Origin of the sequence: Prevotella sp. MA2016 (assembly GCF_000619825.1) — a bacterium.
Classification (GTDB): domain Bacteria; phylum Bacteroidota; class Bacteroidia; order Bacteroidales; family Bacteroidaceae; genus Prevotella.
In genome coordinates this window covers 1-57,671 of sequence record NZ_JHUW01000013.1, presented here as the reverse complement: position 1 = coordinate 57,671, position 57,671 = coordinate 1, and the positions used below count along the sequence as shown (strand labels likewise).

Below are 57,671 nucleotides of genomic sequence, written 5' to 3'. Positions count from 1 at the left end.
GGTATTTTTTTTGCAATGCGGCTATTTTTAACATTGTTTTATCCATAAATTGGCGATATTCGTCAGAATCGGGGTTGAAGGGCTTGTGATTGAGGGCTGCCTTCAGGGGTTGCCACTCTTTGATGAATGCCTTGGCTTCGTCACTGAGATACACCTCGGAGAAGCGCTGCCAGATGTACTCTACGGCCTGGGCAGAGGGGTGCAGCATATCCTCGGCATAAAAACGATAGTCGCGCAGCTCGTCGTTCACAATCTCGTAAGCGGGAAAGTAGGATACATTAAACATTAAACATGAAACATGAAACATTTTGATGACCTTATCAACGGCTAGGAGAAGCGTAGCTTTAGATAACTTGGAGCCGTGGTAGCCGTATTTGCGATAGCGGATGGGACTAACGGTGAGTACGATGCGCATATCGGGATTGGCCGCATGCAGGATATCGATGGCCTGCTGCAGGTAATCGGCACACTCATCTACCGTGAGTTCCTTCTCGGTAAAGAGCGACTGGGGGCGCTTCTGGCAGTTATCTACTATCTCGCCTGTTTCATTGAGAATATAAACGTGATTGGTGCCGAGGGTCAAGAATGCAGTCTTCACGGATTTCAAATCGGGCTGAGCGGAGAGGCGCTGAATGGTGTGCAATACTGATGCGGGGTTGTACATCACGCCGAAGGGATTGACAATGGTACGAAACTTCTCTTCGGTGAAGCGCGCACCTATCTTATCGGCAAAGCACGACCCTACGAAAAGCATCTCCTCGCATGCCCCTATCCTAAACCCAGGGTCTTCAATATCTACAATAGTCCTAAACTCCATCTCTATCATCTATCACCTAACTTCGACTGATCTGCAGTCCACTCGTAGAAAGGCTCATTTCAACAAAGCGGGCATTCTTGCGCTGAGCGTTGTCTGTTAATATCTGCTTGATGCGCGCTGCGGCCTCGGGGTCCTTGGCTATCATATAGAGATAGCCACCACCACCTGCACCAGGCAACTTATAGCCCAGGCAGAGGTCGTCAATCAGACTGGTGAGCTTAGCCACATCGGCAGGATTGGTGCCTGCATCCAGCAGCTGATTCTGAGTCCACGTCTTGCGAACCAGCTGACCCATACGCACGAAGTCGTTCTGCTGGATGGCCTCATACATGTCGAGGGTGTGCTGCTTCATCTGGCGCAACAGGCGCAGCTCGTCGCCACGATTCAGGAACATGCCGCGCACTATCTCGGCCAGGATACTCTTAGCCGTGCGGGTGATGCCTGTATAATATAATAGGTGGCAGGGACGATATTCGGGCTGGGTCCAGAGGTCGGTGGGCAACCAGCGCACCTGTGGGTTCTGAACAAATCCCCTACCGGTCTGCAGCAGTTTCACGCCACCCAGCACGCCACCAAACTGATCCTGCCAACCACCACCGGTGGTGAGCATCTGCTCGAGCATGAGCGTGCGCCTACCTATCTCATTCTTATCCCAACCCAATCCACAGAAGTCGTTGAGCGCGCCCAGCACGGTGGCTGCCAGAATGCTACTGGTGCCCAGTCCGCTGCCTGCGGGGATGGCACTGAGCAGAGTGAGCTCGATACCGGAGCCAAAGGCAGCTAACTCATCCTTGAGCGAACGCTGACCGAAGCCAGCCAATACCAAGGCGGCCTTGGGAATTGAGAAGGGCGAGCCTACATGCATAAAATCACGCAACTGCTCGCTGGTCTCTACCACCTCCATGGCGCCCAGGTCGATGCTACGCAGCACGATGCGGGGCTCCTTGGCAGGACGAATATATACTTGCAAGGGGGGCTGACCATTGAGTTCGATGGCCAGATTGATCACATTTCCTCCTTCCATCAGACAGTAAGGCGGGGTGTCGGTCCAACCTCCTGCGATGTCAATACGCACTGGCGAACGGCCCCATACTATCTGGTCGTCGGAAACGTTGAGCTGGGGTATCTGCTGATAATCGTTGGTATCGAGTAAGCCCTCACGTAAAAGGGCAAAGGCCTTTTCGCTTTCGCCACGGAACATGGCATCGTGGATGCGCGTCATCAGGGGTGCCTCGTCGTTGAGTGCTGGGGGCATGGCGATGCCCTGCTCCTCAAACTCGCGCTTGGCATCGGCCAGATCTAACTGGTAGAACACACTGTGGTTCCAGTTTTCAGCCAAGGCACTCCAGTTGAGTTTGCGGAAAGCCTTGCGCTGGGCAAACAGGCGATGCAGATTAGCCTCGGTTGAGATTTCCTCGGCTGAGATCAGTCGAGTGGCTTGAGAATCAAGCCCAGCTAGCTCGGATAGGCCGGCTAAGCTGGCTAGAACAGGAAATTGCTGTTTCTGCTGCTCGGCGCCGGCAAACTTATCATCGATATGGTAGCGGCGCACGGCATATTCGCTATCGCCGATGGGCACCACATCGATACACTCGCCTGGGGCCAGGTGCAACTGCCAGTCGTTCTCGGGCACACCTGTTATGATATTATCGTGCGTCAGGGTCCAACCCTCGCCCACGTAACTATTCTCTATCCAAATATTGGTATTCTCCTCGGTAAACTTATACTTGCAAACTGCATTCTGCACAAAGATGCTGGGATGGGGTTTGCGATCGTGATGCATAATCTCACGCTGATCGTTCACCAGATTCTGAATGCGCAGGGTGGATGATATCATCTCGCGCGACGTGCCGTAATGGTAGAACTCGCCGCCCTGCAGGGGCACAATGGCCACCTTCAGATCCTTCAGCTCATCGTCGGGCTGCGAAGGCTCCGTGCCCAAAGCGCAACCGAACTCGGAGTAAAGATCGTACTCGATAATATCATCGCCTTTCTTCGACTTCTTGGCGAGGAGCTCTACAGCCTTGTCGCTCAGCATCCAGATGCCGATATCGGTGAGATAATAATGATCTTTCTGAAGCTCGTTGAGGGTCTCGATGCTGGGTTTCTGAAGCATCTGCTTGAGCACCTGGGGCGACTTGCGCGAGCTGACAAACACACCGTGGTTTTTGGCCACCGAGGCATCGAGCCACAAGCCATAGCACACCACATCGGCATCGGGGATGGGCTGCAGGGGCTGAGAGGTGCGCACCAGCACGTCGCCACTCACCACCATGGTGTGGATGCCGGCAGGGGCCATCTGCATCATCTGCTCATAAAGGGGCAGCTGCAGACTGAGCAAATCCTGCGACAGCTTCTGACCACGCTCCCAACGGAACACGGGGATAGGGGTGAGAATCTTGCCTGATGGGGCATACGATGGCAGGCGGCGACTCTGACCTCCGGCATGGAGCAGAATGCGCTTTTCGCGGGGCAGCCACTCGGCAAGCGAGGTGCCATCCTCGGTAGTCATACAGGCCTGTAACAGCCAGGTGGTGCCACCACCACTGCCCAATTTATGACCAACTGGATCGTTGGTACAGAAATACTCCTCACGACTCAGTCCCGTGACATCATGGAAACTGTCCACCAGATTAGGTGGCAACGATAGTAGTTTTTTCATTTGAACTTAATTCTTTAGGCTTTCTTTTTGCGCCAATACATCACGGCTGTGCCGATGAGCACCAGCAACAAGATGGCATAGGCTGTATAAGCAATCGACTCAGTAACATCTACCGACTTGGGGAAGAAGCTGAGCACTACCTCGTGGCGACCGGGCTTCACCTGGAGGGCACGCAGAATGTAATCTACCCTACCCAACTCTGCTGGCTCGCCATCAACAGTGGCTGTCCAACCGGGATAATAAATCTCTGAGAACACCAACACACCGCCCTTGCCCGAGTTGACCTCGTAGGTGAGCTGGTTGGGCTCGTAGCTCTTGATGGCCACCGTGCTGGTGGTGTCCTGAGTCACAGCCTCGCCCAGCTGGGCCTGGAACTTCTCGTCGGCCACAGCCTCATGGCGCAGGTTAATCTTTCCAACCTGCTGTATCTCTTCGTTAGCATTCTTCACATAACTGATCTTATCCACAAACCAGGCATTGCCCAATGCATAGGGGTTCTGGATGGGCACGGTTTGTCCGCCCTGAAGCGGAAGGATGAGATAGCGGGTGTTGAGCATGTTGATGACGGGACAGATGCTGTCGCCCTTCACCTGGGTCATATCACCACCAGCCTCGGCCACAGCGCCCATCAGCTTCTGCATCTCGGGCGAGATATACTGCTCTATCATCTCCTGATAGCGGCGCAGCTTGGCAGCATGATAGCCACCGATGCTCTTATGATAGTAAGAGGTCTCGTTCTCATTAAAGGTATTGGATGCGAGATTCAGCACACGGTAGTCGAGTGTCTTATCACGCAGAATCAACTCATCGGTCTGAGACATCTGCTGGGGAGCCTCGCGCTCGCTCTCGGGCACAAACATCGCATCATTCAGATAGCGCTTGTTCACCTGCCAGAGGTCGATCAGGCACAGCACCAGGATGATGCCGATGGCATACTCCTTCTTCAGCTTGCCATAGATAAACGAGAGCAGCAGGGCTGTACCGGCCAGGATGATGAGGAACGAGCGCCAGCAGTCGGCTGTAAACACGGCTATGCGCATATCCACCAGATTGCTGAGAAGTGGCTGGATGTGCTCCTGAGGCAGGGTGCTCAGGGCGCGAATCTCGCTCGACGATACGAAACTATCGAAACACATCGTGGGTGCCACAGCAAACAGCAGGCAGAAACCGGCTGTGAGGGCAAACGACAGGGCGAGATACTTATTGAGCTTCTGCTTCTCCACCTCTCCATCTACAAGTGTCTTCAGGGCCATCATGGCCAGCAGGGGAATCGTGAACTCGGCTATCACCAGTATCGAGGCCACCGTACGGAACTTGGCGTACATGGGCACATAGTCGAGGAAGAAATCGGTGAACGGCATGAAGTTACGACCCCACGACAGGAGTATCGAGAGGATGGTGACACCAAGCAGTGCCCACTTCATGGGGCCCTTGACGATAAACAGGCCCAGCACGAAGAGCATCATCACAAAGGCACCTACATACACAGGACCACTGGTGCCAGGCTGTTCGCCCCAATACTGACCTATCTGCTGATAAATCGACTCGTAGGTAGGATCGGCTTTCGCCATGGCTATCTTGCTCTCACTCATGGGCACCGAGGCACCACCCTTGGTGTTAGGGATGAGCAGCGTCCAGGTTTCGTCGATGCCATAGCTCCACTGTGTGATATAGTCGCGCTCCAGTCCGCTGTTAGTCTGGTTGGCCGAGTTCTGCTTCACCAGCTCACTCTTGCCACGCATTGACTCCTGACCATACTGCCAGGTGTGGTAGAGGTTAGAGAGGTTGATGCACACACCGATGGCAGCACCGGCGATGCACACGGCAGTGGCCTTGGCAAAACGGGCCATCTCATGCTTGCGGATGGCATCCACCAGCCAGGCTATCACCATCGCCAGGATGATAAACAGATAGTAGTAGGTCATCTGCACGTGGTTGGCATTGATCTCAAAAGCCGTAAAAATGGCTGTGAGCACAAATCCCCACAAATATCTGCCACGATAGGCCAGCACCAGTCCGGCTATCAGTGGTGGCAGATAGGCCAGCGCCCACACCTTCCAGATATGTCCGGCTGCAATGATGATGAGGAAATAGGTGCTGAAGGCCCACACAATGGAGCCCAAGGCTGCCAGGTGCTGACGGAAATCGAACGCACGCAGCAGGATATAGAATCCCAACAGATAGGCAAAGACATACCACACATTCTCAGGCAAGAACAGATGGTAGATCTTAGTCATCATACTCAGTTTGTCGGTTGATTTGTAGGATGGCGCCATCTGATAGGTGGGCATACCACCAAAGAGGGCGTTGGTCCAACGACTACGCTCGCCCGTTTTCTGCATATACTCTATACCCTCCTGACCGGCACCACGACCAGCCGACGCATCATGACGATAAAGGATACGTCCCTCGATATCAGCAGGGAAGAAATAGGCAAATGCCAAAACGGCGAATAACAACACTGCCAAGAGGTCTGGCAGCCATTTTTTCAGTAATGTCATAACTTGCAAATTATTTAATTTGCCTGCAAAGATACAATTTTTTAGGCACGGATTACACGGATTACGCGGATTTTTTATAATTTTGCAGCAAAATATGGAAGAAACAATCATTACAAGCGTACAAAACGCCAGGATTAAGCACGTGGTAGCCCTGCAGCAGAAGTCATCGCTACGACGTGAAGAAGGGCTCTTTGTGGTAGAGGGCCAGCGCGAGATAGAGCACTGCAAGGCTTGCGGCTACGAGGTGGTGGAGGAGTATATCCTCAACAAGAACGTCACCCCACAGGTCTATGAGAAGATGGCCTATCGTGGCAGCACCGAAGGCCACATCGCCGTGGTGCGATGCAAAGAGCATAATCTCTCAACACTCCGCTCGCTTGCTACCGGAGGGACGCAAGAACACTCACCACTAATAGTGGTGCTTGAGAGCGTTGAGAAGCCTGGCAATCTGGGGGCCATCTTGCGCTCGGCCGAGGCTGCTGGCATCGACGCACTGATTGTGTGCGACCCGCTCACGGATTTGTATAATCCCAACGTGATTCGTGCCAGCATCGGGGGCGTGTTCTGCGTGCCCACAGCTGTGTGCACCTCGCAGGAGTGTATCGCCTTTCTCAAAGAGCGTGGTATCAAGATTCTCACTGCCCAACTGCAGGATTCTTACGAATACTACGATTACGACATGACACAGGGCACAGCCATCGTGATGGGTACCGAGAGCACCGGACTCACCAACCAGTGGCGCGAGGCTGCCGATGCACATATCCGCATCCCCATGCTGGGCCGACTCGACTCGCTGAACGTGAGCGTATCAGCTGCCATCCTGATGTACGAAGCAGTGCGCCAGAGGCAATGTAAAAATGTAAAAATGTAAAAATGTAAAATAGTCCAATATGAAGATAGGAATGATCGTAGCGATGGAAAAGGAACTGAAGCAGCTCCGTCCATTATTTCCAGAAGATAAAGTGATTCTGCAGAAGAGTGGTATCGCCACAGTAAATGCTGCCATACAGACTGTTGAGATGATCAGACAGTACAAACCCGACTGTATCATCTCTAGCGGATGTGCCGGTGGCAATGGTGACGACATCAACCTACAGGATGTGGTGGTAAGTTCTGAACTCACTTACCACGATGTGTATTGTGGCTTTGCCATCGACGAGAATACCGTCTATGGTCAGGTGCAGGGTCTGCCAGCACGTTATCAGGCCGACCCATATCTGCTGGAGAAAGCCAAGCAGACTGGTGCTAAACCCGGACTGATTGTTACAGGCGACTGGTTTGTGGATTCGAAGGATAAGATGCGCGAGATAGTAAGTCACTTCCCCGAGGCTAAGGCTGTCGACATGGAGAGCTGTGCCATCGCGCAGGTATGTCATATCTACAACGTGCCATTCATCTCGTTCCGACTGATTAGTGATATCCCCCTGCGCGACACCGATGCCTCGCAGTATCACAATTTCTGGGACACCGTGGCCGAAAAATCGTTCCAAACCACCAAAACATTCATCGAAAGCCTGTAGGAAAATTAAAAAATTTAAAAATGTAAAAATGTAAAAATTGAATGGAAGTTATACAGAGTTTTACAATTGATCATACCCAGCTGAAGCCCGGCATCTATGTGTCGCGCGAGGACAAGGGTTTCACCACATTTGACTTACGTATCACCGAACCCAATAAGGAACCAGCTGTGGCCCCATCGGCCATGCACAGTCTGGAACACCTGATGGCAACATGGTTCCGCAATAGCGAAGCAAAAGAAGATGTGGTTTATGTTGGTCCGATGGGATGTCTCACGGGCATGTATATCATCATGACAGGCCATTACACCGTAGAGGATATGCGCCGACTCACTATCGAATGCCTGAAGTGGATTCTGACGCAGGACGCCGTGCCCGCTACGGAGCCACAGGCCTGTGGCAACTATCTGCTGCACGACCTGCCCATGTGCAAATGGGAAAGCGCACGCTATCTGGATCGCCTGCAGAACGATTTCCACTCGGAATACACCAAACTGCAGATCACACTCGAAGACGGAAAGATCTTCGCAGATGCATAAAAAAACATCCCCGCCTCAATCGAGACGGGGATTATTTTTTGCTTGAGTGTAAGCAATGGATTACTTACGCAGACCAAGAGCCTTGATGATTGCACGATAACGATTGATATCGGTATTGTACAGATACTTCAGAAGCTTACGACGCTTACCTACCATCATGGTGAGTGAACGTGCAGTGTTGTGGTCCTTGTGATTCTTCTTCAGGTGCTCTGTCAGGTGAGAGATACGATAGCTGAAGAGTGCGATCTGAGCCTCTGCAGAACCAGTGTCTGTTGTGCTCTTACCATACTGACCAAAGATCTCCTCCTTCTTTGCCTTGTCTAAATACATAATTTTTAATGTGATTAAATAATTGTTTGCATAAACATCTTTCAGACGCGATTCTTGCCTAATCACAGACGAGTTTACGTCGTCAGATGCATCGGATTTTCCGAAATGCGGCTGCAAAATTACAACAAATTCTGCATTCCACCAAATTATTTTGGCACGAATTGCGCGAATTACGCGAAAAAATGACCCGTTTTTGCAAAATATTCGTGAAATTCGTGTAATCCGTGCCTATTTTTTTGTAACTTTGCACCCGCAAAACAATTTAAATAGTATGCAGGATATCAGAAACATTGCAATTATTGCTCATGTTGACCATGGTAAGACAACACTTGTGGACAAGATGATGCTGGCTGGACACTTGTTCCGTGATGGACAGAATCTCAGCAATCAGGTACTTGATGCCAACGACTTGGAGCGCGAGCGTGGTATCACTATTCTTTCAAAAAACGTCAGTATCAATTGGAAAGGCGTTAAAATCAATATCATTGACACTCCGGGACACTCTGACTTCGGTGGTGAGGTAGAGCGCGTGCTCAACATGGCCGATGGCTGCCTGCTGTTGGTGGATGCCTTCGAAGGACCAATGCCCCAGACGCGTTTCGTGCTTCAGAAAGCACTCGAAATCGGATTGAAGCCCATCGTGGTTGTAAACAAGGTAGATAAGCCTAACTGCCGCCCTGAGGAGGTGTATGAGATGGTGTTCGATCTGATGTTCTCACTCAATGCTACAGAAGATCAGCTTGACTTCCCTGTAGTCTATGGCTCGGCCAAGAATGGTTGGATGAGCGAGGACTACAAGAAGCCTACCGAAGATATCACTTATCTGCTGGATAAGATTGTGGAGGTGATACCCGCACCAAAGCAGGTGGAGGGAACACCACAGATGCTTATCACTTCGCTCGACTATTCAAGCTATCAGGGACGTATCGCCGTGGGTCGCGTGCATCGCGGCACCCTGAAAGACGGTATGCAGGTTACCATCGCACATCGTGATGGCTCTATGGAGAAAACCAAGATTAAGGAGCTGCACGTGTTTGAGGGTATGAGCCATGTGCGCACCGATCAGGTGGAGTGTGGCGACATGTGTGCCGTGATCGGTCTGGAGAAGTTTGAGATTGGCGACACCATCTGCGACCTGGAGAATCCAGAGCCCCTGGCTCCTATCGCTATCGATGAGCCTACCATGTCGATGCTCTTCATGATCAACGACTCACCTTTCTTTGGTAAGGAGGGTAAGTTTGTGACATCACGCCATATCAACGACCGACTGGAGAAGGAGCTGGAGAAGAACCTGGCGCTGCGCGTGCGTCCTTTCGAGGATAGCACCGATAAGTGGATCGTGTCGGGTCGCGGTGTGCTCCACCTCTCAGTGCTGGTTGAGACCATGCGCCGCGAGGGCTACGAGCTGCAGGTGGGTCAGCCTCAGGTTATCTACAAGGAGATCGACGGCGTGAAGCACGAGCCTGTAGAGGAGCTGACTATCAACGTGCCCGAGGAGTTCGCATCAAAGATGATTGATATGGTGACCCGCCGTAAGGGTGAGATGACCTCTATGGAGAGTCAGGGTGAGCGTGTCAACATCGAGTTCGACATCCCATCACGTGGTATCATCGGATTGCGTACCAATGTGCTCACTGCCAGTCAGGGCGAGGCTATCATGGCCCACCGCTTCAAGGAGTATCAGCCTTACAAGGGCGAGATTGAGCGCCGCGTAAACGGTTCGATGATCTCAATGGATACTGGCAACGCCTTTGCTTATGCCATCGACAAGCTGCAGGACCGTGGTAAGTTCTTCATCGATCCAGGTGAGGATGTTTACATGGGTCAGGTAGTGGGCGAGCACGTGCACGACAACGACCTGGTGGTTAACGTGTGCAAGGCTAAGCAGCTCACCAACGTGCGTGCATCAGGTACCGACGATAAGGCCCGCATCATTCCAAAGACGGTGATGAGCCTGGAGGAGTGCCTGGAGTATATCAAGCAGGACGAGTTGGTTGAGGTGACACCAAAGTCAATGCGCATGCGCAAGACTATCCTTGATCACGACCAGCGTAAAAAGGCTAATAAAGTATAAGGTTTATATAGCAAAAAGAAGCCTCGCCAATTGGCGAGGTTTTTTTATGCTTTATAGGAATGTTGCGACAAATAGACACACACCGATGCCATTTTGTCAGTATTTATTCACTCGGCATGGTTTTAGATAATAAGAACATAGGAACATAAAAGCTGCGCCCACAATGGAGCAACAAAAAAATATGTTCTTATGTTCTTATTATCAAAAAAACAAAGAAAGGAGTTAAATATGACATTCGACAAATTTACAATCAAAGCACAAGAGGCCATTCAGCAGGCTGTGAACAGTGCCCAGATGAACGGGCAGCAGGTGATTGAGCCTGTACACCTGCTGAAGGGTGTGATAGAGAAGGCGAAGGATGTAACCACCTTCATCTTCCAGAAGTTGGGTGTGAATGCCCAGCAGATAGAGTTGCTGGTAGATCAGGAGATACAGCATCTGCCCAAAGTGCAGGGGGCTGGACAGCCTTATCTCTCCAGTGATAGTAATAATGTACTCGTGCGCGCGCAAGAGGTGGCTCAGAAAGGTGGCGACGAGTTTGTATCGGTAGAGCCTATCCTACTCGCCCTGCTTAAAGTTAATTCTACTGCCTCGCGCATCATGAAGGATGCCGGCTGCACCGAGAAGGAGATGCAAGCTGCTATCCAGGCACTGCGCCAGGGACAGAAGGTACAGTCGCAGAGTGCCGATGACAACTACCAGAGCTTGGAGAAATACGCCAAAAACCTGGTTGACATGGCGCGCCAAGGTAAGCTCGACCCTGTGATTGGGCGTGATGATGAGATTCGTCGCGTGCTGCAGATTCTATCGCGCCGCACCAAAAACAATCCTATCTTAATAGGTGAACCGGGTACGGGTAAAACGGCCATCGTGGAGGGTCTGGCTGGACGTATCGTGCGTGGCGATGTGCCCGAAAACCTGAAGGACAAGCAGCTCTACTCGCTTGATATGGGTGCGCTGGTAGCAGGTGCCAAGTACAAAGGTGAGTTTGAGGAGCGCCTGAAGAGTGTGATCAACGAGGTGACAAAGGCCGATGGACGCATCATCTTGTTTATCGACGAGATTCATACACTGGTAGGTGCTGGTGGTGGCGAGGGGGCCATGGATGCAGCCAACATCCTGAAGCCTGCCCTGGCACGCGGCGAACTGCGCGCTATCGGTGCCACCACACTGAACGAATATCAGAAATATTTTGAGAAGGATAAGGCACTGGAGCGCCGATTCCAGACGGTGATGGTGGATGAGCCCGATGAACTGAGTGCTATCAGCATTCTGCGAGGCTTGAAGGAACGTTACGAGAATCACCACAAGGTACGTATACAGGACGATGCCTGTATCGCTGCCGTGCAACTCTCGGAGCGCTATATCTCAGAGCGATTCCTGCCTGATAAGGCTATAGACCTGATGGACGAGGCCGCAGCCAAACTGCGCATGGAGCGCGACTCGGTACCTGAGGAGTTGGATGAGATTACCCGCCGACTGGCTCAGCTCGAAATCGAGCGTGAGGCTATCAAAAGAGAGGGCGACACCCAGAAGATAGCACAGTTGGATAAGGACATCGCCGAACTGAAGGAACAGGAAACCCAGTTCCGTGCCAAGTGGGAAGGCGAGCGCCAACTCATCAACAAAATCCAGCAGGACAAGCAGGATATTGAGAACCTGAAGCTGGAGGCAGAACGTGCCGAGCGCGAGGGCGACTACGGCAAGGTAGCCGAGATACGCTACTCGAAACTGAAAGCACTTGAGGACGACATTGCACATATCCAGAGTCAGCTGGCCAATGCCCAAGGCGATAACTCTCTGGTTCGCGAAGAGGTTACCGCCGATGACATCGCCGAGGTAGTAAGCCGCTGGACAGGTATCCCCGTAACCAAGATGATGCAGAGCGAACGCGAAAAACTGCTCCATCTGGAAGACGAACTGCACAAACGCGTGATAGGCCAAGACGAAGCCATCGTGGCTGTATCTGATGCCGTGCGCCGCAGTCGTGCGGGCTTGCAGGATCCTAAGCGCCCTATCGCCTCGTTTATCTTCCTGGGCACCACGGGTGTAGGTAAGACCGAACTGGCCAAGACACTGGCCGACTACCTGTTTAACGACGAGACGATGATGACGCGTATCGATATGAGTGAGTATCAGGAGAAATACAGCGTGAGCCGACTGATCGGTGCGCCTCCAGGATACGTGGGCTACGACGAGGGCGGACAGCTCACTGAGGCTGTGCGGCGCAAGCCTTACTCGGTAGTGCTGTTTGATGAGATTGAGAAAGCGCATCCGGATGTGTTCAACATCCTGCTGCAGGTGCTGGATGATGGACGACTGACGGACAACAAGGGGCGTACAGCCAACTTCAAGAACACCATCATCATCATGACATCGAATGCCACACGCGAGCAGCTCAGAGCTACCATGCGCCCAGAGTTCCTGAACCGTATCGACGAGATTATCACCTTCACACCGCTCACCAAGGAACAGATAGCTGATGTGGTGAAGCTGCAGCTCAAGAGGGTGACTGACATGCTGGCTCCTCAGGGCATCACCCTGGAGTGCACACAACAGGCCATCAACTATCTGGCCGAACAGGGCTATGATCCGGAGTTTGGTGCACGCCCCGTGAAGCGCGCCATCCAGCAGTATGTGCTCAACGACCTGTCGAAGAAGATCTTGGCCGACGAGGTGGATCGCAGCAAACCAATCATCATCGATGAGTTTGGCGATGGACTACTGTTTAGGAATTAAACGGATTATTGAAGGATTTTTCTACCATTATTGATGAATAGGCCTCTTTTTGTAGGCCTCCCGATGAGACGGCGACCTTGGAGATCATACCAATGGTCGTCGTTTTTTGGTGCATCCACAATAGTATGAATAGCCGACGAAACAACGTCGAAGGAGATAGTGCCATCATCTGATAGCTGAATATGGGTGATGGGCAGGGGCAGCGCATCGCAGCTGTTCACTGTCTTGTCATCGCTCATCAAGGGATAGGCAGCCGTGCTGAGATGGCGATTCCACTGGCGGGTCTCTGTATCCAGATAATCGGTCAGCGCATGGGCTTTCAGATAGTCATCCCAGGCCTGATAGTCCATGCCATCTGCAGGCACCAGCTGGTAGCGATAGTAGGTACTCTTGTTCACAGTGTTCTGGCGCCACAACCAATCATCGTATTTCACATGCACAATGACCAAGCCCTTGCCTGGCAGGAAACGGTCCCAACCTTCCTGCTGGCGATTTTCAAGCAGATAGAACTCCTCGCCTGCAGCAGCATCACTACGCTCGCCTCGTGGTTTCACGATCTTATAGGCCTTGCCACCATCAGCCACAGGTTTCATGCCTGAAACACTGACGGGGCCTGTTATCTCTTCGAACGAGAGCCAACCCAACAGATACTTCTCGAAGGCCGAATAATTGGGTGGGCACCATCCCCAGACGCTATAATTGCCACCATCCATCAAGTCCCACTCATCAACAGTGGAATAGACTTTTCCATCACTGGGATAAAGGTCCGGCAAACCCAGACAGTGGGAGAACTCATGACAGATAGTGCCAATGCCGCAGAGCTCGTCACTGAACCATTTCTCAGCCGAAATCGTGAAGTAATTCACATACAGCGGACCGGTGATATGCGTGTTCATTTCTTCGGTGTTGGGCCACACGTAGTGCGCTGTCTTCGGGTCGCCACCATTAGCACCATAGCCTGCCATCACAAAGACTATCTGCTCTACAGTATGGTTGCCATCCCAGTCGTAAACAGAGAAATCAATATGCAGGGAATCCACTGCCTTCTGGATGGCCTCACTACATGCAGCGTGACCAAGATTCACAGCACTTGAAGTGTCAACAACCGACTGGCTCACCTTGATGGGCCCGACAACATCAAACTGCAGATTGAAGACGCCATTCGACTGGTGGCGGAAATAATCAGCCACGCACCCTACTCCACCACGGGTGTTGCTACTGGTGACATTAAACAAGTTGTGATAATAGGTTTGTGGATCATTCATAGTGAAGGACTGATCGGCATATTGCACCAGCAACACTAGTTGGCGATAGGTGCGCGATGCATCCCAGTCTTGTTTCGGGGTTAACGTTCTGGTTGTGCCGTGCGGATGTGTGCCAGGCATACAAGGCACACGGTAAGAAAGTACTTGTGCATTGGTGGCAAGCGCCACCAATGCCACAAATACCGATAGGATTATTTTGCGCAAGGTGTCCAAGGCTTCAGGGTTTTGAAGAAGTCATTACCCTTATCGTCCACCAGGATGAATGCTGGGAAGTCCTCAACATCAATCTTCCATACAGCCTCCATACCCAGCTCAGGATACTCTACACACTCGATGCTCTTGATTGAGCTCTTAGAAAGAACAGCAGCCACACCACCGATAGTACCGAGGTAGAAACCACCGTGCTTCTTACAAGCCTCGGTCACCACGTCAGAACGGTTGCCCTTGGCAATCATCACGAGCGATGCACCATTAGCCTGGAACTCATCTACGTATGGGTCCATACGGTTGGCTGTTGTTGGGCCCATCGAACCACAAGGATAGCCCTCTGGGGTCTTAGCAGGTCCGGCATAGAGCACAGGATACTTCTTGAAGTACTCAGGCATACCCTCACCAGCATCCAGACGAGCCTTGAGCTTGGCGTGAGCGATGTCGCGAGCCACGATGATAGTACCCTTCAGGTTCACACGGGTAGAAACAGGATATTTTGAGAGCTCCTTACGAACAGCATCGATACCCTCGTTCAGGTCGATCTCGATACCCTTGCCACCCTCGCCTGGCTTGCGCAGCTCCTCAGGGATGAGCTCTGTGGGGTTGGCATCCATCTTCTCCAACCAGATACCATCGGCATTGATCTTAGCCTTGATATTTCTGTCGGCTGAGCAAGAAACACCCATACCGATAGGACAAGAAGCACCGTGACGAGGCAGACGGATCACGCGGATGTCGTGAGCCAGGTACTTACCACCGAACTGGGCACCCAGACCAATCTTCTGAGCCTCCTTGATGAGCTTCTGCTCCAGGTCGATATCACGGAAGGCACGACCAGTCTCGTCACCGGTTGTGGGCAGTCCGTCGTAGTACTTGATAGAAGCAAGCTTCACGGTGAGCAGGTTCTTCTCAGCTGATGTACCACCAATCACAAATGCGATATGGTATGGAGGACAAGCTGCTGTGCCCAGACTCTTCATCTTCTCAACCAGGAATGGGATGAGTGTACCCTCATTCTGGATGGTTGCCTTGGTCATAGGATAGAAGTAGGTCTTGTTGGCAGAGCCACCACCCTTAGCCACCATCACAAACTTATACTCAGCACCCTCAGTAGCCTCGATATCAATCTGTGCAGGCAGATTGCAACGGGTGTTCACCTCGTCGTACATGTTCAGAGGGGCATTCTGCGAGTAGCGCAGGTTGTCCTGTGTGAAGGTGTTGAACACACCCAGGCTCAGAGCCTCTTCATCCTCGAAACCAGTCCAGATCTGCTGTCCCTTCTCACCATGGATGATGGCAGTACCAGTGTCCTGGCAGAAAGGCAGGATACCCTTGCAAGCCACCTCGGCATTACGCAGGAACTGCAGGGCTACATACTTATCATTCTCTGAGGCTTCAGGATCGGTCAGAATCTTGGCCACCTGCTCATTGTGCTCGCGGCGCAACATGAACTCCACATCGTGGAAGGCCTGCTGGGCCAGGAGGGTGAGCGCCTCTTTGGATACCTTTACTATCTGCTTTCCTTCAAACTCGGCGGTGCTTACGCCTTCTTTTGTCAACAAGCGGTACTCCGTCTTGTCCTCGCCCACCTGAAACATGGGGGCATACTTAAATTCAACTGTCTTAGCCATAATCATATAAAAAGTTAATAACCAAATACTTCTTCTGTTGTCAATCTCTTGATAGGACCAATCTTCTCAAGTGCTTTCATGTCGAGCTGCTTCTCATCACCCAGGATGATATAGCGATAAGGTTTGTTGGCAATGTTTGCCTTCTCAAAGTTCACGATATCCTGCAGGGTCACCTTATCCAGATTCTTGTAGATCAACTCATTGTAGCTCTTGTCAAGACCCAGACGCTCGGAGGTCAGGAACTCATAAAAGATATCAATCTTGGTGGTACGTGCACTCACCAGGCGCTTGGTCACAGCCTCCTTGGCAATATTGAAGGCAGCCTGGCTAACTGGCATCTCGTTCAGAATCTCATTGAAATGAGCGATGCAGTCGTTCATCTTATCGTTCTGGGTGATGATGTGGGTGAGGAAAAATTCCTTACGGTCTTTCCATGAAGGTGTGCGATAAGCAGCATAGGCATTGTAGGCCAGACCGCGCGCCTCGCGCATCTCCTGGAATACGATACCGTTCATGCCACTACAAAAGTACTCATCAAACACCTCTATCACAGCCTCATCTTCAGGATTCCAGTTGCGACCCTCATTGTGGTACATTCGCATATAGATATTCTTGGCATCGTAAGGAGCTATCAGCACCTCGTTGGTGGTAGCCAACTGCTCAAGATAAGGCTTGTTCTGAGGCACATCAGCCAACTTCTTGGCTGAAACATGGGTCTTATCCAGCAGGCCTGCCACCTCTTTCTCGGCCATAGGACCATAGTAAACCACTCTGTGCTTGAGGTTAGCCAAGCCCTTCAGCAGGTCGGTAAACACCTGAGGATCGGTATCCTTCAGCTGCTGCTCACTCATCACGTCGGTCATGCGATTGCGCTTACCCACGGTAGCATAGGTGTACAGATAGTTGAAATAAACACCCTGACTCTTCTTGGCATCGCTGCGATTCTTCAGTGTCAGACCAACTACCTTGTCATAGGCTTCCTTGTCGGCCTTGGCATGCTGCAACAGGTCCTCCAGCAGAGCCAGTGCCTGAGGCATGTTCTCGCTGAGTCCGTACAGGGCCACTGTGGTGTTCTCTGCACTGACATTCATGCTCCAGTCGCAACCCAGCTCATAGAACTTCTGGCGCAGGTCGGATGCACTCATCTTGTCGGTGCCAATATATCTCAGATAGTCGGCAGCCATCTCGTAACGATTGTCGGCACTCTTTCCGAAGTTATAGAAGAATACGAGTTCGAACAGTCCATTATCATTGTTCTTCACATAATAAAGAGGCAGCTTCTTCTTGGTTGACAGGGTGGTCATATCATTCTTGAAATCCACAAACTTAGGCTGGATGGGCTCCACCTGAGCATTCTGGATATCCTTCACAAACTGGCTCACCATATCGCGATTGGCAGGAATTGGGGTGATGGCAGGCTTGTCGATCTTCTTCTGCAAGCTGTCAACGCCCTGCTTCTTGAACACAGTGACATAACCATTGGTAAAGAAATTATTGGCAAAGGCCACCAGCTCTTGCTTGGTAATCTTTGAGATACGATTGATGCTCTCTACCTCCTGTTTCCAGTCAACCTCGTTGATAAAGGCATTCACAAACATGTCGGCACGACCTTCGTTGCTCTCCAGCAACTGGTAGTGACTGCGCTTCTTATTGTTGATGATGCTGGGCAGCAGGTTCTCGGGGAAGTCGCCCTTCTTCAGCTTCTCAATCTCGGCCAGCATCAGACTGCGCACTTCCTCCAGACTCTGACCCTGCTTAGGTGTACCCATCAGGAAGAAAGCACCATGATCGCGCAAGAGTTCGGTACCACCATTGGCGCGCTGCACCTTCATGGTCTGGTTCAAATCCAGGTCGAACAGTCCGGCACGTCCATTGCTCAGCACATCCTCCAACAGCTGCAGGGTATCAGCCTGCAACGCATTGGCCTGCTTGGCGCGCCAAGCCATCCATACGCGCTCGGCCTCAGGACCAACGATGGTGGTGTCCTTAGGCTGCGTAAGTGCTGGCAGCGGAGCGAAGGTGGGCTGCTTCACATCTGCACCGGGTTTCCAGGTGCTGAAGTACTTATCGATGGTGGCGATGGTCTTGTCGGGATCGAAGTCACCAGCCATACAGATAGCCACATTATTGGGGCGATACCACTTGTTGAAGTAGTTCTTGATATTGGTGATAGAGGGGTTCTTCAGGTGCTCCTGTGTACCGATGGTGGTCTGCGTGCCATAAGGATGGTTAGGCCACAGCATCTTTGAGATGGTAGCAAAGAGCTTACGAGAGTCGGATGTGAGTCCGATGTTATACTCCTCATACACAGCCTCCAGCTCGGTATGGAAACCACGAATCACCATATTCTGGAAGCGATCGGCCTGTATCTTGGCCCAATTGTCAATCTCGTTGGATGGGATATCCTCGGTGTAGCAGGTCACATCGTTAGAGGTGTAGGCGTTGGTACCCTCGGCGCCGATGGTAGCCATCAGCTTGTCGTACTCGTTAGGAATGAAGTACTGGGCAGCCACCTGACTCACTGAGTCGATCTCGTGATAGGCCTTTTTGCGAGCCTCTGGGTCGGTGAGCTTGCGATAAGCCTCGTAGCGCTGCTCAATCTCGGCCAGCAAAGAAGCCTCAGCCTCGGGGTTGTTGGTACCAAACTGCTTGGTGCCCTTAAACATCAGGTGCTCCAAGTAGTGGGCCAGTCCTGTTGTCTCGGCAGGGTCGTTCTTCGAACCTGTGCGCACAGCAATGTAAGTCTGAATGCGTGGTTTCTCCTTGTTTACTGAAAGATACACACGCAGTCCGTTGTCGAGTGTATAGATACGTGTCTGCATCATATCGCCAGGCACAGTCACATACTTGTACTCCTTGGCATGGGCACTCATACCGAGCCCCATGGCTGCAATAGCTAATAATAGTTTAAGTCTCATCGTATTTAATATTTATTTGATAATCATTCCGCCATTGGGCTGAATAGTTACTTTCACTTGTCCCTTCTTATTGGGCTTCAGGGTGGTGAGCGTAGGCTCGCCCTTCTTGTTGTCGATATACAGACTGTTCAGCTGGCCGAAAGCTGTGATATCGATTGTCAGTGTGAGAGGCTCTTTCTGGGCATTGAGTCCTGCGATATACCACTGTCCGTTGGTAGCCTGGCGTGCCATCACGACATACTTACCGGGGTAGCCGTCGATGAAACGTGTCTCCTGCCATGTGGTGGGCAGTTCGCGCAAAAAGTCCATTTCAAACTGTGGCAGCTCCTGCAGGTTGTTGGGCTGCATGGCCACACACTGCACAGAGGTCTGCATGGTAATGCCTGATGCCATCTCAAAGATGTCGGTGGTTTTACGGGTGTGACGACTCTTATTGTCGGGCGCCATCCACTTGTTCATGATGACACCACCCCAGTCCATCGAAGCCGTGGCATTACGACAGAAGGGATGCAGGGTGAGATCGAAACCTTCGGTGATGGTAGCACCCTCGCCGAAGAAGAGATTCTCTGATGCCAGCACAGCCTCTGAGGCCACGAAGTTAGGATACATCTTCTCCCAACCACGAGGCACGGTGCAACCATGGAACACCACCTGCAAGCCATGCCTGTTGGCATCGCTCAGGATATCCTCATAGAGCTGCATGGTCTGCTGTTTGTCGCCACCGAAGAAGTCTACCTTGATACCCTTCACACCGATGCTCTCCAACCAGCTCATCTCCTTTTCGCGGGCGATGGCGGTGTTCATGCAGTTGCGTGGGGTTTGTGGAGCGTCGTTCCAGAAACCATTGCTATTATACCACACCAGCAGATGTACACCCTTTGACTGGGCATATTTCGAAAGCTCGCCCATACGCTCACGACCGATGTTCTGATCCCACCAGTTATCCACCAGGCAGTATTCAAAACCCATGGTCGAAGCCAGGTCGATAAAGCGCACCTGATCGTCATAGTTGACCGAGTTGTCCTGACCTATCAGCCAGCTCCAGGTATAGCGTCCTGGCTTATAATCGGTTGAAGCCTTGTAGCGTGGCTCTACCACATCATAGCTGATAGTGGTTTCGAGGATAGGTTTCAGCGTGCTACCCAATGTAATGGTGCGCCAAGGGGTCTCACCCGGCAGGGGGATGGCAGCAAACTCGTTACCAAAGCCATTGTTCTCGCCTGGATCAGGATATGCCACGGTATAGCCGGAACCAGCTTGATAGTCAGAAAGATGACTACCACAATAGGCACTCGTAACACCAGTCTCGCTCACCAGTGCCCAACCATTGGTCAGGTGGAACAAGGCGGGGAAGATATAGCCATGACCAAACCGTGATTTCGCTGTCATGGGTGCATCGTTAGAGTATGGCTCTTCGTAAGATGGCTTAGTCTGTTCCCATCCACTCTCAGGTCCTATCTGTGGCGAGATAAAGGTGGTGGTGCCATCGGGAAAGTTAAAACCACTCTTTTCCGACAGGATGCGCACACGCTTGTATTCACGGCGCTTGATAGTCTGTCGGGGCATGGTATAACGGAAAGCGATATCATTGTCGGATACCTGGAATACGACACTGAACTTCACGCCATCCTTATTCTGGATGTCCATGGTCAGGGCATTGGCTTTATAGTCGGCCGACGATGCCTTGGTACCACGCATCTGGTAAGCGTTGCTTACAGTTGACAACTGATGATTGATAATTGACAATTCATTCGTCAGGTCGCCCAAACTGGTGTTCAAACCTAAGGCCGAAGGGGTCAGCATCTGCTGCCCATCCAGGGTTGCCTGATACGACAAAAGTCCACCTTGTTCGCTCACTGTCACCACCAACTTCCCGTTAGGTGATGATACGCTAACGTCATCAGCCCAACAAAGGACCGATGACGCCAGCATTATAGATAAAAAAATCTTTTTCACAAAGTTCAAAGTTCAAAGTTCAAAGAAGTTCGTCGCTTTCGATGTCTTTAAAGTACTTGTAGGTAGCAACCTTCAGCTCGTCAGCAGCATCCTCATCGCTCACGATGATACCATGCTCGTGCATCTGCAGGGCAGAGATAGTCCACATGTGGTTCACAGCGCCCTCTATAGCAGCCTGCATGGCGCGTGCCTTACCATGACCATTCACCAGAATCATCACCTCGCGGGCATCCATCACGGTGCCTACACCCACTGTCAGCGCATGTGCTGGCACATTCTCGGGCTTACCACCAAAGAAACGGCTGTTGGCAATACGGGTGTCGGTGGTCAGGGTTTTCATACGGGTTCTGCTGCTCAGAGAGCTACCTGGCTCGTTGAAGGCGATATGACCATCAGGACCGATACCACCGATAAACAGGTCGATGCCACCAGCCTGCTTAATCATCTCCTCGTAGTGCTTGCACTCAGCCTGCAAGTCGGCTGCGTTACCATTCAGAATGTGAATGTTCTCCTGTGGACAATCGATATGGTCAAACAGGTTGCGGGCCATGAAAGCGTGATAGCTCTCTGGGTGGACCTCGGGCAGACCTACATACTCGTCCATATTAAAGGTGATAACATTCTTAAAAGAAACTTTACCGGCACGGTTAGCCTCAACCAGTGCATTATACATTCCAACAGGCGAAGAACCTGTGGGCAAACCTAACACAAACTTGTGGTCAGGGGTTGGGTTGAACTCGTTGATTCGCTTAATAACGTGGTTTGCGGCCCACTGTGACATTTTCTGGTAGTCACTCTGAATAATAACTCTCATACTCTATTTGATTTTAGTTTGATTCTTTTTCTGTGCAAAAATACAACGAAATATTCTTTTTAGGCACAGATTAACACGGATTAACACGTTTTTTTTTCTCTCACCGAGATATTTGCTTAATTTTGTGCCCAATATGAAGGAATTTGTAATATCAGAAGCAAAAGCCGAGACTGCCGTGCTGGTAGGACTCATCACCAAGGAGCAGGACGAGGCTAAAACTAAGGAATATCTCGACGAGCTTGAGTTTCTGGCAGATACGGCCGGGGCTGTAACCGTGAAGCGTTTCACCCAGAAGGTGGGTGGACCTAATCAGACAACGTATGTGGGCAGCGGAAAACTGCTCGAAATCAAGGAATATATCAAGCAATGCCAGGACGCCTATGACGAATGGCTTGATGAGCAGGATGCCTCGCTGTTTGCCGAGGGCCTTCTCGATGAATCAAACGCCCCACAGCCTATAGGCATGGTCATCTTCGACGATGAGCTGAGCGCCAAACAGATGCGTAATATCGAAAAAGAGTTGCAGGTAAAGATTCTAGATCGCACCTCACTCATTCTCGACATCTTCGCTATGCGCGCCCAGACAGCCGAGGCTAAAGCTCAGGTTGAACTGGCACAGCACCGCTATATGCTGCCCCGACTGCAGCGCCTCTGGACCCACTTGGAGCGCCAGGGTGGTGGCTCGGGTTCGGGTGGCGGAAAAGGTTCTGTAGGACTGCGCGGACCTGGTGAGACGCAGTTGGAGATGGACCGACGTATCATCCTGCAGCGCATCACCCTGCTGAAGCAGCGCCTGGCAGAGATAGACAAGCAGAAGACAACCCAGCGAAAGAACCGTGGCCGACTGATACGTGTGGCACTGGTAGGTTATACCAACGTGGGCAAATCCACGATGATGAACCTGCTGGCCAAGAGCGAGGTGTTTGCCGAGAACAAGCTCTTTGCCACACTCGACACCACCGTGCGCAAGATGACAATCGACAATCTGCCTTTCCTGTTGGCCGACACTGTTGGATTCATCCGCAAGCTGCCCAGCGATCTGGTGGAGAGCTTCAAGAGCACCCTCGACGAGGTGCGCGAGGCCGACCTGCTGGTGCACGTGGTAGATATCTCCCACCCCGACTTTGAAGACCATATCCGTGTAGTAGAGGAGACTCTGAAGGAGTTAGGCTGCGCCGAAAAACCCGCCATGCTGGTGTTTAATAAGATTGACGCCTATACCTGGACACCTCAGGAAGAGGACGACCTGACCGAACCTACAAAGGAGAACATCTCACTCGAGGATTTGGAAAAGACGTGGATGGCCCGCACTGGCGAGAACCAGCACTACCTGGAGTGTATGTTTATCTCAGCCAAACAAAAAGAAAATATCGACGAGTTGCGCGACGTGATGTACAAACGCATTCGCGAACTCCATGTTCAAAAATATCCCTATAACGATTTTTTATATCAAGACTATGAGTGATTACAGAAAACTAACCCAGAACGAAATCGACGTTCTGGAAAACAACATGTGCTGGGCAGAAAACTGGCAACGTGTATTAGTCGACGAGAGCTTTAAGCCATACAATTTCCACCGCGTGATGTTCTATGGCGACATCCAGTTGGGATCATTCAACAAGATGGTTGAAGTGAGCAAGGGCTTCATGAAGCACTCGGGCATCAACGATGCTACCCTGCGCAATGTCACCGTTGGTAACGACTGCCTCATCGAGAAGATTGGCAACTATATCAACAACTATACCATCGGTAACGACTGCTATATCTCGAATATCTGCACCCTCGAGACCACTGATGATGCCACCTATGGCGAAGGCAGTGTGATCTCTGTGCTCAACGAGATGGGCGATGGCAATGTGACCATCTTCCGCGAGTTGAACTCACAGCTGGCGTCATTTATGGTAAAACACAACACCGACCGGAACCTGAAGCAGACACTACAGCAGATGATAGAAGACGAGTTGCGCGTATCTCGCCCCGATCGTGGCTATATCGGCAACAACGTGAAAATCATCAATGCCAAGGATATCACCAACACCATCATCAAGGGCGACTGCGAGATTAGTGGTGCAGCCCGTCTGAGTGAGTGCACCGTGATGAGCTCAATGGACGCACCGGTATTCATCGGCACAGGCGTCATCTGCGAGAACTCCATCATCTGTGATGGTTGCTCTATCAACAACTCGGTAAAGATGCAGGATTGCTTTGTGGGCGAGGCATGTCAGATCACCAATGGCTTCACAGCCGAGGCCAGTCTGTTCTTTGCCAACTCGTTTATGGCCAATGGCGAGGCATGTGCCGCCTTCTGTGGCCCGTTCTCAGCCTCTCACCATAAGAGTTCGCTGCTCATCGGTGGCGAGTTCTCATTCTACAATGCAGGCTCAAACACCAACTTCTCTAACCATGCCTACAAGATGGGCCCCATGCACTATGGTACACTGGAGCGAGGCACCAAGACTGCCTCAGGCTCTTACGTGCTGATGCCTGCCACCATCGGTGCATTCTCGGTGTGCTTCGGTAAGCTGATGCACCACCCCGACACGCGCAATCTGCCATTCTCATATCTGATGGCTTATGGCGATGATTGCTATCTGGTGCCAGGACGCAATATCACCACCGTGGGACTCTATCGTGACATCAAGAAATGGCCCAAGCGCGACAAGCGCTCCAAGCTGTCGCGCAAGTCAATCATCAACTTCGACTGGCTCTCGCCTTTCACTGTGGGCGAGATTATGCAGGGCATCCAGATTCTGAAGGATCTGCGACATGCATCAGGCGACAATGTGACCACTTATAACTTCCACGAGTATGTGATCAATGCCACCTCGCTGCGCAAGGGTCTTAAGTACTACGATATCGCACTGCGCATCTATATGGGTGCCGTGCTGAAGCGCCAGCAGAAGATCTCTCCTTCATCTGTCCTCACCCCTCCCACATCAACAGTTGGTCAGGGACGCTGGATTGACATGAGTGGACTGCTGTTGCCCGAAAGCGAGGAGCAACGCCTGGTAGATGACATCAAGAGTGGTGCTATCGACAATATCCAGCAGGTGCTGGATCGCTTTGCAGAAATCCACAACAATTATACCGACTATCGTTGGGCATGGAGCTACCAGATGATTCTGGACTACTACCAGCTGGATAAGCTCGACGAAGCCGCTTGTGAGCGCATTCGTGAAGATTACGTGAGAGCCCGCCGCGCCTGGATAGCCGAGATACGCAAGGATGCCGAGAAGGAATTCCAGATGGGCGATGTAGAGCAGGATGTATATGAAGACTTCCTCTCCAAGCTCGACCACGAAACAGATTACGAGAACTAACAAGAATGCCTCGCAATGTTGCGAGGCATTCTTATTTTTTTATTCTTTTATTTTTTCTCATCAAGTTTCTCGTAAACCGAGTTGTTCGACTTGTATTCCGGCACAATGTCCTTCATCTTCTTCACTGTAGCCATATCATCAAACTGCTTGGCTATATCCACCAGTTCATCGATTTCTTTACAAACCTGATCATAGTCATACTCACGCACTTCGGCGATACGTATCTTCTCGTGGAAGGTAGGCTTCGTGTTCTCCTGATCATTCAGCACCTCCTCATAGAGTTTCTCACCCGGACGCAGACCGGTATATTTAATCTCCACGTTCTTCACGCCAGAGAGCTTGATCATACGCTTAGCCAAGTCGGAGATTCTCACAGGCTGTCCCATGTCGAATACGAATATCTCACCACCATTACCCTTGGTACCAGCCTCAAGAACCAGCTTACAAGCCTCGGGTATCAGCATAAAGAAGCGCACGATATTCTCGTCGGTCACAGTCACAGGACCACCTTCCTGAATCTGCTTACGGAACAATGGTATCACACTACCATTAGAACCTAGCACATTACCGAATCGTGTGGTCACAAACTGGGTTTTTACCGCACTGCGATCCCTGTTGGGCTGCTGCATATAATCCAGTTTCAACTTCCTGTCCAGACTCTGTACATATATCTCACAGATACGCTTCGAACAACCCATCACATTGGTGGGGTTCACAGCCTTGTCCGTAGATACCATCACAAACTTCTTCACACCATACTTCACGCTCAGGTCGGCTATCACCTTTGTGCCATAGATATTATTCTGCACGGCCTCGCTGGGGTTGTTCTCCATCATAGGCACATGCTTATAGGCTGCAGCATGGAACACATAGTCGGGTTTGAAACGCTTGAAGATATCTTCCATACGGCGCTGGTTGCAGATACTGGTCACGATGGTCTCAGTAGGAACATCCGGATACTTATTGTTCATCATCAGTCGGATGTCGTGCTCAGGGGTCTCGGCCTGGTCAATGAGCATCATCGCTGCAGGACCGAACTGAGCCACCTGGTTCACCATCTCAGAACCTATCGAACCTGCGCTACCGGTAATCAGCACACGCTTACCCTTCAACAGCTCCTCTACCGACTTCAGGTCAACACGAATCTCCATTCTGGGCAGCAGTTCTTCTACTGTCACCTCACGTATCTGATGACTAACAGATGCGTTTCCGTCTTCTGAAGGATTGCTACCATCATCCTCAATGGCAGCCTGCAACATCAGAATCTTGGCACCGGCACCGATAATCTCATCCTGCAAATTCTGACAATTACGGAATTCCTTCACACGATTAGAGGCCACCAGAACGGCGTCAATATCACTTTTACGGATAATCTCTGCCAGGTCGGCATCCACAGAATAAACAGGTTCGCCCAAGATCTCCTTTCTTTCAGTCAACTTGGCATGAGAGATAAAACCTTTCACCACATATTTACGCGGGCGCATATCGCGGATAGCCTTGGCCAATCCTACTCCTCCCTGCATGGCACCGTATATCAGAATGCGCTTGGCCCTGGTCTGTGAGAAAGCCACAACATACAGTGTTCTCACAAGCACACGCGCAGACCACATCAGCAAAGTGGCCAGCAGGTAAATTATGATAATGACCGACAACTTGAAGTGGGCAAACCACTCTGTGGGCAGCAGATGCGCTCCACATTGTGCTAACAGCACTAAGCCCAACGACAGCAAGTTGCTATAAGCCACGCGCATCAGATCAACGAATCCGGAGAAACGCATGTAGCCCGAATAGGTATGAAAGATGCGAAATCCCGGGATACTAAGTATGACTGCACATATCAGAGAGTTTATCACCCTATGCGCATCGTGATAAAGCGTATCGCTACTGGTCATCATCCAATATACCAGCAGCCCGCTTACTATCAAGCTAGCACAGTCAATCATGATGATACACCAATATGGCAGTGCATTTTTAGAAAAATACCAGTTAATCAGTTTGTCAAAGGTTTTATGTTCCATCGGTTTTTTATTTTTTATTTTTTAATGAATTTATCAATGATTAAGTGTAGCAAGACGCCGAAGATGATGTCGAGAATCAGGATTAGCGTCTTGTTGATATCCAGCATCACGCCCCCTACTGTAAAACCTATCAGCGCTGCCGATATGAGCAACAGCGTTACCATGGTCCACTTGGGGCTCATGCCAGTTCTCATCAGTTTATGATGAATATGATTTTTGTCTGGTGTAAAAGGATTACGTCTCTCACGCATTCTTACAAACATCACGCGGGGGATATCCATCAAAGGGATAATCATGGTAGAGAAGCCCATCAGCAGCATTCCTCTGGGGAATCCCATCTTATCCAGACTGGCCATATAAACCAGCAGGAAACTCAACAGATAACCCAATGTCAGACTACCAGTGTCGCCCATGAATATCTTCTTACCTTTTTCAGCATTACCAAATACGTTATAGAACCAGAATGGTATGAGCACACCCAGCATGGCAAACGATATCATACAAAACAAATATTGTCCCTTAATAGCCGAGGCCATACCCAAGGTGAAGAGTGATATCGAACAGAGACCCGATGCCAGCCCGTCCACACCATCAATTAGGTTGATGGCATTAGTGACATACACCACCACAAACACCGTGAGCGGCATACCAATCCAAGCGGGAATCTCGTGCAACCAGAACAGACCCGACAAATCATGTATCCACAGTCCCGACAGTGGGAAAAGCAAAGCACAGATAATCTGCGCTACAAACTTGGCCTTATACGACACACCTATCAGGTCGTCAGTCACACCTGTCAGATAGAGAATCATAAGTCCCACACCCAACAAGATGAAACGCGCTATCAGGATATTCGCCTGTGCTATTCCACCATACAGATGCATCAGCATCCAGACACCTATAGTAAGACAAAAGCTCATCAGCAGCACAGGCAGGAAGGTGATACCACCCAAACGGGGTATCGGCTGATTGTGCACTTTGCGGGCATCAGGGATGTCGTAGAGCTTCTTTTTACGACTGATCAGTAGCACTCTGGGCACGAACATACATCCCAACAGAGCCGAAATCAGGAAAGGCACAACCACCGAATAGGCAGTCTTCATGGCATCTGCATCAGCGCCTGCCCGAAGCAATATATCGATCAAATCACGCCACATATCCTAATTCTCTACGCTTTTTATAATACATAATTACAACCTGCGACAAGCCCCATGTAGCCACGTCAACCACCAGAAGCAGCGACAGGTCGAGACCAATCCACACACCCCATATATTCAAGCCAACATACTCTAACGACATCAGAAGCAGCACCACAAGCACCTGTCTTGCTCCCAAGCCAGCAGCCATCAATCGGTGGTGGATGTGGTTATGATCACCACTCTTAAACACATTTCGTCCGTTCACCAGGCGGGTGATACTCACACGGAACACATCAAACATCGGTATCAGCAGCGCTGCAAAGCATACGATGCCCACACCCATAGGCAACTCATCGCCACCCATACGGCTCACAGAGATCACCACGTAAGCCAGAAGGTAGCCGATAGTCAAGCCTCCCGTATCACCAAAGAACAACTTACGCCAGCCAAATCGCCAGCCCAACACATTGCGGAACAGGAACGGTCCTAACAGACCTACCATTGCCACACAAACCATTAGCAACAGATACTGATGCGCTATACCACACAGCACAGCCATCACACTAAAGGCAATAATAGACAAGCCCGAAGCCAAACCATCAACATCATCCAGCATCGAGATGGTATTCGACACGTACATCACAGCTGCCACCGTCAGCGGAAAACTGAACCAAAGTGGCAGATGATAGAATCCCAACAAGCCATCGAGATGCTCGATACGCGCTCCAGAAAGTGGAATCATCAGGGCTGCAACAAACTCAATCGATAATTTAGACGTGATAGACACACCAACCAAGTCGTCCATCACACCTACCAGATACATCGTTGTCAAGCCGGTCAGCATCAGCATAAACTGAACGAAACCATCCATATTCTCCGAACTTGTAGTATATTGATCATAAAGGAAGAATGTGCATGCCAGTGGTAAACCTACACTGATAATAAGGATTGGAAAAAGAGACACACCCCCTAATCTGGGCACGTTGCGTTTTCTTTTTCCATCACGTACTAGTTCACTTTCGTCCAACAGTTCTTTTTTCACACTTACCACAATAATACGCGGTAAAATATAGAGCGCTAGGAACGATGCTAATAATAGTGGTATAATGATCGAGTAATATATCATGAAATCAACTCAACAACTAATAATTGCGGCAAAGGTAACACTAATTTTTGAAATGAGCAAACTATCCTGCATATTTTTTAAAAAAAGACCCCGAAAAGGAAAAACTCACGTTTGCGGGAATCGAACGCTTATCAGTATCTGAACGAATTAAGTGCTGCAACAATCGCCTGGGCTTCTTCTATAGAGATAACTTGATTCATAGGAATACTTAGCTCTTGAACATGAATCTTTTCGGTAATAGGGAGGCAGCGATTATTCCACTCCTGATAGCATTCCTGTTTGTGAGGTGGTACTGGATAATGAATCAACGTTTCTATACCTTGTCCTTTCAAAAAAATCTGCAACTCATCGCGATGCTCACAGAAGATAGGAAACAGATGATAAACATTATTCTCATCATCAATTCGTTTTGGCAGTGTTATCAATGAATTGTTGATATGCTCATAATAATAAGAAGCTAACTCTTGGCGTTTCCGGTTATCCTCATCCAGATACTTCAACTTTACATCCAGCACAGCAGCATCCTGTTCCGCCATTCGACTATTCACACCTACATATTTGAACACGTATTTCTTCTGACTACCATAATTGGCCAAGGCTCGAATCACCTCAGCCAGCTCAGTATCATTAGTGGTCACTGCCCCTGCGTCGCCCAAGGCACCAAGATTTTTTCCTGGATAAAAGCTATGAGCCGCAGCATCTCCTAATGCACCGGTCTTGGTACCTTTCCAACTACAGCCATGACTCTGAGCACAATCTTCCATCAATTTCAGATGATGCTTTTCGCAAATCTCGCTCAATCTATCATGATAAGCGATTCGGCCATACAAGTGAACGATCATCACACCCTTGGTTCTTGGGGTAATTGCTGCCTCAACCTTATCAATATCTATTTCCAGATGTTCCCAAGTTGGTTCTACCAACACTGGTACAAGATTATTCCGAGTTATCGCAATAATTGTGGCAATATAAGTATTGGCCGGCACGATAATCTCATCACCATCCTGCATCAGTCCTAATTCCTTATAGCCACGAAGCAACAGGTAGAGCGCATCCAAGCCATTAGCCACAGCCACGCAATGCTCCGTACCGACATATCGCGCATAGTCAGCTTCAAACTGCTTTGTTTCACGCCCCTGCAAAAACCATCCTGAGTCAATCACTCTGGATACAGCCTCTTTATACTCATCAGCATGCAAGGCCGTAATGGCCTGCAAATCCAGGAATTTAATCATCATGACGTTTTATTATCTTCATAACCCTAATTTCTCGCAAAAATACAAAAACTTCTCAATACACAGCGAAGTTTACTTAACATTTAACATTTCTCCACATGTAAAATATAAAAAAATCTGCTGCTTGTCGGCATCAACCACGACAAACAGCAGAAATCTTACACTTGCAAAAATCGAACAATCGTATCTATCGGTATGAATTAAGCTCGACTATATCGATGAACCAAGGCTTCAATATCGTCTAATATGCGTTCTTTATTAAAACGAGTTTGCATCAGATTTGAAGCAGCCGTACTGATACGAGCCTTATCAGAATCTGTCAATTTCATAATCTGGCGGAAGCCATTCGCTATATCATCCGTATCAATAGGATCGCAACAAATGCCCAGTCCATTTTCTTCAATAAGTTCTCTACCTGCCCCCTTAATGATACCAAGGATAGGAAGTCCCGACTTCAAATAAGACTGTAGCTTATATGGTTCCGTTTTGTCAACACCAGCCATTGGCGTTAATGGCAGAACCAGATAGTCACTGGCTTTCAGCACACTACCAACCTCATCATAAGGTATTCGCCCATGGAAAACTACATTCTTACAGTTCAACTTTTCAACCAATTCCTTAATCTGTGCCAAGGTAGAACCATCACCCACAATATTTAATACAGCATTAGGGATATTGGCCTTTGCGAAGCCCTTGATAGTATTCTCTAAATTTTGAGCTTTTGAGATATTACCTGTAAACGCAAAATTTACCTTCGTAGCATCGAAGGACAATGAAGTTGGCTTCTCAGGCACTTCAACCATCCAGTTTGGCGCATAAGTCAACTGCGCATTAGGGAAATATTGATGAATAGAATCGCCAAAACGCTTACTACTCACCATGATGGCATCTGCATTTCCATACACCTGCTTTATCACATAATCAACAGTAGTCGTAATGGGAAACACTTTGGGGAAGCCATACATAAACACCGTATCAGGCCAGATATCAAACGTCCATACGACAACCGGCGTTCCGAACTTCTTTTTTGCATAGATAGCGGGCAATGCTACCGACAGAGGACCTGTTTGAGAAACGATAATCACATCCACATCTTCAACAATGCGAGAGATAACATCCTTTCCTCTTTTCACGAAATGGAAATAATTCTCAACCTTTTTAACCTTGCTATCCCGATAACCCTCTATCGTGTCGAATCGATGGATTTCAATCTCGCCCCATTTTTCAACCGAATACCGTTCATTGGTATAACCAGGAAATACGAATCCTGCTGGGTATGAAGGTTGTCTGGTCATCACTTTTACATGATGACCCCTCTTGACCATTGACTGCGCAAAGTCATTGACCAAGAAATTCTCTGGATAAAAAACTTCTGAAACTATTAACAGATTCATGCCTTTCGCCACACCATTTTATTAACAATACCGGTATAGCTCTGGATAATCTTCACCACCTTAGTAGACACATTCTCCTCGATATAATCAGGTACAGGGATACCATAGTCGCCATTCTGATTCATCGTCACAGCAGTATCTACAGCCTGAAGCAGCGACTTTTCATCAATGCCGGCAATAAAGAAGCAGGCCTTATCCAACGCCTCTGGGCGTTCCGTTGAAGTACGGATGCATATTGCTGGGAAAGGATGCCCTACACTGGTAAAGAAGCTACTCTCCTCTGGCAGTGTACCAGAATCTGATACTACTGCAAAAGCATTCATCTGCAAGCAGTTATAATCATGGAAGCCGAGAGGTTCATGCTGAATAACTCGCTTATCGAGCTGGAAGCCAGAAGCCTCCAAGCGCTTCCTTGAACGTGGGTGGCATGAATACAAAATCGGCATATCGTACTTTTCAGCCATCTTGTTAATTGCTGTAAAGAGACTCATAAAGTTCTTCTCTGTATCGATATTCTCTTCACGGTGGGCTGAAAGCAAGATATACTTTCCCTTCTCCAACCCAAGACGCTGATGAATGTCACTAGCTTCAATCTCTGCCAAGTTTTGATGTAACACCTCGGCCATAGGACTTCCTGTTACGTACGTACGTTCCTTTGGCAGTCCACAATCAGCCAAATAGCGACGCGCATGCTCTGAATAAGCCATGTTCACATCGCTGATGATGTCAACGATACGGCGATTGGTTTCCTCAGGCAGGCACTCGTCTTTGCATCTGTTACCAGCCTCCATGTGGAAGATGGGGATATGCAGGCGCTTAGCGCCAATCACAGAAAGACATGAATTGGTATCACCAAGAACAAGTACAGCATCAGGTCTGGTTTCAACCATCACCTTATAACTCTTGTCGATGATGTTACCCATGGTGGCTCCCAAATCATCGCCTACTGCTTCCATATAAATATCAGGATCAGCCAGTTTCAAATCTTTAAAGAACACACCATTCAGATTATAGTCATAATTCTGACCTGTATGTGCCAACAGACAGTCGAAATACTGGCGACACTTATTGATAACAGCTGCCAATCTGATAATCTCCGGACGAGTACCCACAATAATCAGCAGCTTCAGCTTTCCATCATTCTTAAAATGCTTAATTTCCATCTTATACCTTTTTACTCTTTTACCTTTTCGAAATATGTATCCGGTTTGCTGGGATTAAATATCTCGTTACAATACATCACTGTCACCAGATTCTCAGTATCACTGAGATTAATAATATTATGAGTATATCCTGGCAGCATGTGAATACATTGGATGTTATCACCGCTCACCTCAAATTCTATCACTTCATCAGAACCGATTTTACGTTCCTGTATTAAGCCATGACCAGCCACCACGATAAAGAATTCCCATTTGGTGTTATGCCAATGCTGGCCTTTAGTGATACCGGGCTTCGAGATATTAATACTCACCTGCCCTGCATTCAACGTATGAATAAGTTCTGTAAACGAACCACGCTCATCCACATTCATCTTTAGTGGAAAGGCCACTTTCGATGCAGGCAGGTAACTCAAATAGGTCGAATACAGTTTCTTAGCAAAGCTTCCTTCTGGTATCTCTGGTATCATCAGTGTTTTCGGCTGCTCAGCGAACTTGTTAATTAAGCCCACTATCTCACCCAGGGTTATCTTATGCGTAATAGGAGCAAAACAATAACGACCATCAACCTTCGGAATTACATCCAAGCCCTCAAACTCGCATCGATGCTCTTTTCCTTCTAAAGCATCCAGCATCTCAGTTACCAAATCATCAATATACAGCAACTCTAATTCTACCGAAGGATCATTTACTTGAATTGGCAGATCATTAGCTATATTATTGCAGAATGTAGCCACCGCCGAATTGTAGTTCGGTCGGCACCACTTACCAAACAAATTGGGGAAGCGATAAACAAGAACTTTAGCTCCTGTTTCCTCCTGATATTTCAGAAACAAGTCTTCGCCAGCCTTCTTGCTCCTACCATACTCACTGTTTCCAAAACGACCAGTGAGCGAGGCCTGTTGTGAAGAACTTAACATCACAGGACAAGTATTACGATATTTCTTCAGCGTATCCAGCAATGTTGATGCAAAACCGAAGTTACCCTCCATAAACTCGGAGGTCTCCTTAGGTCTGTTCACACCAGCCAGATTGAATACAAAGTCAGCTTTCTGGCACCACTCGTCCAACTCCTCTGATGAGGAATCGATGTCATACTCGAAGATTTCATCAATCTTCAGGTCAGGTCGGGTTCTGTCTTTTCCTTCCTTTATATTATATAAGGTGGCACAAAGGTTCTTACCTACAAAACCTTTTGCACCTGTCACCAATATTTTCATTTTTACACGAGGTTAGGAATACCATTCAATTCATTCTGGATATACTCTAGCGATGCAATCTTAGCTTTTGTTTCTTCCAAATTCAGTCGGCGGGTATTGTCAGAATTAAACTCCTCGATAGTAGCACGCTTCACGTCACCCTCCTTAAAGTACTTGTCGTAGTTCAAATCACGGTTGTCAGCAGGCACTGCGTAGAAGTTACCCATATCAATAGCCTTGGCAGCCTCTTCCTTGGTGAGCAGTGTTTCATACATCTTCTCACCATGACGAATACCAATCACCTTGATTTCCTCTTTCTTACCACCAAAGAGCTCACATACAGCCTCTGCCTGTGTCTGAATAGTACAAGCAGGCGCCTTCTGTACCAGAATATCACCATTCTTACCGTTCTCGAAAGCAAAGAGTACGAGGTCAACGGCCTCTTCGAGAGACATAATAAAACGTGTCATCTTGGGCTCTGTAAGTGTGATTGGATTGCCCTTACGAATCTGGTCTATCCAAAGAGGAATAACCGAGCCACGACTGCACATCACATTACCATAACGTGTGCAACAGATCTTCGTATCGCCACTCAGACGACTCTTGGCCACAGCAATCTTCTCCTCAATAGCTTTGGTGATGCCCATCGCATTAATAGGATAAGCCGCCTTGTCTGTAGAGAGACAGATAACGCACTTCACACCTGCATCAATAGCGGCATCCAGTGTATTGTCTGTACCAATCACATTGGTCTTTACAGCCTCCATTGGGAAGAACTCGCAACTGGGTACCTGTTTCAGCGCTGCAGCATGGAACACATAGTCCACACCTTTCATCGCATACTTCAGCGTACTCTTATTGCGCACATCACCAATATAGAACTTAATTTTGTTAGCCACCTCCGGCATACGTGCCTGGAAGTCATGACGCATATCATCTTGTTTCTTCTCGTCACGACTAAAAATACGAATCTCTCCGATATCCGTACGGAGGAATCTATTCAGAACAGCATTACCGAAGCTGCCAGTACCTCCTGTTATCAGGAGTGTTTTGTTTTCAAATACAGACATATTATCGTTATTATTCTATTATACCTTCTGTTATCAGTTTCATTAATCGCTCCCAAGAATTATCTTCTGGCAATGAATAAGGAGTATAGCATTGTTGAGAGCAACAAGACAAAATCTGTTTTGCCCAATCATCATATTGATGAACTCTTGCATATTTTACGCCCTCATACCCACTCAACACCTCGTGCACATACTCCAAATCGTTAGCAATAACAGGCACACCTAACGATGCTGCCTCAAGCAAAGGCAGGCCCAGTGTCTCTATCATACTTGGGAATAACAGTCCATTAGAACTATTTACCATAGAAAGTAATTGTTCATGGGGAATTCGCCCATGAAAAACGAAGTTGCTTTCTAAATGGTTTTGCTTGATAAAAGAGTCCATCACAGGTAACTCACCTTGCTCTAAAGTAAAATGGATTCTTATATTCCTAGCCAATTCTGCATTCAACTTATAGGCCTCTTTCAAGGCATAAGCAATTGTGATATGTTCCTTGAACTCAAAAGGCGTCGCAGGATAGATAAAATTATAGAATCCTTTTGCATATTCGTATTTATCCAGACATGAACCATCTATTTTATCCGTTTCTGGGAAATATTGCCCTATCCGTTCTTTCGGGAATCCTAATCTTTTAGAGAATCCATTCTTTATCTGGTTGGTCTGAACTGCTATGAACGTGTTTTTGTTAAGCAGTGATTTAATATATAATGGATAGAAATAGTGATAAAACAAATATGTCTTTGCAAATTGGCTTTTCAAATTCACTTTATAGTGAAATAACGCCAGGGCCTGATGGAAATAAACAACATAACGCGAAGCATTACACCTCACCCCTGTATTCTGTAAAGAAAACACCACATCAGGTGTTATTTCTAACTTCTTAATTAGCTGTTTAAATCCAACAAAGTCAAACCACATTCTTCCCAATCCCTTGGTATGGCATACATGGTAAGAAACATTTTGGATAACAGGATTCGGCATGCCATCAGCTATAAAGACATGCCATTCATTTCTGCCCCCAAATTGCTCCAGTGCCTTAAGGAACTGCTTATATATTGTCAATGCACCTGTTTCATAAGAAACCGTGGCCAATACACATATGATCATTATTCTTGCAATTATTCAAGACCGTAAGTATCAATACCAGAATATTCACTCAATTCCGACTTATCAAAAACCGAAATATATGGATAATTGAATACAGTTATACCTTCTTTATAGTTCATTCTATCAATAGCCGCATCAATATTCTTGAACCATAGAAATATGTGGACAAACATCAACAATCCTAAATTGGCCAACATACGCGATGTACGAACATAATTCTGTACAAGAAATGCTACATACAAACAAATAAATGTTCTGAAATAGAATTCCAATCTTCCTGCCACAAGGTCATTGAAGCTCAAAACACAGTAAATCGCATATCCTATTAAACAAATAGCTTTAGCATAATAGCCATCAGTATCCTCTTCTGGTTCAAGCAAAAAAACGGGAAAGATTATCAATATACGCAATGCCATGCGGATAAAAATACTTGCTCCCTCACCCTCTTCATAAGTAGCCAGTCGGTCTAACGGTAAGAATGCTGTAACACTTATACCGACAAGAGCAAATGCTGTCAACCCTAAAGCCACATATAAAATATAAGCTTTATTGTATATCCTCAAGTTCAGCAACCAAGGTAAAATCAGGACAACAATAAAAGACAAATGGATAAAACAACCAACAATCACCCAGGAATAGAAGCGTTTATTATTCTTCTCTTTGAGCCAAGGATACATAAACATCAGCATGGCCAAACATATACCCTGACGTATAGAACTCATCGGACACATCATAAAGGTGTATCCATAGAACGTCAACAAACTTATGCAACTATATCCACAATCTTTATGAAAGAAGCGATAAGACAAGAGCATACATCCCAATGACAATACTGCGATGAATACAGGATAACCAATACCAAATAACTTGAACAAGCCAATCAACAAGCCAAATAAGGGGTCAATAAGCCCATATACCTCGGGATGCTCATAATTAATATAATAATTAAAATAGTCATCCATCTGTCCGTATCTAAATGTCGCCATCACAGTCATTAAGAAATAAGAAACATTAAACCATCTCTCACTTCTTTTACCAGACATCACCTCAATGGCGCTGAACATTATCAATATAAAGAGGACTATATAATACATGGGCTACTTTTTAGATAATATTATATTGTACAAGGCCATATACTTCTTTGCAATGACGTCGGCATCGAAACGTTTCACATTATTCAGTCCATTAGCCACTATATCCTTCCTGAGGCTCTCATTCCTTATTATTTCCAGGAATCCCTGACGTATTGAATTCACGCTCTTAGGATCTACATATAACACTGCGTCACCAGATATCTCTGTCATTGGCGCCAGATGAGACGTCAAAACAGGCCTACCTATAGCCTGCCCTTCAATGATTGGCATACCAAAACCTTCATACAAAGAAGGAAAGGACACTATATCACAAGAAACATATTCGCTTAAAATTTCCTGATCTGTAAGTCTGAACTTGTTTATATAATTAATGTGATTTGCTTTCAGTAACGACTTTTGAATATTACTTAATTGTCCGACAATAACCAAACAGCATTTCACACCATTCAATGCTTCAATAACTCTCTCAAGATTCTTATTCGCACGAGTACCAATATGCAGGATTCGAGGATTTTCTACATCAAATTCTTTCTTGCTATATTTGAGTTCTGGAGATATTGGGTTATATATAACTAACACCTTATCCGATGCTTTAGGACATTCATCCAAAAGTTCGCGTTTTGTAGCCTCTGTTATACATGTTATATATTTAGCCCTTTTTACAGGAAGCTGCACAAACAGCCACATCAGGATTTTCCTTTTCAGTCCTGCTCCAGGAAGATTGATGTCATGTATGGTGATAATGGTATTCTTTTTCGGCAATAGTAAAGCGCAATAATGCATTACCCCCGTAATATGGTTTATATCCTTTCTATGACAAAAGGCAAACCACATATTAGAAATAATCGACCATAATGAAACCTTATAGTAAGGCACATAACAATCATCAACAACAAAATGCTTATCAAAAATAGGTTGTAAAGGTTTAAAAACCTTTTCTATACTATAATCAGCATTTTTCATGCGAAAAATTAAACTCACATGATATTTTCTATTCATACCTTACTTTTTTCAATCTGCCGTGAAAGCGCTTCCAAATAGCCCTTACCATATTTCAAATCTGGCTCCATATAATTACCCTCTCCCCATTCGTTCCAAGATTTGATAAAAACTATCTGATGCTCAGGCTCTTTACTCTTAACCTCATCCAAAACCTGAGCAACATGCTTTTCAAACAAATCCGGAGTACTATCAACTATAATAAAACCATTTCTTCCACTTCGTGGACTATGGTCCCAATTGGGATAAATAGCCGGATATACATCTTCATTCGAATCAAACTCCGGATCACAAAGTGTTTTAATTTCCTGACTATATGAAATCAAATGAGTACAACCTTTATATCTTAAGACCTGCCAAATTTTCCTCAGTATCTTATCGCAAAAAGACTCTTTCAAAGCAGAAGAGCCCAATCTTGAAACCGTGACAGCATTGAAACCTCTTTTAAGAAGCAATTCTTTTGATTGCTCATAGTTTTCCAGCAAAGTAATTCTACCAACAAAGTGTATGCCAGGAAAACCATTCTCCCTTGCCAGTTCATTCCATATCCTTATGGTATGCTCAGGTAAATCAGAAGCCCTGTGCACAAACACCAATGGAGCTCCGTCAACCAAAATATACCTAGAATCCTTAAATGCTTTCAGCAAAGCATTGAAATGGGCCACATCATCTTCCTCACTATAAGTTTGTTCTATTAGTGTTTTAGTACCAGCTCCCAACGAACCGTCCTTATTCCACATTTTAGATTTCCAGGTTTCATTAGCCCAACCTATACAGAAGGGAAAATCAGGCTTCCCGCTATTAACAACTTCCCAAAAAGGACGCTCCATCAACTCATGCCCTTCAAACCAATAATGCCAATAACAGAAACCATAAATTCCAGCCTCTTTCGCTAATAAAGCTTGTTCCTCTCGGACCTCTGACACTCTAAGGTCATAAAAGCCCAAGTCTGCTGGCAATTTAGGTTGATAATGCCCTCTAAACAGAGGTTTTGCTTTGGTTACATTTGTCCATTCTGTAAAACCTTTCCCCCACCATACGTCATTTTCGGGAAAAGGATGGAATTGCGGTAAATATAAAGCTATTATCTTGGGGTTATTCATCTTTATCACAAATTATACAAACGTTTTTGTATTACAATTAATTCAATTCTCTATTATCTTTTTTATCAAATGAGCAATCTTTTTAGTAAAGTTATCTGCTCCCTCTCTATTCATATGAAAAGAATCTCTAAAATACTCATTATTTGACGCAAATTCATACGCACAATAGTAGTTAAGGATTTTGCAACCACCCTCTCGGGAAATTATATCAAAACCGGGTTGCAACCAAAGACTGTTTGTGACCCCAAATCTAGGAGACACAACAAAAATCAATTGCGTTTTATTCTCTTTACAATCTCGTATAAATTGTTTCAAATATTTAATCTTTACAGTATCAATCTCATTGTCGGTGCTACTATCAACTGACTTAGCATCTTTCATAACCTCATCTAACGGCAAATACCCATCACCATCAAATGTTTCATGCCCAAAAAAGGAACGGAACAGGTGTAAACACGTAGTATTATATCTGTAAAATCCTGAATACAGTTTCATCCTTTCAAGACCATCAACATCAGCATAAAGCTGTTTTAAACAATCTTCACGATAATAGGGCTTCAATTGAGCCAAATACCTTGTATTGTTAACATCAGCAGAATATTGATACAAATCAAATAATGGCGTCAAATCGTAAATGATGTATTTGGGTATATATCTCTGCGTTATTAATCGATAGAAACCATCCATCAGTATAATGCCACTACCATCCATGCCCAAATTGAAGCAAGATAAACCTAAAGAATCTGACAATATCTGAGGGTTATAATGATGATGCGCCCTTGACGAGCCCATAATTAAGACATCGGCATTACATTCCTTAATAGCATAGTTAATCTTACGTGCATCTCCGCTTTTGGAATGATCATACATATAATCAAAGCACTTACCGAAGATGATATCAATTAAGGCAACAGCCACAAAGAAAACAATTATTCTAATAATATACTTCTTCATAGCTTAAAAACTAGCATAGATAAACTGGCCTCCATCCAAAACACCTGTAGCCATAATTAATATAAAAAGAATAATAAACCAGCACCATTGAAATACAGGTTTTCTCAAGAAGGACCACTTTAAACCACATTCTTTAACAAGATCGTGTAATACTAATAAGAGAATGCCTACTATCACAATAAATACAGGGGCGGATCCAGTATATATATCCACAATATTCAAAGAGCCTCTATCATGAACCATTTTACCTATCACATCAAAAGCATCACCGATAGTTGGCATTCTAAAGAAAATCCAAGCTATATTCACCAATATGAATGTGACAAGGACTCGCACCAAGGACAGACTCTTTATAAATCGAGTATCAGAATATCTTCCTTTAGGATCTATTCCTAAAATCTTTTCGATAATTTGTAAAATTCCATGTATGAAGCCCCAGAACACGAACGTCCAGTTTGCGCCATGCCAAAGCCCACTCACCAGAAATGTTACCATAATATTCCAATACAGCCTAAGTTTTGAACAACGGTTTCCTCCTAATCCAATATACACATGAGTAGTTAACCAACGGGTTAATGAAATATGCCAACGTTTCCAAAAATCAGTAATACTTGTAGCGAAGTATGGCTGACGGAAATTGTTGATTAAATCAAAACCCAATGTCTTGGCAATACCTATTGCCATCCAGGAGTAGCCAGCGAAGTCACAGTAAATCTGTATTGTATAGAAGAAACTGGCTAGCATGCATATATTTCCCGAATAGAATTGGTAGTTCCCATATACAGTATCCACCAACATTCCAACCCTATCTGCAATAACCACTTTCACAAACATGCCCCATAGCAACAGTTTCAATCCGTCTCTCCCCTGCTCGTATGAGAACGAGTGCGAAACCTTAATCTGCGGCATCAATTCTTTTGCTGTACTGATGGGGCCTGACGTTATCTGAGGAAAGAATGAAACGAACAATATATAGTCCAACAGATTCTTTTCTGCTTTCACCCTTCCGTGATACACATCCAGCATATAGCCAACAGCCTGGAAAGTAAAGAAAGAAATACCTATAGGGACTGCCCAATTCAGCCCTGGCATTGCAAACTTCAAACCTATTGAAGCAAGCCCTTCTGTTAAACTATCATTTAAGAAATTATAGTATTTGAAAGCCAATAATGGTTGTAGCCCCAATATCGCAAACAGCCAAACTAACCTATTTCTCTTTAAACGCTCAGATTCTTGAACATTTTGAACCGTAAAACCTTCACTTTGTAAAACTTGGCCTCCCCAGTATGTCACAAGAGTAACACCAAGAAGCACCAAGGCAAAGGCTGGTTTCCAGTTCATATAAAGCAGATAGCTCACAATGACAAGAAACAGCTTACGCCAGTGGTTATACTTAACAGGAATCAGCCAGTATAACCCAAAGATGAAGGGAAAAACAATCCAAAAAGAAAATGAATTAAATACCATCTGAGGTTTTTCTAATTTTGCACAACAATCTATAAAGACAAGGAGCATACTTAATCATTGCGAAAACATACTTAAGATTAGGAGAATCATACTCCGGCTCCTTAATATCAGAATAGAATACATTCTTCAATTTTGATCTATAATCCTCAAAATACAACTTATACAGTTCTTTCATTTCAGGTTGGGCAAGTGAGGAACACAAGAAAAAAATTGAACGATTTTTCATGTGTAAGACAGCATTCCTTATCCGGGCACTATTTGACTCATTATATATCTGATTCAAATTTTCTATATATGATATTTCCAAAGGAGCACTTATACTGTTACATATACTACCTTCATGCATACGATAATAATATGCATAATAAGGCAATTCCAACATATTAACGTGCTTACTTTCTATAACTTTCGACAAATCATACATAAAAAGGGTATCCTCATTAGTTTTGCCAACGCGAAAGCGAACATCCTTAAGCAAATATGACCGATATAATTTATTTGTTGACGCATGACAAGATTTCTGAAGGATGGTGAACACACCGAAATCTTCACTTTTCACCAAAACCTCTTCTTTTTTATCCCACATCTTATTATAAGGTTCAACATAACCATCTGTAAGCCTAAGAAACTTAATTGAACATATGTCAACATTAGGATACTTATTTATTCCCTCATATAGTTTCTCGTACATCAAACGGTCAACATAGTCATCACTATCAATAAAACTGATATAATCTCCTTGAGCGACGTCCAGACCTGCATTGCGCGCCGAACTGAGGCCACCATTTGGTTTGTGTATCACCTTAATACGGGAATCTCTTCGCCCCCACTCATCACACATCTGAGGGCATCGGTCTGGCGAACCATCATCCACTAAGATTATCTCCAGATTCGCATAAGTCTGATCTACAAGTGACTGAACACACTCGTCAAGATACGCTTCAACCTTATATACGGGAACAATTATGGAAATCAAAGAAGTCATCATTCAAATTGGTAATCTATTAATATGGGAAGCGCCCATTTCCTTTACAAAATTTAGGAAGGATAATACAATAAACCCAGTAGGCAAGTTGATACAAAAGTTGTGAGCCACATATTTTTAGGTAAGATGCGTAACGGAAAACCCATCTACACTTCTTATACGTAACATCAACATCTATGATATTTTTATCAATCTTATATTGCCTATCAAGCAAATAATATGCATACTTAATTGCACCTAAACGATCTTTAGCAGGAATATCCTTTTCAATCAGAGAGATTAATTCATCGACATTTTTAGGCGTATAACAAGCATTAAGATTCTCATATAATGAACGTCCTAACAGTATTGATGGCTTTCCCCAAAATGTAGCTTCTACCCCCATTGTAGAACCAAATGTTATCACCTTTTCACAAGAATCCAGAAGTGCATAGGTACTAACATCACTCTCCGGCGGAACAATTGTAATATTATTATAACTCTTAAGTTTATACAAATCCAAGTGTTCTTTATGATTTACTCCACGAAGATTGGGATGAACTCGTAGATAATAATGAATTGATGAATCAGTATGCTTCAACAAATACTCAATAGCTTCGTACTGAGTAGAAAACAGTTTACCCTGCTCCCATTCACCACCAAGAGCAGCCATCTCATCTTGAGAAGAATTGAAAATTGCAACATTTTTTTTTCTTTGATCAAAGCCTGATGGCAATAGACCTCTTTTTTGCGAGGAAGTATATACAGCGACATCGGCAACTAATTCTCCTCCACGACGACGTGAATAAAATGAAGATGCAATTTCATTCTTCTGCTCGTCCGACAAAGGAGAATTAGACCACAAACTTTCAATCCTTCGAGTATTCAGAACAATAGAATGAGGTAAATCTCCTTTGAAAGTCTGTTTTTTATAAGGCTCAACAATACCCCCAACAACTTCTAAGGCAGTATACTCAATCTTCAGTATCTTAGAAATATCATAAAACAGGCGATTTTCAAACAAACGCCCATTATATGAAATGATTTCATCTGGCTTTATTCTATCAATTAACTCATACACATAATCAACAAAATCACAAATCTCATCCACAAGCGGCAAAGCATAAGATTTGAATTCATCAAATCTCACCACATCAAGATCTCTAGTAATAGAAAAATACAAAGACAATATAGAGTCGCCAACATATACATCTCTATACTTAAGCTTTTTAACTTGATCCAGATTCTCAAATTGCCACTGATGCTCTACATGATTAAACTTTTCTCTATCAATGGCTAACATATTTATGTCCTTTGCATACTCCTTTTTGTATTTTCGATACATTGAATGACAAAAACTACAGAAAGTTGGAGCGCCATTAAGATTCATAAAACAAGAGGACAAAGCACAATGGCAGTAACACCAAAAAACTTCATCACCACTTTTCTTACTTGTAAGAATATCATCAATTATGACACCTATATGAGGTACCGCAATAGAACATGCACTATAATATAATTTTTTACTCATAAAAACACTAAACTAACTCAAACATCTTCTTCTTTTTGTAAACTAGACAAAATATGATAGCTATAAGTAATGTAATTAACAACTTATATAACTGAGGAATCCCCGATACAAACTGAGCGCCTATTAAACCGGATAACAGTACCAAGAACACAACTACCAACTTTTTCAGATTACCCAACCACATTTTTACATTCTTATGGTAATAACTAACTATAAATGGTATAAACAATTGGCTCCAATATGAAATAATCGTAGAATAAATAGCTGCTCGGTAACCGAAGATAGGAATACCAACAAAACACAAAATAAGATTCAACAATCCAGGCACAAAAACCAACCAAAGTAACTGAAATGTATCCTTTTCTATAAATACGGGGGTACTTTGGAAAACATAGAAAGCAAATACTACATTTGAGAAACACATTATACTAGCAATAGAAGAAGACTGCCTTAACTCAACATTCTTGATAAGGAAACCATAGATTTCAGGAATCCAAATACAAACAAGGATGGAAGTTACAAAAGCGACAGACTGGCACAAATAATACAATTTTCTATATCTGGTATAATCATGACTTCTATAAGCTCGCTGAATGTTCGGTGATATGGCTGTAATCAAGGCTGTAGTGACCATCACTGCATAATCGCCCATTGTACACCCATGACTAAAAAGTCCAATCTCATCATATGACACATGCAATTGGCTCATCACAATTCTTGCAGAACTAGTCAGAAATACAAATCCCAAGGCATGAGGCACAAGTGGAAGGCCTATTTTCAGCATCCATACAATTCTCTTAATATTATGATCAACAATAGGCTTTATATTATAATCTATCCAAATGAACTTAACAAAAAGAAAGAATACAATCAGTCCAGAAAGAACATTTGGTACAATCAACCCCCAATAACCAAGACGAAAAAAATAAATCAGGACGAAAGAAAGAACAAGACTAACGACCGATCCTAAAAGATTTGTCAGTACAAGAGGTTGAGGTTTTTGCAATAAAGGGAACAAATGGTTAGCAAGTACAGAATTAGTCGTACACAAAACCGGTATTGACCCCACAACACTTAACAACAACAACTTCAAAGAGAAGTGTATTGGTAACGTCAATGACAAGATAAGAAAGTTCAAAAAACCAAAAAGGATTGATGATAATAACATCAAATATAGCACTCTCCCCCACACTAAATTGTAATGCCTTGGCAGTTCAAAGAAACTATTTGCTAGATGAACATGCAATCCCAATGGCAAAACGGCAATCATAAAACTCGAATACGATGCCAAAACCCCAGAAATACCATAGTCAAAAGTCGTCAGAAAAGGCGTTATCAGCGGTAGTGTAAAAACGCTGATAAAAATAGTTAATTTGGGCACGAGACCGTAAAAAAGAGAGTCCTTTATAATTTTTACGCTTGACATAAATTACTATAAGACACATTACAAATCCTTTGTTTTGGGATGTTCTAACAGATGATTAATAATAATCCTGCACATTCCAAGAAGCAACGGACATCATAGTACAAATGAAATTACTGTCTATCCAGCACGACTTTATTGACTATAGATAAGATGATATCCTTACCAAATATGGTCTCTACAAACTCACGAAAGACTCCATCACCACCACTTTTTTCTAGCTGAACAGAAGCTAACGATCTGACATATTCTGGTGCTGATATGGGTACTCCTGCCCATCCAACCTGTTTCAATAAAACCATATCATTAAGGTCATCACCGATATAAGCTACATCGCGAAGTTCTATCTGCAGTTCTTTACAAAGCTCCTGTGCTATCGCAAGTTTGTTTTTAACTCCAAGATACAAGTAATCAACTTTCAATTTCTCCGCTCTGCGACGCACTATCTCGGTATTTTCCCCTGTCAAAATTCCGACAGGAATACCCATATGGTGAGCAAAAAGTATTCCAGCACTATCATAGGTATGAAACTTCTTCAGCTCCAAGTTTGTCCCGTCATAGTACATTCCCCCATCTGTCCAAACACCATCAATGTCTGTTAATATCAGCTTCGGTAATTTCTGCTTCATTATACAATTTGGTTGGGATAGATAACCTCATTTTTCGGAATATCAACAAGCAATTTCTTGCCACAAACCTCATTCAACTGATTCCATTTGAAACCATCTCCAGGAGAGAGCATATGAAGATCTTCCTCCTTTATGATGTCCCCAGCTTTCATATCATGCAGCGTAGCGATGGAACGTTCCAATTTTTCTTTTGAACCTGCAACACTCTTATCTATATATAGACTTTTGGTGCCAAGCCAACGCTCACAGATACGGATATCACGAACCATACGGTTGACACCATCTGGACCAAGAGAGCCTTTCTGATCGGTGCCTTTCATATGTCGGTCAATGGTGATATGCTTCTCAATCACCTCTGCCCCCATACCTACAGCCACTATAGGTGCTGAAATACCTATTGTATGATCAGAGAATCCTATTCTGTACTGAGGATAATTTTCTTTCAAATAAAGAATCGTATTAAGATTGAGGTTATCCGGCTCTGTTGGATACTGACTTACGCAGTGAAGAATGGTAATATCATTATGATAGCGCGTTATAATCTCAAGAGCATCATCCAGTTCTTTCTTACCAGCCATACCTGTTGAAAGGATGATAGGGATTTTAGTTTCCGCCATAGCTGCCAGTAAAGGCAAATTGGTAAGATCGCGACTAGCCACCTTTAAATAGTCAGGCGAGAAAAGCTTTAGCAGTGACAGGCACCCTTTTGCACAAAGAGTCTCCACGAAATCCAAGCCCTTTTCTTTCGCATACTTATAAACTTCCAAATGATCCTCGTCTGACAATTCCAGAACTGCTCGATGCTCACCGTAAGTGTGACCAAAAGAATTTGGATTATCATATATTCTATTCATCTGAGAAGCAGAGAGTTCCTCATTCAGATCACGCTTAGTAAGCTTTACTGCATTGATTGGCTTGAGGTCAAGTCCAAAAACCTCCTCCTTAACTGGTCGGCAAACCAAATCAACAATCAATTTTGCTATATCAACAGAGCCATTATGATTCTGTCCTATCTCGCCTATTATATAAGTTTCTCCTTTGGTAATCATTACACTATTCACTTTTGATTATTTTCTATCATCGCTTTCATTGATTTTTGCAAATCAACATTTGAGTCAATATACTTCACTACGTCTGCAAGCCCGAAATTGGGATTTGCCTCGAATAATGTAGTATAAACCTCTTGGGCATTTTCAAAATCCTCAAGATTATCTACTGTCAAACGGATATCATTTCTTCCTTGAAGGAATTCGGGTGCTTCTATCCATTCACACTTATAATCATCTGGATGAGAATAAATATGAATAGTCACATGTTCATGGGCTAAACTATCGTCAGTAGTCGCATTAACACGTTTCAAAGCATCAAGTTTGACATATTCCCCCCAAAAACCAAAATGGGTTTTGATAGAAGGCATATGATTGATTCTAAAACCAATGTAGTCTGCATCGCTGCATTTGGCTTTATTAATTAGGTCTTCAACGCCTCGCCAACTCAGGAACGGATTGTCAGAACATATACGCACGACACCATCAAGACTATTAGCATCAGCAGCTTCTATAAAACGACTAAGCACGTCATTTTCAGAGCCTCGAAAAACTATTATTCCTCGTTCTTTTAAAAACGTCTCCAACTCGTCATTATCTGGATTTACAGAAGTGGCAACTATAATCTTTGTGTCACTAATCTTCTGCAAATTACTAATCACTATTTCCAACAACGTCTTACCTCCGTAGAACTCTTTAAGAATCTTACCTGGCAAACGTGTCGACCCCAAACGGGCCTGAAGTATGATACCAATATTCATTTAATTATGAATTAATAATTTTTGAAATGGGCTGAAAATCTCAATATTTAAATGGATTATCGAAATTATTGATAAAAGGATGCTTGGTGTCTTTGTCAGAGAGGATTGCTTTATCAGTTGGGATGTGCCAATCGATATTCAAGCTTTCATCCATGATACTGATACCACCATCAGCCTCGGGATGGTAGAATTCATCGCACTTATATTGGAACACAGCAGTTTCTGACAGCACAGAAAAACCATGAGCAAAACCCTTTGGAATAAAAAACTGGCGATGATTGTCCTCTGTAAGCTCAACTGCCACATGTTGTCCATATGTGGGACTACCTTGACGAATATCTACTGCGACATCGAGCACTGCTCCTTTTACACAGCGAACCAGTTTGCTCTGAGTGAATGGGGGACGCTGAAAATGCAAACCACGAATCACACCATAGCTTGATTTGGACTCGTTGTCCTGGACAAAGCGAATGGTACCAACCTTTTCATCGAACTCTCGTTGAGAGAAGGATTCGAAAAAATAACCACGAGCATCCTCGAAGACACGTGGCTCTAAAATAACAACTCCATCAATTGATGTTTTAACAACTTCCATCTTAAAAAACGAACGATTAAGCGCAAAAATAATACTCCGAGCTGACAAGCGCAAAATGCAGTAAATCAGCACGTTATAGAAAAATTTACGTTTATTAACTACATGGTACTTGGGAACTTAAAGAAATCGATTTCCCTTTTCCGCTTGCAAAGATAAGAGAATTTTGCGACATCACCAAATAAAAAGACGGAAAATGACGCTTTATCCAAAAATTATTCGTCATCTTCCGTTATTTTACAATGATGCAGTTATTATGACAAGCCCAATAACGTTTTGAACTGATGTTCTTTATAAAGAACCCAAATAGTAGTAAACAAAGCTGCCAGTAACAAGCTCACTAACAGTATCTGAGGACGCTTAGGACCGGCCGGCCCTAAAGGAACCGTGGCACGCTGAAGTGTAGTGAAAGCAGGAGTTGCCTCCTGAACCTTTGCCTTATATGCCAGAACCTGGGCACTCAGCGTATTGTAGTTATTATACTGCAGCTGCAAATCGTTTTCCAAATCAGTCTGTTTCTGACGAATACTCTCTAAAACGAGTTCCTGGTTGGCATCTACAAACTCGACATACTTCTGACGAGCATGCTCGTAATCTTTCTTTGCCTGACGCAGCAGCATCTCAGCATACTCGAGATCATGACGAGACTTCTTTGTACGATAATCGGTGAGGAAACCCTGCAAACGAGCCTGAACAGAATCAGCCAACAGGGCTGCTATATAAGGATCCTGTGTGGTAACACTGATTGAGATCAGATTGGTCTTCTTATCAATCTTACAAACCACGTTCTTCATAATCATACCTGCAATGCGTGCCTGCTCACCTGTAAGTTCGAAATTATTCACCAGGGTATCCTGCATTTTCTCAGGTGCCATCAAACCAAAGAAATCTTCCCACCAGGGAGTCTTCCACTCATTTTTCAAGTAATCATAATAGGTCATGGATGTTTTATCCATTTTTCCATGCACCTTAATGGGAAACAAAGACGTTTTGAAGTCAGTGCTCTTCATCAAGTCGGGATAGAGAGAGGGGGTAATGGCATCGCCACTAGCACTACCACCGCCACCAAGGCTCACGCCTAAAGAACTAGCCAGAGAGGCTAACTGCCCCATATTATTACCACCGCTACTTGCTTCAGGCGCCAACATCACCTCGCACTTATAGTAAGTGGGGATAGACTTAGTAATAACCATAGCCACCACAAAGGCAATAGCTAAAACAATATAATAAAGTTTTCTATTTTTACTAATTGCCTGACCGATGGCACCAAAATCAATGGGCTGAGGTTTGCGAACCTGGGGATTTATCTGATTCTGTTGATTCTGCTCCATATTACGTTAGAATGTCTTTATCAGGTTTGTAACTGTGGCCAGCATGGTAACCATGGTGGCAAGAGAGGTACCAAGGTTAGCAATCATGCCAATCTTATCGTTGGCAGAACGAGTCTTACTGGGAACAAAGATCTCGCAACCAGGTTCAATTTTAGCACCATTAGCCTTCTTAACAGCACCATTCTGATAGAGAATGAATGCACGAGACTTCTTGGCATTTAAGCCAAAACCTCCAGCTTGATTGCGGACATACCACTTATAAGTTTTACCTGCACTATAGCTTGCGGTATTGGGATACATCACATTACCATCAATCTTAACGGTACCGCTGAACTCGGGCACGATGATGCGGTCGCCCTCACGGAGAACAACATCATAGTCAGATCCGGGATTAGCCAGTGCCTTATCGAGTTCGATAGCCACGTAGTAAACACTATCCTGCTCGACCTTATTGGCATCGAAACCAGCACCACTCTGTACCTTTGCCAACTGAAGAATACGATTCAGACGGAACTTCTCGTCGTCGTTCATAGGACGCTCGATACGTGCACCACGGATATAGGCCTCCTTGGTAACACCACCGGCAGCCTTAACAACTTCGCTAAGGCGCTGATTCTTATGCGACAACGGATAAGTGCCAGCAAAAAGCACCTCACCCTGCACGCTAACATTGCGCTGAGGCATATAACCAGGACTCTTACGGACATATACCTCGTCGTAAGGTTGCAGCGTAAAACCTTTAGAACCATCAACTATAAAACCGTCTTTCAGAGTAAAAGAGAAGGTCTTGGCAACTTCAGGCGAATCCTCGGTAGCCTTGGGATCAATCATGCGACGCGACACATCAACCTTGACAGTAGAAGCTGCATCAGTGAGGCCACCAGCCTGGATAATCAGGTCTTCGATTGACTCGTCATCAGCATACTCATAAGTGGCGGGATATAAAACTTCACCGTAGATAGTAACAGTACGTTCATTGGTTTTCTCTTGCTTAGAAGCGATAGTGAGTACGTCTTCATTCTCCAAAGGTACATCGGCAACAGTACCATCGAGAATACCCTGAATATCAAGCGAGATAACACGGCGTGTGCGATCTGCCTTCATACGATGCAATACAGCACGACCAGAAAAGGCGTCTTCGGTGAGACCATCTGCCTGATCAATCAAGCTCTTTACTGTTGTTACATCACCACCTAGACTATACTGACCGGGACGAAAAACGGCACCATCAATCTCAACCATATTCTCGTAGCGATGCAAGTTACTACCTACTGTAACCGAGTCACCATCCTGCAAACGGAAGCTCGACATATCGAACTCGTTGACATTATACACAGAATATTTATCGCCAGCCACACGATTGACACGTAGCGTTTTCTTATAGGCATCGCCAGTGAAACCGCCTGCATATTTAATCAACGTGGCAATACTCTCGTTTTTCTTCATCTCGTAGACCATAGGACGCTTGACATTACCTGCCACATCTACAATATTCTGATAAGGACCAACCATAATAACATCGTTCTCGGCCAAACGGATATTGCCAGAGAGTTTGCCATTGAGGATATAATCATAGATATCGACAGAAGCAATCTGACGACCACTACGGAACACCTTGATATCACGAAGCGTACCCAAGCTATTCACGCCGCCTGCCATATACAATGCATGGAACACACTGGCAAAGGCAGAAAGGGTATAAGTACCAGGAGCCATCACCTCACCCATCACATTGACCATGATGGTACGGGTCTGACCTAACGTCATACGAATCTTTGAACTGCTATAGCGCTTGCCAAGGGTCTGCTTAATCTTAGCATTGGCAGCAGCAACAGACATGCCTGCAATATGGATAGGACCATAACCGGTAACAACAATTGAGCCATCGGGACCTACCTCCATCTGCTCTGACTTCTGAGAACCGCCATATACATCGACGAACACCTTATCACCAGGACCTACAATATACGAGGTAGGTGTTGCAATGTTCATATTTGGCTCGAATGAAAGGGCTTTATTATTGAAGATATCACGACCGAACACACGCTTGCCATTGATGGTATTCGCTGAATCAGGAATATAAACCCTCTGACGAGTATTATCCAAGAATGTAGTTTCGAATTCATCATCGTAATAATTACCATTCTTCTGTACATACAATTCATAACCATCAGCATCTACACGCACAGCACCGTTGCTCTCGCGCATACGGCTATCGGCTGTGAGCTGATCGGTGGTTGAACCTGATGAACGCACCGCTGAGGTGCCGTTCAACTTTTCGTACTGACTGCGCACACGCTGCAACTGCTGCATGGTAACGCCTTTCTGCATGAGTTTAGTAGCAATCTGCGACTGAGATGCGCCATTCTTCATCTCGCGCTGGACATACTGCATCACCTGAATGTCGCTCATCTGAGCCTGCACCAACAGGGTGGTGAGCAACAATGATAATACCAATAGAGATCTCTTCATTTCAAAAAAATACTTTCAGTTTTAAAACGGGTGCAAAGATACTGATTTATTTTAAAACGCACAACTTTTTCACCCATTTTATTTTAATATACAAAGATTTTGTAATCCTTGATGCTACCGGGGGCACCTTCCTCCATGCGTGGCAGATAATCGAAACCTGTGATGGTTTGCTCGCTACCCAAGTCGATGACCATGAGGTGTGGCAGGGCTGCACCACGCTCGGTACGCCAGTAAGTTGACTCCTGCAAATCGAAAGATTTTTCAGCAGTATTATTACCACGTTTTGTCTCCTCGCTATCGGCATATTTCACGGTCCAAGGCTCACGACTCAGGCGTGCGCCATCGACATTAACGGCATAGAGCTCGGCAACGGATACAACGTCCTTTCCTTCGTGTGTAGATAAGGCCTGAATAGCAAGATAACGGCCTGTCTTTGGGGTTGTAAAACGTACCATCTGCCAACCATTACCTGCAGCCAGCTGGCCAACATGAACGGGAGTAGCCGAATTCAGATCCGGCTTATCACCAGGATTATTATGTGTCCGCGATTTTTCAATATTCAATTTATCGAGTTCGGGCTTATTCTGAGCAAAGAGCCAAGGTGAGAGGCGCTTCTGATCTTTGGAGAGATAGAAAGCCTTGGTAGAAGGGCCAACGACATCGAGCACAATCACCTCGTTCTTGCCCTTCTTGAGCCAGCAACCGGGCACATAGAGGGTCTGCTGAGGACCGATAGACCAGAAACGTCCAACGGCATGACCATTGACATACACCTGACCTTTACCCCAGTTCTCCATATTCAGGAAAGTATCGCCTACCCTCTTGAGATTGAAATAGCCACGGTAATAACCAGAGCCTTTGAACACCATCTTGGTCAGCGAATCGCGCTTAGCGGTGTCAAGGGCCTTCTGGGCAGCGGCATAGCTATCGGGAATGGTAAAGATATTCCAACGCTTGAGATTCCATACCAGCTCGTGACCATCCTTATCGGCCGACAGGGTGACACTCTCGGTGATACCCTTATAATCCTTGATGGCGCGACCAAAATTGATACGGCCCATGGCCTCGATGAGAATCTTGAGTTCCTGACCATTTTTAACGGCAGGTAACAGGATACTCTTTTCGTTGCGCACACGATCAATCTTACCTATATAGGTACTGTCGATGAATATCTGTGCAAAATCGTGTCCATCATTGAGTGTAAGTACACTGGGAGTATCGATATCAGGCAGCGAGGTGATATACACCATCGAACCCCAACCCTGATTCAACTCCTCCATGGTGCGCAGCGGACTGTTCATCACCAGACTGTCGGCACCCAACAGGATATCAGCATGCTCGCGCATCTCGAAAGCAGGGATATTAATCATATTAGCAGGGCGTGCAGGGATGGCAGGCAGCGGTTTCCTGCTGTACTTCTGCATCATCTTGCGCAACTGGAAGAACTTCTCGGTTGTACCACCATACTCGTTGATGGGAGCATCGTAATCATAACTGGTGACATCGGGTGCGAAACCGGGAGAGTTTGCACCTGCCCAGTGGCCAAACGAAGTACCGCCGTGGGTCATATAGAGCGAGAACGAGATATTCTTCGACAGCATCTCGTCCATACCATCTACCATATCCTTGGCTGGACGTGTTTCGTGATTGGCACCCCACTTATCAAACCAGCCGCTCCAGAACTCTGAGCACATCAGAGGGGCATTGGGGCGCAACTGCTTGAGACGCGCAAACTCGTGGTCGATATTAGCACCTGTACCGAAGTTCATAGTCCAAACCAGGTCGTCGAGACCGTTTCTCTCGAAGTTTGAACTCCAGTCGCACTGGAACAGCGTCAGCTTGTCGCCATAGATGCCACGCAGGCAATCGCGTATCTCAGAGATATAGGGTTTGTCCTCGCCATAAGAGCCATACTCATTCTCTACCTGCACCATAATGATAGGACCGCCATTCTGGATGGTGAGGGGAGCAAGCTGCTCGCCAACCTTCTGCTCGAAGATTTTCACACGCTCCATAAAATAAGGATCGCGCTCGCGCAGGCGTATATCTTTTTTCTTAAGAAGCCACCAAGGCAGACCGCCCATCTCCCACTCAGCACATACATAAGGACCAGGACGGACAATCACATACATACCATTCTTCTGAGCCAGACGGCAGAACTCTGCCACATCATTATTATCGGTGAAATCGAACTGTCCCTCGCGCTGCTCATGGATATTCCAGAACACATAGATGCAGAGGGTGTTCATACCTAAAGCCTTGCACATCTTGATGCGATGCTCCCAATAAGGACGAGGGATACGCGGATAATGCACCTCGGCAGCCTTCACAACAAAAGGCTCGCCATTAAGCAGGAATGTTTTGTTACCAACAGTAAAATCACCAGCCTGAATCAGCTGGGAAAAAGTGAGCAATAAAGCAGTAATCAGTAGTTTAACTTTTTTCATTTTGTATCTTTTATTTTTTTATTTGGTGCAAAGGTACAAAATAATTGATAATTGAGAATTGAGAATTGAGAATTATTTGTATTTTTGCAACAAAATTTATCAATAATATGAAGAAACTAACATTACTCGTAATGGCAATTGTCTTTGCTGGGATGGCAAAGGCTGAGGATGGTCACAAACTGTGGCTGAGACAACAACCTATCAACAAAGCAAAGGTTACAGGACCTGAGTGCCTAGCTGCTCAGGAGCTGAGAACCTACAGTACAAAAGATGTAACCCTGAAGCTGGATGCCAATATGGAGCAGGATGCCTATAGCATCAGCAATGGGGTGATAGCAGCTAAGAACGAAATCGGACTGCTTTATGGCGCCTATGCCCTACTCCGTGGTGAAACCACTGGCAGTAAGCCTTTCTACAAACTGCGCATTTTGAACCACTGGGACAACTTGAATGGTACCATCGAGCGTGGCTATGCCGGTCTGTCGATTTTCTGGAAGGGCAAGGCAGGTGAAAGGAAATTCCATGGGCACACCATCTTCGTAGAGGATCCCAGTGCACCTATCGATGCAGAACTGATCAAGGAGTACGCCCGAGCCAATGCCTCTATCGGCATTAATGGCACTGTGCTAAACAACGTAAACGCATCGCCCAAGATGCTATCGGCAGAATATATCAACAAGGTCAAGACTTATGCCGACATCCTGCGACCTTATGGCATCAAGGTGTATCTCTCGGTTAACTTTGCATCGCCCATGACAATCCCAGCCAAGGGATTCAATGCTGGTAAGCCCATCAAGACGGCCGACCCACTGAACCCGAAGGTTAAGGCTTGGTGGAAAGCTAAAGCTAAGGAGATATACGCACAGATTCCTGACTTTGGCGGATTCCTGGTGAAGGCCAACTCAGAGGGTCAGCCTGGTCCATTCGACTACAAACGTACGCATGCCGATGGTGCCAACATGCTAGCCGATGCCGTGAAACCATTCGGCGGCATCATCATGTGGCGCAGTTTTGTATATGGTGCAGCTCACAAAGGTGAAGACCGCGTAAAGCAGGCTGTATCAGAGTTTGCCAATCTGGATGGTCAGTTCCGCGACAATGTAATCCTGCAGTCAAAGAACGGTCCTCTGGACTTCCAACCACGCGAACCATACGCTCCTATCTTCGATCAGATTAAAAACACAAAACAAATGGCCGAGTTGCAGATCACACAGGAATACTTAGGCCAGTCGCGCCATCTTACCTACCTAGCTCCTATGTGGCGCGAGTTCTTCGGATTTGTTGCACCCGAGAAATTAGTAGGCATAGCAGGTGTTGCTAACATCGGACTGGACAAGAACTGGTGCGGGCACCACTTCTCACAGGCCAACTGGTATGCCTTTGGACGCTTGGCATGGAACCCTAATCTCACCAGTGAGACCATTGCCAACGAATGGCTTAACCAGACATTTGACAGTGTAAACTCTCAACTGCACAGTATGATGCTGCGCTCACGCGAAGCCTGCGTGGATTACATGATGCCTATCGGACTGCACCATATCTTCGCCTTCGATGAGCACTACGGACCAGAGCCAGATGGTTACAACCCACACGTACCTTATGAGTGGTGCCCCGTTTACTACCACCAGGCCAATAACGACAGCATCGGTTTCAACCGCACTCATACCGGTTCGAATGCCACCGCACAGTATCGCGAACCCTACTGCACACTGTACGACAACATCAACACCTGTCCTGAGCGCTATCTGCTGTGGTTCCACCGCGTGCCATGGAGCTACCGCCTGAAGAGCGGGCGCACGGTACTAGAAGAGATGGACTATCGCTATGCCCGTGGCGTGAAAGAGGTGGAGGACTTTATCCGCATCTGGAACGAAGTCAAACCCAACATCGACGAGCAACGCTGGCAAGAGGTGGACGCACGCCTGCAACACCAACTGGAGAATGCCAAAGAATGGCAGAAAGTATGTATGGATTACTTCAGTAGTTTCACCAAGAAATAAAAACAAAATATCCCTCGCCAAGTTGAAGTGCACCCCGAAAGTTAGACAAAAAACTTTCGGGGTGTATTATGTTAAAGAAAAAGCAAAAGAGGCAAAGCCTATCAGACTATCTCCGT

41 protein-coding genes (1 of these 41 running past the window's edge) are annotated in these 57,671 nt (G+C 46.1%); 8 read left to right on the top strand and 33 right to left on the bottom strand.

The genetic code is table 11. The features are described from left to right. The 3 genes in view from T360_RS0110470 to T360_RS0110460 are tightly spaced (at most 16 nt apart) and all read right to left on the bottom strand, a layout consistent with a single transcriptional unit that may run on beyond the window. On the bottom strand, window positions 1–817 hold the 5' portion of the coding sequence (locus T360_RS0110470) for a GSCFA domain-containing protein (RefSeq protein ID WP_028912746.1). It extends 17 nt beyond the left edge of the window; only the first 817 of its 834 coding nucleotides appear in the window; it begins with the start codon at window positions 815–817; its stop codon lies off the left edge, out of view. Between the two features lie 16 nt (window positions 818–833). Then, window positions 834–3,479 (bottom strand): bifunctional fucokinase/fucose-1-phosphate guanylyltransferase, encoded by a 2,646-nt coding sequence (locus tag T360_RS0110465; protein WP_028912745.1) that lies wholly within the window; start codon window positions 3,477–3,479, stop codon window positions 834–836. A gap of 14 nt (window positions 3,480–3,493) precedes the next feature. Further along, window positions 3,494–5,980, bottom strand: a complete 2,487-nt coding sequence (locus T360_RS0110460; RefSeq protein WP_028912744.1) for a YfhO family protein — start codon at window positions 5,978–5,980, stop codon at window positions 3,494–3,496. 94 nt (window positions 5,981–6,074) lie between these two features. Between T360_RS0110460 and T360_RS0110455 the strand changes: the two genes are divergently transcribed. From T360_RS0110455 to T360_RS0110445, 3 genes are read left to right on the top strand one after another with little or no spacing between them, the layout of a single operon-like run. After that, a complete protein-coding gene (locus T360_RS0110455; RefSeq protein WP_028912743.1) occupies window positions 6,075–6,851 on the top strand; it encodes an RNA methyltransferase in 777 nt (258 codons plus the stop codon). A 19-nt stretch (window positions 6,852–6,870) separates the two neighbouring features. Next, a complete protein-coding gene (mtnN, locus tag T360_RS0110450) occupies window positions 6,871–7,500 on the top strand; it encodes a 5'-methylthioadenosine/S-adenosylhomocysteine nucleosidase (RefSeq protein ID WP_028912742.1) in 630 nt (209 codons plus the stop codon). Window positions 7,501–7,541: 41 nt separating this feature from the next. Continuing rightward, window positions 7,542–8,036, top strand: coding sequence for an S-ribosylhomocysteine lyase (locus T360_RS0110445; protein ID WP_028912741.1), 495 nt, complete (start codon window positions 7,542–7,544; stop codon window positions 8,034–8,036). A 60-nt stretch (window positions 8,037–8,096) separates the two neighbouring features. Here the strand turns inward: T360_RS0110445 and rpsO are convergent, their stop codons facing one another. Then, window positions 8,097–8,366 carry a 30S ribosomal protein S15 gene (gene rpsO, locus T360_RS0110440; RefSeq protein ID WP_028912740.1) on the bottom strand — a complete coding sequence of 90 codons (270 nt, stop codon included), beginning with the start codon at window positions 8,364–8,366 and terminating at the stop codon, window positions 8,097–8,099. Between the two features lie 271 nt (window positions 8,367–8,637). Between rpsO and typA the strand changes: the two genes are divergently transcribed. Together typA and clpB are read left to right on the top strand one after the other, a co-directional pair. Beyond that, window positions 8,638–10,440, top strand: coding sequence for a translational GTPase TypA (gene typA, locus T360_RS0110435; RefSeq protein WP_028912739.1), 1,803 nt, complete (start codon window positions 8,638–8,640; stop codon window positions 10,438–10,440). A 228-nt stretch (window positions 10,441–10,668) separates the two neighbouring features. Further along, the gene (clpB, locus tag T360_RS0110430) at window positions 10,669–13,179 is read left to right on the top strand and encodes an ATP-dependent chaperone ClpB (protein WP_028912738.1); all 2,511 of its coding nucleotides are present in this window, start codon (window positions 10,669–10,671) and stop codon (window positions 13,177–13,179) included. A 5-nt stretch (window positions 13,180–13,184) separates the two neighbouring features. Here clpB and T360_RS0110425 read toward each other — a convergent pair whose 3' ends face one another. From T360_RS0110425 to nagB, 5 genes are read right to left on the bottom strand one after another with little or no spacing between them, the layout of a single operon-like run. After that, the gene (locus T360_RS0110425; protein WP_155949507.1) at window positions 13,185–14,648 is read right to left on the bottom strand and encodes a M6 family metalloprotease domain-containing protein; all 1,464 of its coding nucleotides are present in this window, start codon (window positions 14,646–14,648) and stop codon (window positions 13,185–13,187) included. Then, entirely contained in the window at window positions 14,636–16,285 is a 1,650-nt protein-coding gene (locus T360_RS0110420) for a fumarate hydratase (RefSeq protein WP_028912736.1), read from the bottom strand. The genes T360_RS0110425 and T360_RS0110420 overlap by 13 nt, the downstream gene beginning before the upstream one ends. Window positions 16,286–16,299: 14 nt before the next feature. Then, a complete protein-coding gene (locus T360_RS0110415) occupies window positions 16,300–19,203 on the bottom strand; it encodes a pitrilysin family protein (RefSeq protein ID WP_028912735.1) in 2,904 nt (967 codons plus the stop codon). Between the two features lie 12 nt (window positions 19,204–19,215). Beyond that, on the bottom strand, window positions 19,216–21,135 hold the full coding sequence (locus T360_RS0110410; protein WP_036929473.1) for a glycoside hydrolase family 97 protein: 1,920 nt from the start codon (window positions 21,133–21,135) through the stop codon (window positions 19,216–19,218). Between the two features lie 43 nt (window positions 21,136–21,178). Next, window positions 21,179–21,973, bottom strand: coding sequence for a glucosamine-6-phosphate deaminase (gene nagB, locus T360_RS0110405; protein WP_028912733.1), 795 nt, complete (start codon window positions 21,971–21,973; stop codon window positions 21,179–21,181). 133 nt (window positions 21,974–22,106) lie between these two features. On the opposite strand from nagB, the gene hflX reads away from it, so the two are divergent. Continuing rightward, on the top strand, window positions 22,107–23,438 hold the full coding sequence (hflX, locus tag T360_RS0110400; RefSeq protein ID WP_028912732.1) for a GTPase HflX: 1,332 nt from the start codon (window positions 22,107–22,109) through the stop codon (window positions 23,436–23,438). Then, entirely contained in the window at window positions 23,431–25,293 is a 1,863-nt protein-coding gene (locus T360_RS0110395) for a DUF4954 family protein (protein WP_028912731.1), read from the top strand. The genes hflX and T360_RS0110395 overlap by 8 nt, the downstream gene beginning before the upstream one ends. A gap of 47 nt (window positions 25,294–25,340) precedes the next feature. On the opposite strand, the gene T360_RS0110390 is transcribed toward T360_RS0110395, so the two are convergent. The 24 genes from T360_RS0110390 to T360_RS0110275 all read right to left on the bottom strand — a co-directional run bounded on the left by T360_RS0110390 (window position 25,341) and on the right by T360_RS0110275 (window position 55,555). Next, the gene (locus tag T360_RS0110390) at window positions 25,341–27,311 is read right to left on the bottom strand and encodes a nucleoside-diphosphate sugar epimerase/dehydratase (protein ID WP_028912730.1); all 1,971 of its coding nucleotides are present in this window, start codon (window positions 27,309–27,311) and stop codon (window positions 25,341–25,343) included. Window positions 27,312–27,325: 14 nt separating this feature from the next. Beyond that, window positions 27,326–28,468: an MraY family glycosyltransferase gene (locus T360_RS0110385; RefSeq protein WP_155949505.1), complete on the bottom strand. Its 1,143-nt coding sequence runs from the start codon at window positions 28,466–28,468 to the stop codon at window positions 27,326–27,328. After that, a complete protein-coding gene (locus tag T360_RS0110380; RefSeq protein WP_197019305.1) occupies window positions 28,458–29,492 on the bottom strand; it encodes an MraY family glycosyltransferase in 1,035 nt (344 codons plus the stop codon). The genes T360_RS0110385 and T360_RS0110380 overlap by 11 nt, the downstream gene beginning before the upstream one ends. 215 nt (window positions 29,493–29,707) lie before the next feature. Next, the gene (locus T360_RS0110375; RefSeq protein WP_028912727.1) at window positions 29,708–30,811 is read right to left on the bottom strand and encodes a DegT/DnrJ/EryC1/StrS aminotransferase family protein; all 1,104 of its coding nucleotides are present in this window, start codon (window positions 30,809–30,811) and stop codon (window positions 29,708–29,710) included. 200 nt (window positions 30,812–31,011) lie between these two features. Then, window positions 31,012–32,205 carry a glycosyltransferase family 4 protein gene (locus T360_RS0110370; protein WP_036929471.1) on the bottom strand — a complete coding sequence of 398 codons (1,194 nt, stop codon included), beginning with the start codon at window positions 32,203–32,205 and terminating at the stop codon, window positions 31,012–31,014. After that, window positions 32,202–33,368 carry a non-hydrolyzing UDP-N-acetylglucosamine 2-epimerase gene (gene wecB, locus T360_RS0110365; protein WP_028912725.1) on the bottom strand — a complete coding sequence of 389 codons (1,167 nt, stop codon included), beginning with the start codon at window positions 33,366–33,368 and terminating at the stop codon, window positions 32,202–32,204. Before wecB ends, T360_RS0110370 begins: the two co-directional genes overlap by 4 nt. An 11-nt stretch (window positions 33,369–33,379) precedes the next feature. Further along, a complete protein-coding gene (locus tag T360_RS0110360) occupies window positions 33,380–34,585 on the bottom strand; it encodes a capsular polysaccharide biosynthesis protein CapF (RefSeq protein WP_028912724.1) in 1,206 nt (401 codons plus the stop codon). A 2-nt stretch (window positions 34,586–34,587) separates the two neighbouring features. After that, entirely contained in the window at window positions 34,588–35,634 is a 1,047-nt protein-coding gene (locus T360_RS0110355; protein WP_028912723.1) for a polysaccharide biosynthesis protein, read from the bottom strand. Window positions 35,635–35,644: 10 nt separating this feature from the next. Continuing rightward, window positions 35,645–36,742, bottom strand: coding sequence for a glycosyltransferase (locus T360_RS0110350; protein ID WP_028912722.1), 1,098 nt, complete (start codon window positions 36,740–36,742; stop codon window positions 35,645–35,647). 11 nt (window positions 36,743–36,753) lie between these two features. Beyond that, window positions 36,754–37,806: an EpsG family protein gene (locus T360_RS0110345; protein WP_197019304.1), complete on the bottom strand. Its 1,053-nt coding sequence runs from the start codon at window positions 37,804–37,806 to the stop codon at window positions 36,754–36,756. 33 nt (window positions 37,807–37,839) lie between these two features. Then, window positions 37,840–38,835 (bottom strand): glycosyltransferase family 1 protein, encoded by a 996-nt coding sequence (locus tag T360_RS0110340; protein ID WP_051523518.1) that lies wholly within the window; start codon window positions 38,833–38,835, stop codon window positions 37,840–37,842. Then, window positions 38,832–39,938: a glycoside hydrolase family 99-like domain-containing protein gene (locus T360_RS0110335; RefSeq protein WP_155949503.1), complete on the bottom strand. Its 1,107-nt coding sequence runs from the start codon at window positions 39,936–39,938 to the stop codon at window positions 38,832–38,834. Before T360_RS0110335 ends, T360_RS0110340 begins: the two co-directional genes overlap by 4 nt. 42 nt (window positions 39,939–39,980) lie before the next feature. Then, window positions 39,981–40,892 carry a hypothetical protein gene (locus T360_RS0110330; protein ID WP_028912718.1) on the bottom strand — a complete coding sequence of 304 codons (912 nt, stop codon included), beginning with the start codon at window positions 40,890–40,892 and terminating at the stop codon, window positions 39,981–39,983. 3 nt (window positions 40,893–40,895) lie between these two features. Beyond that, window positions 40,896–42,359, bottom strand: a complete 1,464-nt coding sequence (locus T360_RS0110325) for an MBOAT family protein (protein WP_028912717.1) — start codon at window positions 42,357–42,359, stop codon at window positions 40,896–40,898. Further along, entirely contained in the window at window positions 42,349–43,347 is a 999-nt protein-coding gene (locus T360_RS15170) for a glycosyltransferase family 2 protein (RefSeq protein ID WP_081772774.1), read from the bottom strand. The genes T360_RS0110325 and T360_RS15170 overlap by 11 nt, the downstream gene beginning before the upstream one ends. A 16-nt stretch (window positions 43,348–43,363) precedes the next feature. Further along, a complete protein-coding gene (locus tag T360_RS0110315) occupies window positions 43,364–44,854 on the bottom strand; it encodes a hypothetical protein (protein ID WP_155949501.1) in 1,491 nt (496 codons plus the stop codon). A gap of 7 nt (window positions 44,855–44,861) precedes the next feature. Continuing rightward, window positions 44,862–46,280 carry a lipopolysaccharide biosynthesis protein gene (locus tag T360_RS0110310; RefSeq protein WP_028912715.1) on the bottom strand — a complete coding sequence of 473 codons (1,419 nt, stop codon included), beginning with the start codon at window positions 46,278–46,280 and terminating at the stop codon, window positions 44,862–44,864. 110 nt (window positions 46,281–46,390) lie between these two features. Continuing rightward, entirely contained in the window at window positions 46,391–46,906 is a 516-nt protein-coding gene (locus tag T360_RS0110305) for an HAD family hydrolase (protein WP_036929469.1), read from the bottom strand. Continuing rightward, entirely contained in the window at window positions 46,906–47,955 is a 1,050-nt protein-coding gene (locus T360_RS0110300) for an N-acetylneuraminate synthase family protein (RefSeq protein WP_036929468.1), read from the bottom strand. Before T360_RS0110300 ends, T360_RS0110305 begins: the two co-directional genes overlap by 1 nt. A gap of 8 nt (window positions 47,956–47,963) precedes the next feature. Beyond that, entirely contained in the window at window positions 47,964–48,713 is a 750-nt protein-coding gene (locus T360_RS0110295; protein WP_028912712.1) for a cytidylyltransferase domain-containing protein, read from the bottom strand. A 40-nt stretch (window positions 48,714–48,753) separates the two neighbouring features. Next, window positions 48,754–49,308 (bottom strand): dTDP-4-dehydrorhamnose 3,5-epimerase, encoded by a 555-nt coding sequence (rfbC, locus tag T360_RS0110290; RefSeq protein WP_028912711.1) that lies wholly within the window; start codon window positions 49,306–49,308, stop codon window positions 48,754–48,756. A gap of 251 nt (window positions 49,309–49,559) precedes the next feature. Then, window positions 49,560–50,636 (bottom strand): chain-length determining protein, encoded by a 1,077-nt coding sequence (locus T360_RS0110285; RefSeq protein WP_028912710.1) that lies wholly within the window; start codon window positions 50,634–50,636, stop codon window positions 49,560–49,562. A 6-nt stretch (window positions 50,637–50,642) separates the two neighbouring features. Further along, entirely contained in the window at window positions 50,643–53,108 is a 2,466-nt protein-coding gene (locus T360_RS0110280; protein ID WP_028912709.1) for an SLBB domain-containing protein, read from the bottom strand. A gap of 83 nt (window positions 53,109–53,191) precedes the next feature. Next, the gene (locus T360_RS0110275) at window positions 53,192–55,555 is read right to left on the bottom strand and encodes a beta-galactosidase (protein WP_028912708.1); all 2,364 of its coding nucleotides are present in this window, start codon (window positions 55,553–55,555) and stop codon (window positions 53,192–53,194) included. A 107-nt stretch (window positions 55,556–55,662) separates the two neighbouring features. Here T360_RS0110275 and T360_RS0110270 point away from each other — a divergent pair, with 107 nt between their 5' ends. Beyond that, on the top strand, window positions 55,663–57,555 hold the full coding sequence (locus T360_RS0110270; RefSeq protein WP_028912707.1) for an alpha-glucuronidase: 1,893 nt from the start codon (window positions 55,663–55,665) through the stop codon (window positions 57,553–57,555). Window positions 57,556–57,671 lie beyond the last annotated feature (116 nt).

Coding starts and splice junctions, on each gene's coding strand:
- T360_RS0110300 (WP_036929468.1), bottom strand. CDS start 47,955: ATGATTACCAAAGGAGAAACTTATATAATAGGCGAGATAGGACAGAAT.
- T360_RS0110305 (WP_036929469.1), bottom strand. CDS start 46,906: ATGAAGCAGAAATTACCGAAGCTGATATTAACAGACATTGATGGTGTT.
- T360_RS0110385 (WP_155949505.1), bottom strand. CDS start 28,468: ATGTGGCGTGATTTGATCGATATATTGCTTCGGGCAGGCGCTGATGCA.
- typA (WP_028912739.1), top strand. CDS start 8,638: ATGCAGGATATCAGAAACATTGCAATTATTGCTCATGTTGACCATGGT.
- T360_RS0110395 (WP_028912731.1), top strand. CDS start 23,431: ATGAGTGATTACAGAAAACTAACCCAGAACGAAATCGACGTTCTGGAA.
- T360_RS0110310 (WP_028912715.1), bottom strand. CDS start 46,280: ATGTCAAGCGTAAAAATTATAAAGGACTCTCTTTTTTACGGTCTCGTG.
- T360_RS0110460 (WP_028912744.1), bottom strand. CDS start 5,980: ATGACATTACTGAAAAAATGGCTGCCAGACCTCTTGGCAGTGTTGTTA.
- T360_RS0110345 (WP_197019304.1), bottom strand. CDS start 37,806: ATGTTCAGCGCCATTGAGGTGATGTCTGGTAAAAGAAGTGAGAGATGG.
- T360_RS0110455 (WP_028912743.1), top strand. CDS start 6,075: ATGGAAGAAACAATCATTACAAGCGTACAAAACGCCAGGATTAAGCAC.
- T360_RS0110390 (WP_028912730.1), bottom strand. CDS start 27,311: ATGGAACATAAAACCTTTGACAAACTGATTAACTGGTATTTTTCTAAA.
- clpB (WP_028912738.1), top strand. CDS start 10,669: ATGACATTCGACAAATTTACAATCAAAGCACAAGAGGCCATTCAGCAG.
- T360_RS0110370 (WP_036929471.1), bottom strand. CDS start 32,205: ATGAATCTGTTAATAGTTTCAGAAGTTTTTTATCCAGAGAATTTCTTG.
- T360_RS0110340 (WP_051523518.1), bottom strand. CDS start 38,835: ATGAATAGAAAATATCATGTGAGTTTAATTTTTCGCATGAAAAATGCT.
- T360_RS0110355 (WP_028912723.1), bottom strand. CDS start 35,634: ATGTCTGTATTTGAAAACAAAACACTCCTGATAACAGGAGGTACTGGC.
- wecB (WP_028912725.1), bottom strand. CDS start 33,368: ATGGAAATTAAGCATTTTAAGAATGATGGAAAGCTGAAGCTGCTGATT.
- rfbC (WP_028912711.1), bottom strand. CDS start 49,308: ATGGAAGTTGTTAAAACATCAATTGATGGAGTTGTTATTTTAGAGCCA.
- T360_RS0110465 (WP_028912745.1), bottom strand. CDS start 3,479: ATGAAAAAACTACTATCGTTGCCACCTAATCTGGTGGACAGTTTCCAT.
- T360_RS0110285 (WP_028912710.1), bottom strand. CDS start 50,636: ATGGAGCAGAATCAACAGAATCAGATAAATCCCCAGGTTCGCAAACCT.
- T360_RS0110325 (WP_028912717.1), bottom strand. CDS start 42,359: ATGGTATTTAATTCATTTTCTTTTTGGATTGTTTTTCCCTTCATCTTT.
- T360_RS0110295 (WP_028912712.1), bottom strand. CDS start 48,713: ATGAATATTGGTATCATACTTCAGGCCCGTTTGGGGTCGACACGTTTG.
- T360_RS0110275 (WP_028912708.1), bottom strand. CDS start 55,555: ATGAAAAAAGTTAAACTACTGATTACTGCTTTATTGCTCACTTTTTCC.
- T360_RS0110270 (WP_028912707.1), top strand. CDS start 55,663: ATGAAGAAACTAACATTACTCGTAATGGCAATTGTCTTTGCTGGGATG.
- T360_RS15170 (WP_081772774.1), bottom strand. CDS start 43,347: ATGATGACTTCTTTGATTTCCATAATTGTTCCCGTATATAAGGTTGAA.
- nagB (WP_028912733.1), bottom strand. CDS start 21,973: ATGAGAGTTATTATTCAGAGTGACTACCAGAAAATGTCACAGTGGGCC.
- T360_RS0110445 (WP_028912741.1), top strand. CDS start 7,542: ATGGAAGTTATACAGAGTTTTACAATTGATCATACCCAGCTGAAGCCC.
- T360_RS0110360 (WP_028912724.1), bottom strand. CDS start 34,585: ATGAAAATATTGGTGACAGGTGCAAAAGGTTTTGTAGGTAAGAACCTT.
- hflX (WP_028912732.1), top strand. CDS start 22,107: ATGAAGGAATTTGTAATATCAGAAGCAAAAGCCGAGACTGCCGTGCTG.
- mtnN (WP_028912742.1), top strand. CDS start 6,871: ATGAAGATAGGAATGATCGTAGCGATGGAAAAGGAACTGAAGCAGCTC.
- T360_RS0110315 (WP_155949501.1), bottom strand. CDS start 44,854: ATGAGTAAAAAATTATATTATAGTGCATGTTCTATTGCGGTACCTCAT.
- T360_RS0110410 (WP_036929473.1), bottom strand. CDS start 21,135: ATGCTGGCGTCATCGGTCCTTTGTTGGGCTGATGACGTTAGCGTATCA.
- T360_RS0110420 (WP_028912736.1), bottom strand. CDS start 16,285: ATGGCTAAGACAGTTGAATTTAAGTATGCCCCCATGTTTCAGGTGGGC.
- rpsO (WP_028912740.1), bottom strand. CDS start 8,366: ATGTATTTAGACAAGGCAAAGAAGGAGGAGATCTTTGGTCAGTATGGT.
- T360_RS0110330 (WP_028912718.1), bottom strand. CDS start 40,892: ATGAAGAAGTATATTATTAGAATAATTGTTTTCTTTGTGGCTGTTGCC.
- T360_RS0110375 (WP_028912727.1), bottom strand. CDS start 30,811: ATGATTAAATTCCTGGATTTGCAGGCCATTACGGCCTTGCATGCTGAT.
- T360_RS0110280 (WP_028912709.1), bottom strand. CDS start 53,108: ATGAAGAGATCTCTATTGGTATTATCATTGTTGCTCACCACCCTGTTG.
- T360_RS0110350 (WP_028912722.1), bottom strand. CDS start 36,742: ATGATCATATGTGTATTGGCCACGGTTTCTTATGAAACAGGTGCATTG.
- T360_RS0110335 (WP_155949503.1), bottom strand. CDS start 39,938: ATGAATAACCCCAAGATAATAGCTTTATATTTACCGCAATTCCATCCT.
- T360_RS0110415 (WP_028912735.1), bottom strand. CDS start 19,203: ATGAGACTTAAACTATTATTAGCTATTGCAGCCATGGGGCTCGGTATG.